Below are 57,671 nucleotides of genomic sequence, written 5' to 3'. Positions count from 1 at the left end.
ACGGAACCTGCAATCTGGGCTGCAATGTCGCTGATAATATCCCCATACAGGTTGGGCATCACCACGACGTCAAACCTTTCGGGAGTATCTGCCAGCCGTGCCGCACCAATGTCCACAATCATGTTCTCGGATTCGATTTCCGGATACTCAGCTCCCACCTGCTTGAACATATCGTGAAAAAGACCGTCGGTCAGTTTCATGATATTGTCTTTGGTGAAACAGGTTAATTTTTTCCGGTCATTGCGCCGGGCATATTCAAAAGCGTATCGAACAATCTTTTCGGTACCCGGCATGGTGATCAGCTTCAGGCACTGAAATACATCATATGTCTGGCGATGTTCTATCCCGCCATAGGTATCCTCTTCATTTTCCCTTACGATCACAACATCCATACCAGGATGTTTGGTCCTCACAAAAGGTGCATACGATCTGCACGGCCTCACGTTGGCATAGAGGCCCAGGGTTTTTCTCATGGTTACATTCAGGCTTTTTACGCCTCCGCCCTGAGGGGTTGTAATCGGTGCTTTCAGGAGGACCCGGTTTTTTCGGATCGGATCCCATGCCGATGGTTCAATTCCTGATTTGATCCCTCTCCGGTATACCTTTTCCCCTATTTCAATGACGTCGTAGGTAAGGTTTGCACCTGCGGCATTCAGAATATTCAGGGTTGCGGTCATAATTTCGGGTCCGATTCCGTCGCCGTATGCAACTGTGATTGTTGTATTGCTTTTCATCCGGTTGTAAAGAGATTTAGTTTTTTGGGTCGCGCAATGATATCCTTTACTCATCATAAATAATAATTAATTATATTAATCGGATATATAAACCATTATTTATGCAATGGATTTTACAATTCATCAGCTACAGATTTTTGGCGCAGTAGTGATGGAGCGCAGTATTACGGGTGCCGCCAGGAAGCTTCATATGACCCAGCCTGCAGTCTCCATCCAAATGAAACAGCTGCAGCAGCACATCGGCATGGATCTTTATGAAAACCGCGGCAAACAGTTCAGGCTAACTGATGCAGGCGAAGAGCTCTATCAGCTCTATCTCTCCTTTATGAACCGGATGAATACGTTCGACTCCACTCTTTCACAAATCAAGGGAGGCCTGAAAGGAACACTGTCAATTTCCGCCGCTTCAACGGCCATGTACGTGATGCCCTATCTTTTGGGGGAATTTCAGAAGGAGTTTGAAGAAGTTGAGATATCGCTGAAAGTCACCAACCGCTTTGAAGTAATCAATCATATAACAAATCAGGATTACAGCCTTGCGATTCTCACACAGGTACCCGACCGCGACAACCTTGAATCCATTCCGTTTCTTAAAAACCCTCTTGTGTTTGCTGCACATCCTTCCCATCCGTTGGCAAACAAACAAATAGGAAGCCTGAAAGAACTTCAAGACGAGACATTCATCATCAGGGAGCAGGGATCGGGTACGCGCATGGTAATGGAAAAGCTTTTATCTGAGGCGGGTTTGCAGCCAAGGATCGGCATGGAACTGGGCACAAACGAAGCGGTAAAGCAGGCCATTATGGCCGGAATTGGCGTCTCACTGGTATCGGAGCTAAGCCTGACTTCCGAACGCCGTCTTGAGAAGATAAGCGTACTGGATATCAGCGGACTACCGGTGAACACACACTGGCACGCCATCTATCGCAAAGGGCGTGAGGTAAACCCCGTAACCGAACATTTTTTGAGTTTCCTTGAGCGCAAGCAGAATTTGCAGTAGCGCTGCGGCAGGTCAATTATTTTTGAACGTCCGGCTATCGGCAACCCACTCAATCCGGTGCCTGATCACCATCACCTGACCCGGACCGGGGTACAGGATCATAACCTGACGTTCCCCATGGGTGACATCTTCCAATTCGCTTTAAACCGAGCCAGAATCCTTTAAGCGGTCCCCACTCTTTCACAGCCCCTATCATGTAGACCGAACAGGATGGGGAATGTCGGCATGATGGCCCCAGCCAGGGAGACAGGATAAGCTGATACCCGCGAACCGGCAGGATAATCATCCAGCTCAATATTTGTTTTAGATGCCTAACAACCATTCTGCCCGGCTTTTGGAAATAATTATATCTGAAATCAGTTGATCGTGAATGTGGTTTCGCCCGACTTGTCATCCTTCAGCTGAATGCCGATTTTCTGCAGGTCGTCACGAATTTTATCGGAGGTGGCAAAATCTTTCCTCTCCCTCGCTTCAGCACGGATCTGAATGAGAAGCTTTACCAGCTCTTCCGTCTTGCCGTTTTTCCCGGAATCGGTCTCTTTCAGTCCGAAAATGTCGAATACAAAATCATCAAACGTTTTGGATAGGGTTGTGAAAGCCTGCAGCGACACATTGTCTGCATCCAGCTGCGCATGCTGAATTGCATTGATTTTGGATGCAAGTTCGAAGAGCGAAGCGAGCGTTTGCGCTGTGTTAAAATCATCATTCATTGTTTCGTGGCACAATCTGCACTGCTCGAGGATCTCAGTATCCCCGCTTCCTTCTCCCTCCTTTTTGAACGTGCCCGTATCCATAGAGTGCAGCACATCGGAAGCGTTCATAAGCCGCTTGTAGCCTTTTTCAGCGGCCAGCAGGGCATCGTTGGAGAAATCAATTTTACTTCTGTAATGCGACTGGAGCATAAGAAACCGCACCACCATGGGGTCGAATCCCTTTTCAAGAAGGTCGTGCTCTCCCTTAAACAGCTGACTAAGCGTGATAAAGTTCCCTGCGCTTTTGCTCATCTTGGCCCCGTCGATAGTCACCATATTGTTATGGAGCCAGTATCGGGCCGGGTCGCATCCGCGCGCTCCGCGGCTTTGAGCGATTTCAGCCTCATGGTGTGGAAACTGCAGATCCAGTCCGCCGCCATGAATATCGAACGTATCGCCGAGGTACTTTGTGCTCATCGTGGTGCACTCAAGATGCCATCCCGGAAATCCTTCACTCCAGGGCGATGGCCAGCGCATAATGTGCGAAGGAGACGCTTTTTTCCAAAGTGCAAAATCGTGCGGACTCTTCTTCTCCTCCATTCCTTCCGTATCGCGGCTGCCCGACTGGAGGTCTTCAAGTACCTTGCCCGACAGCGTGCCGTAGTCGTTTGTCTCCCTGTATTTCTCAAGATCGAAATAGACATTCCCGTTCACCTCATACGCCAGTCCGTTTTCCAGGATCTCTTCAATCAGCCCAATCTGTTCTATAATGTGACCGGAAGCCGTTGGTTCGATACTCGGACGCAGGCAGTTCAGCGCATCCATACCGCGGTGATACCGTATGGTGTAGGTCTGTACAATCTCCATCGGCTCAAGCTGCTCGATGCGTGCCTTTTTGGCTATTTTATCCTCACCCTGCTCTGTCTCCTCATCTTCAAGATGCCCGACATCCGTGATATTCCTTACATACCGCACTTTATATCCCAGGTGTTTCAGATATCTGAATACAATGTCGAAAGTTATAGCGGCCCGTGCGTGACCCAAATGAGGCTCACCGTACACAGTTGGCCCGCAAACGTACATTCCAACAAAAGGCGCATTGATCGGCTCAAATTTTTCTTTTTTGCGCGTCAGGCTGTTGTAAAGGTGTAGTTTGGATTGCTCCGCTTGCTGCATGTTGGTTATTGTGGGTTGTGGGTTGTGCGTGGTTAGTTGTCGGTTGCCGGTTGACAGTTGCCGGTTACCAGTTAACAGTTGATAGTAAATCTCGGACATCGGGACCAATAATCACTTGACAAATTTTTAATGCCTGTAGAAGTTATTTTGTTCGCCAGTTTTTCTCCACATAATCGGTGAATGCGTAAATCCTTCCGCCCAACTGATCGTATTTTTGACACAGTGCTCTGATTTCATTGTTTAATTCTGGATAAAGAATTAACAGTTTTCTTAAATGATTCACCGTTTCATCGTTACTTGCGTGAGAGTAGGTTAAAAACTTTACAAAATCTTTCTTGTATCGTTTTCTGCCGTATCCTTCAACAATATTGGTATTAACTGAATCTGATGACCTTCTCAACTGACTACCCAATTCATAAAGCTCATATTTGGGAAGTTTCAACGTAAATCTGTGCGTCTCAATAAAAAGGTCAAATGAAACCCTATAAATATCCAGTTCTCTATATGTTTTAGCCATTTTTCTCTATGTTTTTATGAATGGTTAACTGGTCACGTTATTTCGGGAGTGACCGTAACCGGCAACCCGCAACCGGCAACTCAATAGAGAACACTAAAATCACAAAGAGGCCTGAATCCTTAAACCATCATCTCCGCCTTCATATAATCGATAAAGCGCTGCTGAATCTCTTTTTCCTTAAAACGGCCGCGGTATTCCGTTGTTACGGTGCTGCTTTCCCTGTCCTGAATGCCGCGCGTGGATACACAAAAATGTTTGCTCTCAATAAATACGGCCACATCATCCGTCTCGAGTGATTCCTGAAGCTCTTCTGCAATTTGAAGCGTCAGCCGTTCCTGAACTTGGGGACGGCGGGCGTAGTAATCCACCATCCGGTTAATTTTTGAGAGGCCGATCACTTTACCGCTGCTGAAATATGCTACGTGCGCTTTCCCGATAAAGGGCAGAAAATGATGTTCGCAAAACGAGGTGACGTTGATGTTCTTTACAACAACCATGTCACCATATTCATACTTATTACCGAACTTTCTGGTATCGGGGCGGTTTACGGGGTTCAGGCCCTGAAAAATCTCCTTCACATACATCTTGGCTACCCGGCGGGGAGTGCCGCTCAGGCTTTCGTCGGTCAGATCGAGACCGAGAGCGTGCATAATTTCAGCGAAATGCTTTTCTATGACTTCAATCTTTTCACTGTCCGTCAGCTCAAATGCATCTTTTCTCAATGGAGTTTGAACGGAGGTCGAGAGATGATTATCCCCGATCTCTTCAGCCTCAGAATGATTTAAATCAAGTGTATCCAATATATTCTTGTCCTTGCTCATCTGGTTGAAATGGGTCGATTTTATAAAATTCTATAGCATATAAATTTACGGGATCCTGCTTCAATATCATAATAGGCGAGATCTGCGCTGCTGAGCGGAGCGGGCTACAGGCTACAGGCTACAGGCTACAGGCTACAGGCTACAGGCTACAGGCTACAGGCTACAGGCTACAGGCTACAGGCTACAAGCTACAACGGGCAGGATGGGAAATTTTTCTGAAATCACAAATCGAATATTGCTCCCGAGAATTCGGGACCAGTCGAAATTTCCCTTCTCACGTCTCACGTTTGACGTTTGACGTTTCCCTTCTGCCTTTTGCCTTTTCTGCCCGGCTGCAAGCTTCACAGATCACTCGTTGACCACAGGCCGTCTCAAATCCACACATCTGTTGCAAGAGCCGCTAATTTTGCTCTTTGTACAGGTTTATAACACTGCCCGCCAGTAGTGCTTCAAGCTGGCGTCCGCTAAGGGTATGCTTCACCGTAAGCTCAGTGTCTTTGGTTTCGTTTTTGACCTGAACCGTATCGCCGCTTTTGAGCTGCTCGCGCAGGTTCTCGATCCTGATTAAATCTCCCTTGTCAATGGCATCGTAATCGGATTCGTCAGTAAACTCAAGGGGAGCAATTCCAAAATTAGCAAGGTTTTGCCAGCCTATACGGGCGTAATTTTTAGCAATTACTGCCTTTTGACCCAGGTATCGGGGCGCAATGGCTGCGTGCTCACGGCTTGAGCCCTGTGCATAGTTGGAACCTGCCACTACAATGTGTCCGCCATGCTCCTCTTTTGCTTCCATGGCCCTGTCGTAAAACGTATCATCCACAACCGTGAACGAAAATTTGCTGATTTCCGGTATGTTGCTTCGGTAGGGAAGCACTTCGGCACCCGCTTTTAGAATTTCATCCGTAGAAATGTCATCGCCCATTTTTAAGAGTACGGGTACATTAAAATCGCTGATTTTATCAAAATCGGGCATGGTGGAAATATTGGGCCCTTTCACCAGCTCTTTTTCCTCTCCGTTTTCCGATGGTGCAATCAGCATCTCTTTGTTAATGATATAGTCCTCCGGTTCATGGTACTCCGGATAGGTTAAACCGAACAGATCTTCCAAATTACGGGGATCGGTAATTTTGCCGGTCAGCGCAGAGGCTGCTGCGGTTTCCGGACTGCAAAGGTAAACGCAATCTTCTGAGGTTCCGGAACGTGAAGGAAAATTTCGGGGTACGGTTCGCAGGCTGTTCCGCCCGGTTGCCGGTGCCTGTCCCATCCCGATGCATCCGTTGCAGCCGGCCTGGTGGATACGTGCTCCTGATTGCACCAGATATAGCATTGCACCGTTTTTCACCATATTCTCAATAATCTGGCGCGATGTTGGGTTCACGTCAAAGCTGACGTCTTCATGCACACGGCGATTCTTAACAATTTCCGAGGCAATCCAGAAATCCCTGTATCCGGGATTGGCCGATGACCCGATGTACGACTGATAGATCTCCCTGCCCTCCACTTCGCTTACCGGTACAACATTTCCGGGGCTGCTCGGCAGTGCGATCATCGGAACAATATCATCAAGCACGATCTCTTCATCTTTGTCGTATTCTGCCCCGTCGTCGGCTTTCAGTTCAATCCATTCATCTTCGCGATTGTTCTGTTTCATAAATCGCCGCACTTCCTCATCAGATGGAAATACCGTGGACGTTGCTCCCATCTCGGTTCCCATATTGGCAATAACGTGACGGTCCATGGTATCCAGCTCTTTCAGTCCCGGGCCGTAATATTCAATTACATACCCACGTGCACCCTTCACGTCGTACCGCCTCAGCATCTCAAGCACCACATCTTTGGCGCTGACCCAGTCGGGCATTTTGCCCGTCAGTTTTACTCCCAGTACCTTCGGCATCTTCAGATACATTGGCTCGCCCGCTATGGAGAAAGCCACATCGAGTCCGCCAGCACCCAGGGCCAGCATTCCCATACATCCTGATGCAGGCGTATGACTGTCGGAACCGGCCATGGTTTTACCCGGTATGGCAAAATGCTCTGTATGAACCGGATGACTCACTCCGTTTCCCGGCCGGCTGTACCAGATGCCAAAACGGTCGGCAGCTGATTTCAGGAAAACATGGTCGTCGGGATTTTTGAAGTCTGTCTGCAGCAGATTGTGATCCACATACTGGCAGGAAAGGTCGGTCTTTGCCTTGTCGAGCCCCATGGCCTCAAGTTCAAGCATCACCATGGTTCCGGTGGCATCCTGTGTCAGGGTTTGATCAATTTTGAGACCAATCTCTGCCCCGGGATTCATTTCACCGTCTACCAGATGTGATTCAATTAGTTTTTGAGTTACATTTCTTGTGCTGCCCATATCGTTTTATTTGGTTATCCCTTTGTACGATAAAAGGTTATACGGGGTAATATCGTTCATATGCACCGCTTGGTCATTATTATCCCATACGATTCCATCAATTTAATGGCGTTAACAGGGTCTGTTAGGATTTTTAGGCTTTTTTTTCGTTTATTCATCTAATCAGGAAATCATCTACTTCATGAATTACAGTGACTTCATCAGCCGGCTTGCGGAGGCTACGGGGAATTCGAATAAACAGGCCAAAGAGCTTGCAGAGGATGTTTTCTCAGTACTTTCCGATCAGTTAAGCAAGGGTAATGGTGTGTCTATTCCCGATCTTGGCACCTTCAGCGTGAAAGTAAATGATGTAAAAAAAGTGTATAACCCGCATTACGACAAGTATATGCTGATCCCGCCCAAACGGGTTGTGGAATTTACACCGGCCAGCGGACTCAAGGACGAACTAAAGTTTACAGGCCGCGAGGATGAGTGAAAAAATTACCTTCAGGGAACTTGTTGAACTGATTGCAGAGCAGTCTAAGCAGAGTCAGAACTCCACCAACAGTTTTGTCAGTGAGCTGGTGGGGGTCATTGAAAACGGCCTTCGCGAATCCGGTTCGGTCAGCATTTCAGGTTTCGGTAAATTTGAGCTGAGATGGATGAAGGAGCGTCAGGGCAGAAATCCGCAAACCGGAGAACCGATAACGATTCCCGGTCAGAACAAGGTCTACTTCAAACCTTACAAAGCACTTCGTGAAGATGTAAACCGCCCCTATTCCAAAATGGAGTCGCAGATACTGCAAGATGAAAGCGACGATAGCGAAGCCGAGTCTGAACCAAAGAAGGAAAAGGAACAGGCCGCAGAGAAGCCGCACTCCCCTGAAAAGCAGGAAAAGGAAAAGAAAGAACCGGCTGAATCAAAAATTGAAACCCCAATACCTCTGGGTCCCCTCGAAGAACCGGAAGAGGAAGATAACGGTGACCATCTGCTTATTGAACGTCCCGTTCCGGACAGCTCGGAACAAGTTCACAGAGATGAAGGTGAGGATGAGGAAGACGGCGGGGATGAAGAGAAGATAATTGCTGAAGAAGAGAGCAATTATGAAGGGCTTCTTTATGCTCCCGATCGTTCGGGTGAGGTAATTCCGGAATCTCTTTTCAGTATTCCCGAACCCGTTGAGGCCGAAAAGGAACCCCGGGCCATCCCTGTTTCTACAGCAACCCCTTCCCAACCGCGGAAAGCAGGCAGGCCGGTTAAAAAATTTGATAAAAAATCTCGAGTAAACTGGTCGTATGCAGCTGCTGCAGTCATTATAGTAATCCTGGCCTTTGCCGCTCTGCTCTACTTCATTCAACAGCCCCAGGATACTGAATCTCCCGGAATAACAACGGAACAACAACAGGAACAGATGCTTGATTCTGAGCCCGACCCTGAACCTGAAACAGATCAGGAACCTGTATCTGACCTACAGACGGAGACGGAATCGGAAATGGAAGAGCAGGCACAAGCTGCCGATGAACCCGAGCCTGCGGATACTGAAGCTGAGGATGCTGTCGGTACGGAAAGTCAGGATCAGCAGGAATCTGACGCTGAACCCGGAATTGACGGTGAAACGGCATTTAACACATCCCCCTATACAGTAAACCGCGGTGAGTCGCTATGGTCCATTTCTGAAGTCCGGATGAGCAACCCCTACTACTGGCCTGTTATTTATAATCTTAATTCGGGTATAACCAATAATCCGAATTTAATTCCTGCAAATGCAGAACTATCCGTACCTTTCATTTCCAATCCGGAGAATCTGACCTCCCAACAGCTCGAAGAGGTTGCAAGAGGCTACCTCTTAATGTACGATTGGGCTGTTGACAATCAACCTGATAATGCCCGTTTTTTCCTTTGGGCCGTCGGTGTGTATTCTACAGATGTGCTCAGAGATGCTCAGAACCGGGTTGACCCCGATGACTGGCAGTTTGCAGTACGTCGTTAATCCCCCTTCATCAAAACCAAAAGGAACCGTTATGATACGCCATATAGTAATGTGGAAACTTAAGGATAAAGCCGGCGGTGCTTCAAAGGAGAAGAATGCCGAAAAGCTAAAACTGATCCTGGAAGGCCTCAGAACCAATATCGATGAGATTAAGGCTGTTGAAGTGGGTATTCAGATCAACCCGGACGAAAAAGAGGCCCTGGACGTTGTTTTGATCTGTGACTTTGAAACGGAACTCGACTTCAAAATGTATACGCGGGATCCGCATCATAAAAAAGCAATAGACTTTATAGAAGAGGTTGCCGAACAGCGGGTATTTGTTGACTATAACGTGGATTTGTAAATGAACCCCTGAAGCCGGCTCCGGCCATTTGCTCTTCGTTCTGGTGAATCAGGTCACTTGGCGAACTGCCGGGATATGGCCGGGATCTCGATAATCCGATAATCCTGATAGCCCGCGCGGAGGGATCTTCATATGGCAGAGTATGGCTCATAAAAACTTTGCGTCCATTTGAGTTCAATAGTCAACCCAACAACCCGATCATGACGCAGCAGGATGAACCTCATAAAGTACCGATCAATGGCGTTCTCGATCTTCATACCTTCGCTCCTTCAGATCTCTCCACACTGATTGATGAATTTATTTACGCCTGTCTGAAAGAGAGTATTACCGAAATCAGAATCATCCACGGCAAAGGCACCGGAGCTCTCAGAAGAAGCGTTCACTCTCTGCTCGAACGGAATCCGCACGTGAAAGGATACCGTCTGGCAGGTGAATCGGGTGGCGGCTGGGGTGCTACTGAAGCAGAACTCAGCTTTGACGAGGTTTCATAACCTCACCCCCCGGGCACCTTTCACCGTAAATGGAATTCTCTTTGAAGCCTTTGTTTGCAAATGGATAATCATCTGATCGAAACACACGCCCGCGTGGACCCGGCACACCTGGTTTAAAAATTTGATTTACCGAAGGCCTTCATAACTCACTGCGGTACTGAAATTTTAACTGTGGCCCCGATGCAGAAAAAACAATCCGGGAGGAAGCCAGAGAAAAAGGCGTTGAGGGTATTATTACAAAGGATGGCGTATCGGAGGACCACAGATGATCTCACCGGACTTTCCGAACCCGTTTACAACAAGTTGAAGCTTGCTTAAGGGTGTGAAGAACCCTTTAGAGATTCCAATACTTAGCAGCTGCCTGAAAAGGGGCTTAGAGAGTCTTGCAAATCCAGTATCTCTTTAAGCCGTATTGATTCCCGATAGTCACAGGATTTAACCCGGAATTACTGCCGGATATCAAATGTTATGACAGTACACCAGAGAGATAAACTCAAGTGACGCAGATCATTATGGAAACAGAAACCAAGATCAGAGAAATTAACGCAGAAAATTTGAATCAGGAGCTGAACAGCAATAAAAGGCCCGTACTGATTAATGCGCTTGATGAAGAGGCGTATATGGCCAGGCGAATACCCGGCTCCATTAATATCCCCTCCGACAAGGCCAACCTGATTAACGCCGTTGTACCCGACAAGGAGCAGCCGATTGTAGTTTACTGTGCAAACAGCGACTGCACCGCATCACCCGAACTCGCAGGAAAATTGATGGATCTGAATTTTACGGACGTGCGTGATTTTGATGCCGGACTTGCCGGGTGGCGAAATGAAGGTTATGAGCTGACGGGCAGGAACGTATAACTGCCGGTTCGCAAATCAATCAGTCAGGCCGGGATTTGGGGCTGACCGGATTCCAACATATGCGGAATATCGGGCTTAATACGTTTCAGATGTAAAATCTATCCCCTGTCCAGACAAAGCAGATACAACACACATCTGTAAGTATAAAAAAAGAGGCCCGAAGGCCTCTTTTTTTTGAGGATTATATGCCGGATTTCCTTAATTCAGGAACTGATCGAACGTTAAGGATACGTAGTAAATCGCTCCCAGATTCGGTCCGCCGTAGTTCAGAAAATGGCGGTTGTTGAAAATATTTGACCCGCCCACTTTAACAACGGATCGCAGATCGGGAACCCGATAGCTTACCTGCGCATCGAAGGTTGAAACAGAGGGCACGGTGCCATTGGCAAAAGAGGATGTCCAGTCAAACTCATCCTGCCATCTCCATGTGAGGTTGAAACCAATCTGATCGGTTATCCTGCGGTTACCGAACGAAACATTCACTTTATGCTCGGGAGTATTGAAATCAAAAATGAAGCTGTCTTCCTGGTTTGTGATAAGCTCATTCCAGTTGTAGTTTGCCGTTAGCAGAAAGCTGGCGGGCAGGCTGTAATCAAATCCGAAAACAGCACCGCGCGACTTCACCGTCTCATCCAGGTTGGTGTACAGCTGAAATGTATTCGATGCATCTCCCGAAAGAAGCGATGCAGCTACCGCCTGATCGTTCGCCGGGTTTCCGGTGAATGCACCTGCTGCTTTCCTCACCCTGAACTGTGCAATAAAATCATCGTACACATTGTAGTAAAACGCGGTGTCGATCAGAAGCTTGTTACCAATCAGTCCCTTGTATCCCACTTCGTAGCTTTGAATCTGCTCAGGTTTTACTTTTTCGAAATTGGTGTAGGGTACCAGTTCCGCCGCAGCATTCGGATTGCCTGCAAGCAGCTCGTTTGTGAAACGCTCCACAGAATCGAGACGGAACGAGTTGGTCGTCACATCATAAGGCGCAACGATCTCAGGCAAGCCGCCAAGCAGTCGTGCAGTAAGTACATTCAGGTCTATATACTGGCCCTGTGTGGTGGGGTTTCTGAAACCGGTCTGATAAGACGCACGGATATTCTGATTATCGGCAATCCGGATTACCGAGGCAATCCGCGGGTTAAACTGTCCGTCGAAATTCTCGTTTTTATCATATCGTACAGAACCGGTCAGCCGCAGCCTGTCATCAATAAATGATTTGGCTCCCTGAAGGTATCCGCCGTACTCATTGATATTTACACCGCCGTCTGCATCTGCAAAAATGGTTCCGTTTGAACGAAGCTGATACTGACGGAAGCTGAGGCCGGCCTGCAGATCCATAAACTTGATCTCATTCTTGAAATCGTATTGCCCCTCAGTGTGCAGAAAGCGCGATTGATCATCAAACCGTGCACCGTTGGGTACAACTCCCTCGAGTGCATTCTCTTTCGCGTTTTCGAATGCCTGCGTTCCCGGCTCAAACCGGTTGGCATCGGCACCGGTAATTCCTGCGCCCGCATTTCCGTTTCTTGCCCAGTTGTGAAGATTGCTGACGAGCTGTGGGTTGGAAAGCAATGCCTGAACATTGTTGGCATCAAAAACAGGTGTGCCAAACGTCTGCACATAGGCTCCAACCAGTCCCTGAATGAAGTTGCCGCCGTACAAACCATACCATTGGGTGGTATTTAAATACTGATCATTTACAGAGAAGCCCACAAAATCGGCAATGTAGGAGTCGCCTGAATCTTCAAAGGTACCGTACGCCCGAACCATAAAGTTATCACCTCGAACTTCAACCTTGTGCTGTGCAATACTGAAATTATTCAGACTGTAGCGCTGTGCTCCTGAATATATGGAGGTACCGTATCCGTAGTTAAGCGAATAGCTTGCTTCCACATTGTCACTGAGACGATAGTGAAGCGAACCGTTGAACTTCAGGTTTTCCGCGTCAAAGTCTACAAGGTACTGCTCGCGGTAACCGGTACGCGCTACGGGTTGAGAAGGCAGGCTCTGCGCAAACTGTACGGCTGAAGTTTGCGGTACACCTGCATTGACCAGCCCCTGCGATACGGCGGCAACAAAATCGGGGTTAAAACTTAACAGACCAATATTAAAGGTGCCATCGTCACCGTAAAGGTGTACGCCGTCGTACGCCGGGTTAACGCTCAGACCACCCTGCAGTTCGGCATTCTTATCCGAATAGTTGATTCCACGCCAGTCATCGGCTGTACTGTAGGTTACGTTCAGTTTGTAGGCAAAACGGTCGCCGATTACGTCCGCATATCTTCCCGAAAATTCATACATAGGGCGCGGGTTGGCGGGTTCACCCAGGTTATCCTGACTATCAATATGATTCACACCGCTTCGTACAAAAACACTAAGGCCCGGGTATTCGAACGGGCTCTTGCTGTTTACCAGCAGGATACCGTTGAATGCATTGGGTCCATAAAGCGCAGAAGAGGCACCAGGAATAAATTCAAGGCTCTCTACATCCAGCTCAGACGGGCCGTTCAGGTTACCTATGGGAAAGTTGAGGGCTGGTGCCTGTGTGTCCATACCGTCCGTTAGCTGAACCATGCGCGTATTTCCGGTTGAGTTGAAACCGCGCGCATTGATAATCTGGAAGTTGATACTGCTCGTTGTAACGTCCACACCCTTCAAATTGGCTATGCCCTGGTAGTAGTTTGGTGAAGCTGTCTGATTGATAGCCAGTATGTCCATCTTTTCAATCGAGACCGGGGCTTCCAGGATACTCTCCTCTACACGGGATGCAGATACCACCACATCGGATCCCAGGATCGTCTCCTCAACAAGCTCAATCCTTAAATCCGAAACATTCATCTCTGTAATTTCAATCTCCTGCGTGCGGTAGCCGATAATGGAAACCACAAGCGTTATCGGAGGAGTATCATTTACGCGAAGCGTGAATTCGCCCTCCGGGCCGCTGGCAACCCCAACTACCCTGCCTCTTACGGCAATATTGACACCGGCAAGCGTTTCACCGGTTTCAGCATCCAGAACTGTGCCGGAAACCGTAATTCGTTCATTAGTTTGCTGCATCATGGTGGCAGCCTTTGCTTCTGTACCGGTTGTGGCAAACAGGATCAGGAAGAGAACACTGCATGCAAAAAGGTTCCGTATCCAATTAGTCATAGATGTGTGATTAGGTTAACTGTTTAGTTCGTCCAAGATTTAGGCCGTGAAAGTAGAATATTTTTTCAGCATGAGTCAACCGTAAATAAAATGCATTTTTTGGCATTTGCAAGCGCTTCCACAACATTTTTTGCAGCATACCGCCCTTTTATAAAAATTTACGCGGCAACTTTTGGTCGTACTTAAGCGTTTCATAAATTAAACAGAACCTGCATTTTACAAACCTCGCATAGCTATGAAGAATATACTTTTTTTCTCCCTGATGGTTTTCGCCACAGCTTGTTCAACCTCTGCGCAGGCAGTATTAACCAACACTACGGGAGCTGATGAGAGCAAAATCGTTATTGATGCAACCGGTATGTCAACCGCGGCCGCCGACCGCATTACGTTCCAAATAAACCTTAGCCGCTTTCATGAAAATGCTCAAACTGCATTTAACCGCCACAAGGAGCTGGAGAGATATCTGACTGATCTTTTACTGGATAAAGGTATTGAGGATGAGCGTATTCAGGCCAATCCGATCAGTATCTCACCGCGTCGTTATTCAGAAGGCCAGGGATATGAAACGCGTCAGCGCGTAACGGTTGAGCTGGACGACATCGGTGAATTTGAGCAGATGCAGGTTGACCTCATTGAAAACGGTTTTGATAACTTTTCAGGCGCATTTGGATCAAGCGAACAGGAAGAGGCTGTTGAAGAGGCTATCGCCAATGCCGTTGAAACGGCACAGAGGAAAGCACGAATCCTTGCGCAGGCAGCCGGAAAACAGCTGGGAGGTGTTATCGGAATAGAACACACAAGCACACGCGGCCCCATATATCGTGAGTCGGGTGCACTTGCCATGTCGGCCACGGCAGATGACGGTGGCATGCTTCAGTTTCAGACCACCATTCCGGTAAGGGAGAATGTCAGGGTTATCTTCCGTCTGGCGAATTAAAAAAGTGCTCTTTCTTATCTAACCGGAGTTTTCTGAAGAATTCAATTCTGATGATCATGGTAATTTGGGAATAGAGTCCCCTCTCCTTTTTCGGGAGGATGGAGTGATTATTCAAAACTCTGTCTTTGAAGTCAGAAGATTGAAGTCTGACTCTCTTTCCTTTTTAATTTAATATCAACAATACGTACTTCATAGCACAGGCCGGAGCACTTGCCAAACATTCTCTGCCAGTATCCGGTGACCTTCGGCCGTTGGATGGATACCGTCAGGCAGATTCAGTTCCGGTTCCCCCGCAACCCCCTCCAGAATAAACGGCAGAAAAATGACATCGTTCGACCGGGCCAGCTCACCATAGATGGATCGAAATTCAGATGTGTAGGTTTCCCCCATATTTGGCGGAGACTCCATTCCCGTTAGAATTATTGTGGCGTCCGGGTACCTTGCTTCCACCCTGTCGATGATACCTTGCAGGTTTTGCTTTGTAGAGGCAGGATCAATTCCCCGCAGACCGTCATTTCCTCCCAGTTCCAGAACAAAGATATCCACCCCCTGCTGCAGCACCCAGTCGATACGCCGAAGTCCTCCGGCTGACGTTTCACCGCTCAGCCCCGAGTTGATCACTTCGTATGACAGACCCAGCGAATCGATTTTTTCCTGAATAATTGCCGGAAAGGCACGCCCCTCTTCCAGGCCGTATCCGGCCGTAATGCTGTCTCCGAAAAAGAGAATGGTTTCATTTTCTTCCTGCGCGCCATTTTGGGCAGCCAATCCAGCCGGAGCAAGTGAAAACAATACCAGTAACAGAATCGGTATTCCTCCGTATAAAAAGTGTTTTATGTCCATATTAAATGTAATCTCAGATTTGCAATCCGGGTTCCGGACCATCGTAAGGTTCAGCCGCCCCAGCATCGCACAAACTGTAAAAAATTATGATTTTCTTGGTAACGCAGGTCAATTTATAAGATTTTAAGCCCTATTCCCGTTCTGTTCAAAATTAATGAATTTCAAACGCATTGTGCGGAATGGTTTTAGCCCTGTTCTTTGTTACCCTCACTATTGAATAATAAAACCTGAATAATGAAAAACAGTTCCATCCTAGACGTCCAGAATCTTACAAAAAAATTCAAGAGCGGGGATAAAGATCTCACCGTGCTGAAAAATATATCTTTTTCGGTTGATGAGGGGACATCCTGTGCCATCGTCGGACCGTCTGGCAGCGGTAAAACCACTCTGCTGGGGTTGTGTGCCGGCCTTGATAAACCCAGCTCCGGAAGCGTTATCCTGAAGGGTCAGTCAATTTCCAACCTTGACGAAGCCTCCCTTTCAAAAGTTCGAAACGAGCAGATCGGGTTCGTATTTCAGTCATTTCAGCTTATTTCCACACTTACCGCACTGGAAAACGTGATGGTTCCCATTGAATTGAGGGGTACACCCTACCGTGAAGTGGAAGCTCTTGCACTGGAACTTCTCGGCAAGGTAGGTCTGGCCGACCGTACCCACCACTATCCCACTCAGCTGTCGGGGGGTGAGCAGCAGCGTGTGGGGCTGGCGAGGGCGTTCATCCATCAGCCGGCCATTCTGTTTGCGGATGAGCCCACAGGAAACCTTGATGGTGAAACAGGCGCGCAAATTGAAAAATTGCTCTTTGAACTAAATGAGAGTCAGGGTACCACACTGATTATTGTTACGCACGACCGTGAACTGGCTGCCAAATGCAATCGTACCATTGAGCTGAAGAACGGTGAGATTCTGCACGACTCGCTCCCCGATGCGGGTGTTGATCCCGAAACCGGTGTCTCCGAAATTGAAACCGTTTCAGCCGCAGATCTTACTTCATGAAATTACTAAGGCAACTATTTGATTCGTTCAGCTGGAAGCTGGCCTATCGCGATGCGCGGCCGCAGTGGAAAAGCCTTTTCCTATACACTTCCGCCGTTATTGCCGGTGTGGCTGCGCTGGTAGCCATCCTCTCGTTCCGGAATGATGTACTTCTCACCGTTGAGGATCAGTCCAGAGAGTTGCTGGGTGCGGATCTTGAAATTGAGTCCTCCGAGCCGTTCAACGATACCATTACCGCATTTATCGATTCTATAGGAGGCAGCGATGCCAGTGCTGTGGAATTTAATTCGATGGTGATCTTTGGTGATGGCGGACAAACAAGGCTCTCACAGGTGCGCGCCATTGAAGGTCCTTTTCCCCTTTATGGAACCATTGAAACAGAACCTGTTGAAGCAGCTGCAGAATACCGTGAGACAAACGGTGCGCTGCTCGAAAAGTCGGCCATGGAGCAGTACGGGCTGATGCCGGGCGACTCTATCCTGGTTGGCAACAGGTCCATACCCATTCGCGGTGCTCTTCTCAGCGTGCCCGGCGAAGCGGCCGCCTTCTCCCTGATCGGCCCGCGAGTCTATGTACCGCGGCACCTGCTCGAGGGTACCGGCCTGCTCGACCGCGGAAGCCGTGTGGAGTATAAGGAGTACTTCCGTTTTGACGATCCCCAGATGACCGAAGATGTTGTGGCAGCCCTCCGCCCCATCGCACGCGAAAACCGGGTTGGTTTCGATACGGTTGAGGAGAGAAAGGAAGATTTTGATGAAATTGTGAGCAATCTGAGCCGCTTTCTGGGACTCATTGCCTTTATTGCGCTTCTGCTCGGCGGTCTGGGTGTTGCGAGCGCGATTTATGTCTACATCAAGCGCAAAAGTCAGATGGTGGCAACGCTGCGCTGCATCGGGATGCCCTCTGAGAAAATATTGGCATCGATCGCCATTCAGATAGCCGCTCTGGGCCTCATCGGTGCCGTTACCGGAACATTGATCGGGCTTGTGATACAGTCTTACCTGCCAGCCCTGTTTACCGACTTTTTGCCATTCAGTATTGTTCAGAGCATCTCCGTACAGGCAATTGCACTCGGCCTTTTTACCGGTGTACTGATCAGCGTTGCGTTCTCATTGCTGCCGCTTGCGGGTGTGAGCTCCGTCTCTCCCATGCTGACGCTGAGAAGCTCTGAATTCTCCCCGGTGAAGTCTCTCTCCCCGAAAGTGAAATACTCCTTTGCAGGAATCACCCTGGCCATACTTATTGTCGTGATCGGTTCACTCACAGAAAACTTTCTGGTGGCAGCCGTTTTCACGTTCAGCATCCTCTTTTTTGCCTCGTTGCTATGGGTGATAGCGGGTTTACTGATGGCAGCCGTAAAGGGGCTTCGGCTCAAATCATTCTCTTATGTATGGCGGCAGGGTACTGCAAACCTGTTTCGTCCCAACAATCAGACCGCCATGCTGATGACCACGCTTGGCATGGGTATGCTTTTGATCGGAACACTCTATCTGTCTCAGGAGATGCTTCTGCAGAGGATTAATGTGGAGTTTGGAGATGATACACCCGATCTGGTGCTGTATGACATCCAGTCGGATCAAAATGAGGGAATGAACCGAATCATCGAAGATGAAGGAGCGCGCATTCTGCAAAATGTACCCATTATCTCAATGCGGCTGGAGCGCTGGAAAAACAGGCCGGTTGCTGAAGTGCGTGCAGACACTACCGTTGACGTAAGAGGATGGGCATTGAGGAGAGATTACAGGGTTACCTATCGCGATCATCTCACCGATGCGGAAACCATTCTGGAAGGTGAATGGATCGGTGAAGGCGACGGGTTCAATTCGCTTGTACCGGTTTCCATTGCTGATCAGATAGACGATGATTTGCAGGTAGAGATCGGCGATACACTCACCTTTAATGTACAGGGAGTACCGGTGGATACCTATGTTGCCAGCATACGGGAAGTGGATTTTCAGCGCCCTGAGCCCAACTTTTTTGTTGTATTCCCGGTCAATGTACTCGAAGCTGCCCCGCAGTTTTTTGCAACGCTGGTACGCACTACCGGTGAGAGCCAGTCGCCCGCCATTCAGCAGGCAGCCGTCAGGCAATATCCCAACGTATCGGCTATTGACATCAGCGTGGCCATCCGCAGCATCCGTGAATTTCTGGACAAGATCTCCATGGCGATCGAGTTTATGGCTCTTTTCAGCATACTAACCGGATTTATCGTGCTGGCCAGCTCCATCTCTATCAGCCGCAAGCAGCGCAGCAGGGAATCGGTTCTGCTTCGAACGCTGGGGGCTGTTAAATCGCAGGTAAGCAAAATACAGACGATTGAGTATGCATTGCTTGGGCTGCTGGCAAGTCTCACAGGACTCATACTGGCTCTTGGTGCAAGCTGGGCGCTCGCCTACTTCTGGTTCGACCTGGCCTTTGTGCCCGACTTTCTATCACTCTTTGTGATCTCCATGCTGATTACCGCAGCCGCAGTCATCATAGGCTGGAGCGGCAGCCGCCACATTTTCAAATCCTCCCCCATTGAGGTGCTGCGAAATGAAACCATAACCACGTAAATGCAGCGTGTATCAGGATTAAAAGTATGGGCGGGGTGTCTCCCCTCCTTTTCAAGGAGGGGCTGGGCTTGCCTTCCGAAGTCTCGTACGGAGGACAGGGGTGGTTTCAGAACTCATAGCCGATTTATAAATCAGAAATGAGCTCATTATAACCTTAATCAACCTTCCCTAAGAGGGATAATGGTTATTGTAGTCGCCAGATTCAACGATTTTATCCCCCACCTGGAGGGATTTTGTTAAACTCACGTTAAATGAAAGCACTACAAAAGGAACAGATTATGGGAAATGGAAAAGTAAATATCATGTGGGACCACATCAAAATAACTCCGGCATGACCACAAACCAATCCGTCTGGCTCATAACATTTATCGTGATCCTGGTCTGTATCCTGATCGCAGTTCTGGTCTGGATGTATACCGGTCATGTATTTGTGGCCATTGTGGTGGCCCCGCCGGTTATTCACTGGATTTTGAAGAGAAGGCAGCATAGTCGATAGAATCTAGATTACAATCCGGTTACTATTTTTAAAAAATCAATGCTTTATGCCCCGTAGCGTTGCCTCAAAATTTTCTAAAATAATCTTTGCCATGTACTGAATTACTGGAACACTTGTCCCAACATCCTGAATTTTATCAAAAGCAGAAGAAGTTAATGGAGCTGAATCTTTTAAACCACCATGAGCAATCGCATGTCTTTTAGACTTCTCCATTTTTTGCCTGACTTTATCAAAGGACAATCCTTCGTAACCTTTAAATGAAAACCCACTTGGTATTATCTCTTTGGTCTTTTTGTTATCAGCCTTTCTATGCTTCTGCCTCCATTCAGTTCGAAGAGCAACAACATTTTCATAAACCTTCCAAAAAGTCAAAAACTTATGGAAAGGATTATTAGACGAGATGGCTTCACGATACAGAGCTTTAGCATCCCTAGTCTCAACAAAAGATTCTTTTAAATCTATTTCACTACCTATAGAAATAGTTACTTCATTAGGTAAAGCAAATTGATAAGTATAGACTACTCCAGAAGGTACACCTACAATTATTGAATGCGCTATGGGTAGAGGCTGATCGTATTTAAATGAGATTTCATCTAAAACAGGAATTACCACATCAAAAGCAGTTTCCCACATAGTTGAACTAGGTGCATCAGTTCCAAAAACCATAACCATTGCCAATTTACCCCACGGGTCTGGACAGAGAAAGCATTGTAAAGCCGTACCTGAAACTTCAAATCTGCTTTCTAAATTAATTGACGTTGGCCCATTTAAAGCAAGGGAGTAAGGATCCGCAAAATAAAATCTGTTAGGAATTATATAAAACTGAGCAATCCATTTTACATCATTTTCAAGCTGCTTGGCTGAAGAGCCTTGTGGCATAATTCTACTTTCAGTAACTGTTCCAGGGTATAACTCATGTACATAACCACTTTGTGCATTTTGCATATCCGATTTAGCGGACCTTATTCCAAGTTCAGGTCGCCATTGCGTTCCATACAATCCAAAGTGATGAACAGAGATGGCTGGGATTTTATCATTTTCATAAAACCCTAAAAGCCCACTGTTTGCTATTGCAGAAAAGTATTCTTGAGACAAATTGAGAATTTTACAAGCCTCTGAATTTGTAAAGTTTCTCTCACTTGGTTTCACAATCACTCCTCCAACCCATTCACAATCTCCCGGAAACTCTCCAGCCCTGCTTCGATATTTTCTACAATCTCTGCGGCTAATATATCGGGGTCGGGTAGGTTGTCTAAGTCGGTGAGGCTGTCGTCTTTGATCCAGAAGATATCCATACTGGTTTTGTCGCGACCGGTAATCTCTTCGTAACTGTACTTTCTCCAGCGGCCGTCGGGATTCTCTTCGCTCCAGGTCTCTTTGCGGTTGTGGCGGTTTTCGGGATTGTAGAGTTCGACGAACTCTTTCAGGTCGTCAAACCGGAGCGGATTCTTTTTGAGCGTGTGATGGATATTTGTCCGGTAATCATAATACCACACCTCTTTGGTCCACGGCTCCTTGGATGCGGGCTTTGCGTCAAAGAAGACCACGTTCGCCTTCACGCCCTGGGCGTAAAAGATCCCGGTCGGCAATCGCAGCACGGTGTGCACGTCCGCATTTTGCAGCAGCTTCTTCCGTACCGTCTCACCGGCACCGCCTTCAAATAGCACATTATCTGGCAGAACCACGGCTGCCTGTCCATCGGCTTTCAGCATGGCATTGATGTGCTGCACAAAATTGAGCTGTTTGTTGGATGATGTGGCCCAAAAATCCTGGCGGTTGTAGGTGAGCGCCTCTTTCGACTGGGTTCCATCTTCATTTGTGACCGTGATGCTGCTCTTTTTCCCAAAAGGCGGATTGGCCAGCACGTAATCGAACTTCACGGACGGCTCCGAATTGAGGCTGTCGTCCCGCTGAATGGGCGGCTCTGAGTTGATATCCCCGATGTTGTGCAGGAAAAGATTCATCAGGGCCATGCGCGCGGTATTGGGCACTATTTCCCATCCTTTAAATGTATGGTACTTCAGGAATTCTTTTTGATCGCGATCCAGGTCGTAGTTATCGAGCAGATAGTCGTAGGCCGCAAGGAAGAAACCACCGGTACCGGCTGCAGGATCTGCAATGGATTTCATCGGTTCGGGACGCACGCACTCCACCATAGCCCGAATGAGCGCCCTCGGGGTGAAATACTGTCCGGCCCCGCTTTTGGTGTCCTCCGCATTCTTTTCGAGCAGGCCTTCATAAATGTCCCCTTTCACATCAGCGCCCAGCATCACCCAATTTTCGGCATCCAGCATTTGGATCAGCTTGTAGAGCTTGGCCGGGTCCTGAATTTTATTCTGTGCCTTCACAAAGATCTGACCCAGCATGCCGCTCTCCCTGCCCAACTCACGAAGCAGTGTAACGTAATGTTGCTCAAGGTCGGCACCACTGCGCTTTACGAGGCTCTCCCAGTTGTACTCCTCCGGAATGTTAGTATCTCTGTTATAAGGCGGCTGACTGTATTCATGCGCCATCTTCAGAAACAGCAGGTAGGTGATCTGCTCCAGATAGTCTCCGTAGCCAACCCCATCATCTCTTAGCGTATGACAAAAATTCCAGATTTTTTGTACGATGCCGTTGGTGGTCATATTCAATGATTAGAATTACAGTAATTGATGACCCAAACCGTAGGGGCAATTCATGAATTGCCCCTACGGTTTGGGATTGATGTTTTCCGGATGATTCATGTCATCATCCCATCGTTCGGGATTGCTGACAATGTATTCCCTGATTCGGTTCAGAGACTGTTCATCGCGAATGATATGTTCGTAATAATTGCGCTGCCAAAACCGATTTCCCGAATTGTGTAATAACATATTGGCCCGTTTTGCCACATTCATTTTGTACCATCCGATGATTTTGGATAACAACATCTGCCTGCGTTGTTTGCGGTAGGTTTCGAAATCTGTGGCAACGCCCGGTGGGGACATATTGTCACGTTGGGGCATTTCCGGTAGGGGCAATTCATGAATTGCCCCTACCGATTGATTTGCCCCATCCGGTTTATTTATCCCGGCCGAATGGGCATCACGAACCGGATTGTATTCAATGCCAATGATTCCATGAACATGATTCGGCATCACCACAAATGCATCTATAACGACATCATCATACCTTTCAGGTATACGATACCAATAATACCTTGCAATGTCACCGATTTCATTTAGTGCCATTTTGTGTTTCACCACATCGCCAAATACACATTCCCTGTTCTGCGTACAAATGGTCACAAAATATTCGCCGGGGTTTGAATAATCGTACCCTTGCAAACGAATGGATCGGCGATCAGGAAGAACCTTTTTGGCTTTCATTGCACCAACTCCCCACCAAACGCCTTCTTCAAAATACTCTGCCGGAGAGCCTCAGCTTTTTGTAGGTTTTCTTTGATGGTTTGTTCTAATTGATCGACAACAGAAAGGCGAGATTCGATTTCCTCAACAATTCTATCTTGTTCTTTGTTTGAACATATTATAACTGGCCACTTTCTTAACTCAGTTAACCCAATAAAAGGTTGTGCTCCTCCTTTAGACTTAGAAAGAATTTGGTTCAGAGCATCTTGGGATCTATAGTAGTACAGATAGAATCGATTATTCTGAAATTCAGAATAGAATTTAAATAGTCCTACATTTTTAATACTGAAAATTTTGTCAGTATTTACGATTGTTGAGTTGCCTCGGTTATGGCCAATCATAGCAATTATAATGTCACCTTTTTCAACATTTGATCTTTTATAAAACTTCTGGTGCTCTTCCTGTGATATATACCTTGTATCTGAAAAATCTACTTTGTCTGACTTAATATTTTTCTGAGTTATAAAAGGTATCCCTTTGTCTACATAATCTGGTGTATCATGAGTACCATCTTTTACTTCAGATATACATTCTTCATTCCTAATGTAAGTCCAGTATGATGGTAATTCAGGAAGACTATCCAGCTCTTCTTCAGTGATTGGGGGTAATTTTCTTGTTTTCCTCGGCTTCCTCGGTTTCCTCCCAGGCTTCCCATCCTTCTCCCACTGCTCCACTTCCTTTTCCCATTCGGCGAGTTCCCGTTCGCGGTGGGCTTTGCGTTCGGCTTTGATTTGTTGGAGGAGTTCTTCCGGGGTGGGCAGGTCGTCCTGCTGCTCGCGCCACTCTTTTGTGAGCTTGCCTTCAAAGGCATCCTTCAGCACCGCCTGGCGGTAGGTCTTGAGCTGTTTCTGGGCTTTCTTCAGGTTCTCCATACCATGATCAAGCTCGCTGAATAGTTCTTCTATTTTTTCGACGATGCGGTGTTGGGTGGGGAGTGGGGGATTTGGGAGTGGAATCGATTGAATAGTCCGAGAAGACAAATGTTTTACAGTTACTGCTGATGTTTCTGCATGAATTGCCTCTAAATAAGGTTGAAGTAAATAGTAAAGGAACTTTTTTGAGTAACTATCATCGATGTTTCGAATCCTACAAACCCGCTGGTTCAAAAGCCCAGGTTCTCCAACCCAATAGGCAGCTCTGAAGTCTCCGTCCATACCAATTAATATGTCTCCCTTATTCACTAAGTAATCATCATTGTAGTCGCCTGAATAAAGCTCCTCTGCCTTACTTTTGCCAACGTCTCTTATTCTTATAAGGGGTAATCCTGATTCATGATTGAAGTACTCAGATTTGAATGCGTAACCATTTTGCACCTCTGCAATTTCTTGTAGTTCAATCCTTTCCCATTCTTTTGAACATTCTAAAAGGGGATGCCTTCCCGAATCAATAATTTCCTTTGGTGTGAGTCCTAACGCCATAAATATTTACTACTTCCCCTTTGCCAAGCTTTCTTCTAATTTTTCGATCTCCTTCGGTAAGACGTACAAATAAGAAATAAGATAATCTATTAATTCAACCATTTGTCGGGCCATATTTTCATCCGGTTCTTTTTCCATATCAAAATGAGCTCCTAAATTTCCACCATCTCTAATTGCATGTGATAGTGAAGATAATGGAGCTGCAAGGTCAACCTCTTCTTTTGTGTAGTTTATTAGCTTTGCAAGTACTTCATTCCTCTTTTCCTTGGGAAGTAAGTATTTAAATATCCCTTCAAGAGTTCGGCGACATCCAACAGCTGTTGCTACGTAATTTTTACCATTATATGAATCGATAGTAGATATTAATGATCTTTGCAAAGGTTCTGGAATATCATCAATAAATTCAGGGTTTGGATAAAAATTACTTGCAGGGGGATACATGTATATATCTGCTGGGTGCTCACTTTTGCTCGTAGTGTTAGTTTCATCTCTCAACGTCCAAAAGTGAACTTTTCTATTACAATCCGGACAATTAGCTGAAGCTGCAACAGCATTTCTTTTTTTGTCATCATTTAGATCTGTAACTGAAAATGTGACTTTCGCTCTGCAATCATTATGTGGACAATTCGTACTTATTGATTTAGGAACTTTTATTTTACCCGATATCACAGACCACTTTTTTACTTTTGATTTATTTATCAACTGCATAAGTAATTATTTATTAAAAACTTCATATAAATTTAAACTTCAACAAAATCTTCAGGCATTTCCGGCATTTCATCCCAGGTTTGTTTCATTAACTCCCGCCCGTTTTTCTTCTTATTCCGTCCTCCCCATTGCTTAAAGAAAAACGGTACGTTTGCAACCGCACACTGCTCTTTGATATCAATCACCCACTCCGCTTTCATCGGGCGCGGGTTGTGGCCGCTTTCCCCGCCCACAATGACCCAATCAATATTGGATAAATTCATATCAGTCAATGGCCCGATCAGCGGTTCACAAGAAAGGAATTTTGTATCCGCTTTCGTTTTACTGAGAGTATCAATCCGCTCCTTCACACGGTTGTCTTCCACCGACGTACCCATCCAGATATTATCCGTCCAGTTCATGTATCCTGCTTTATCGTATTCAAACAGTAGTTCCGTTCTCTTGGTCAGTATCTGAAATACATGGCGGGGATTTTCATTCATGACTTTGAATACATCCTGAATAAACTCAATCGGCACCTCCGGGTGGAACAGATCACTCATGGAATTCACAAATACCACACGGGATTTTTTCCATTTGTATGGTTCTTCGAGCGTATCAGGATGCGTTCGAACCTTGAATCCATCTTTGTACTTTTCAACACCCATGGCTTTAAGACGTTTTGCCATCACTTCTGCATAGCAAAATTTGCACCCCTGGGAGACTTTCGTACATCCGGTTACAGGATTCCAGGTTAATTCTGTCCATTCGATAGATGATTTTGACATTTTTACTGGTGTTTGTATTTGTTTAGGATATCTGTAGCTATTTTCAAAGCTGCTGAATTATTCGAGACAAAAATAAGATGATACATAATTGAATTCTTTTCATTTCGCAGTTCAAAAGGTTCTGTGACAAACTCAAAAACATCACCCAATCTATTCTGATATAATTCTGCAGCCCTTTGGACCGCTTTTTCTATTTTGGTTACACGAGTTTCTTCCCCAAAAAGTGTTAATTCTACCTTTTCACGAAAAAAGAAATTCTTTATTTGTTGTTCAGTTAAACCCAGGAACCGTTCAAGCTTGTCAATCCATTTATCACTTATTTCACCATCTTTCTTTAACAGACGATTTACTCCCATTCCCGTAGGTACAAGAATCCAAACATCAGCGCCAACGCCCTCCAGCTTTTTCAATGAGTCCCAATCCAGTTGCATGCCACAAGGATCGATATAAGAAAGCACCTTGTCGTAGTTTCGTTGATCTTTTGGCTTTTTCAAGTGCTCAGCCATGTCCGACAGTTTAATATTGCAATCATCTTCTACAATATGGATTGTCTTTTGAGGAAATGCCTCTTGAGTATTTTTCCTTAATTCCTTCACATTTTTAGCATCTTTTTCAACAAAATAGTATCCGTCAAAACTTTTGGGCTTATCAATTTCTACAATTCTGCGAGCCGCACCTATCGTTAATTCAGGGTTTTCAGCTTTGCCTCTCACAATAAATCCCGTACCTGCAAACCCGTCAAAATAAAGTGTACGCCAATAGATATGCTTTTTCATTATGGTCAAGTAAGCTTTGGCGTACTCAACTAATATTTCAATTTTCAGTGCTGTCCAATCTCCGCCAAATTGGTTCATAACGACCTCTTTTACATTTTACTGATTTATACTGACTACACCCTGTCACCCCTTAGTCTAATAAAACGCCTTTCATTAGACTAAGGAAATCCATAGTCCAGCAGACTGGATTAAAAATGTTACAACGCCTCCAATTTACCCTTCGAGCTTGCTTTGTATGCAAACGGTCGTTTCTTCTTTTGGGAGATTTTGATGATGTCCGGCCAGTGCTTTACCATCATTTTCAGCATATCCCAATATCGAAAACCTTTCCTGGATGGCGGCCGGAAATAGAACATCCCCAAGCCGTACTGCTCACAAAGTTCACGCTGATGCGTGATACGCTGGATGTTATAATCCTGTGTGATGATGCATGCGTTTTGCTCACCGGCGAGCGGAATCCAATCCTCGTCCAATGCTCCTTCCCCGAATTCGTCTTTAATGGATTTGACCTCAATCGGGTCCCGGAGTTTTGTACTCTCCGGGCGCTGTAAAATGTCGAACCCTCTGGCCAGGTAAGGCGACATGTTTTCATCCACGTAAATAATCATGCAGCCTCGCAATATTCAATTGCGTGCCTCACATCCTCTTCACTTATTTCGTAGGTAAATGCAATGAATTTTTCCGGTTCACCTGCCTTGTACAAGTTGTAAATCGTCTCGGGATAAATATTGGATGTATTCACGACCGGATGTCCGAATTTTCGCCTGGGATCTACCAAAATGCCCTTATCCTTTCCAAGCGGCCAGAATCTGGAAGCCACCAGATCACTGTCAAATTCAAGGTTCTTCAGAAACAGGCGTATAAAGGAGAGATTGAGCTGTTTTGTCCCGTCAAGTGTGCAGGTAATGCCGTTACTGGTCAAAAAGATCTTCTTGCCGTCCGTTCGTATTTTCTCAAGAACATTCCGCTGTGCAAAAGGAAAGGGAGTTTGCAGTTCCTTTGAGAGTTCAATATGTGCTTTTAACACTTCCCTTGTTTTGACCCCGGCTTCGGCAAACTGAACCAGAATATAGAATTCTATCAGTGTATGGAAACCTACCGCTTGTGAGTTTTCTACTTTCCAGGAATAGTTCCCCTCAAAAAATTTTCCGAGCTCGCCTTCCCAATATGTATTCAGCCATCGATGTACTTTTGAATAAGGCAAGCGCAAAATTCGTGCAATTTCCCGGATAGTATAAATTCCGTTACCTATTGAAAGTTCATTTTCGAAATCCACACCCATATCATTATTTGTTAGAATTTAATATATACAAAATATGTGTGGCCGGCTCGCATTTTAATGTTTTCATGCCACCAGCTCCTCGTTCATCTCTTCAATGATGTGGTCGATCTCATCCCCAAACAGCTGATACATTTTCCCGATGCCGCCCTTTGCATCAAAAGGTGCCATATTCAAATCCTCTTTGTTGAAGTGAACCGAGGTGGCAATGTGGTCTTTTATCATCCGCAGCCAGTTCATCTGTTCCTCATTGAACTTCAGATTGCCGGCCTGTTTTCCGAACACCCAATCCTGGAAGTTCCTGTTCACGATGGCATCGTAGGGAGTCAGTTCATCGTCAATTTCCGTTACACGACGGATCAGGGATACCAGGGCGATCAATTCATTTTTGGGTGAATTGCCATTCACCTTCTCCACAGCCTGCCACGCCTGCCACACATTCAGCGGGGCGAGCTGCGGTTTTTCCCGTTTCAATACCTCAAGCACGTCGCGGATCATGCGGTACGTCACCTCTCGCCTGCGGTGTGGCTGGTTGTAAAAAATGGAGAGCGCCGTGATTTCGTCCTTATGTTCCTCAAGGAACTCCCTGAAACCGGCCACCAGTTGTTCGGCCTGTTTCTTCTGCTCTTTATCCCACCCGGCATAGGTCACCAGATCCTGGTTCACGCGGTCGATAATCTGTTCGTGCACCTTGCGCACATTATCGATGTAGTCGATAATCTCACCGGTAAATGTTGCAGAGGCTTTTTCGATCAGTTTCTTTTTGGCCTGCCCGTGATCCACACCGGATCGCTCCGCTTCATCCTCAATCGCATCGGGGTTAAAGGCATCCAGCAGTTCATGGGTTACACGGTTGATGGTTTTACCGGTTTTCATATTGAACTCTTGTTTATCCGAGTCACTCAGTTGCTTTTCCAGCCTGGCAAATCGGCTCGCAGCTGAGGTGAAGAAATCTTCATCCTCCGATCCCATCATGATGCCCATCAGCAGATCCTTCAGCGGAACCGTTCGTTTGCGCTCCAGCGGACGACTGTCGGTCTTCACGCTTTTCGATACCCCCACGGCATCTACAATCACAAAGTGGGTTTTATCGGTTTTGGCTGACGGGGAAACTTTGATCAGTCCTTCACGGTCGAGCGTGCGGGTGCCGCGACCTTTCATCTGTTCAAAGTAATTCCGGCTCTTCACATCCCGCATAAAGAGCAGGCACTCCAGCGGTTTCACATCGGTGCCTGTAGCAATCATATCCACGGTTACCGCGATGCGCGGGTAGTACTCATTCCGGAACTGGGCCAGCACCGATTTGGGGTCTTCCTCAATCTTATAGGTCACCTTTTTGCAGAACTCATTTCCCTCGGCAAACTCCTCGCGCACCATCTGAATGATGTCGTCGGCATGGCTGTCGGTCTTGGCGAAGATGAGCGTTTTGGGAATTTCATCGCGGTCGGGGAAGATCTCCTGCAGTTTATCGCGAAACGCGCGGATGATATTCCGAATCTGGCTCGGGTTTACCACATCCTTGTCGAGAGCCGTGGAGCTGTACTCAACTTCATCCTCGAGCTTCTCCCAGCGGGTTTTGCGGGTCAGTTTTTCCCGCTTGTCCACGAACTCTTCTGCCTCAAGCCGGGAACCCTCTTTGGTGATCTTCGTTTCAATGGTGTAGAGATCGTGCCCAACATTCACCCCATCGGCCACCGCATCTTCATGGGAATATTCGCTCACTACATTCTCGTTGAAGAACCCGAAGGTTCGCTTATCAGGCGTAGCCGTAAGGCCGATCAGGAAACTGTCAAAATAGTCAAGCACCTGTTTCCACAAGTTGTAGATCGAGCGGTGACACTCGTCGATCACAATCACATCAAAGAACTCAACCGGGATATTTTCACTGTACACCACCGGCATCGGTTCTTTCGGCTGATACCGCTCATTGGGGTTTTCTTCGTCAACCTGCTCATCCGGCTCCTCTCCCTTCATCATGGAGTAGAGACGCTGGATGGTGCTGATGCACACCTTATTGTCGGGTGCAATGTAGTTGGACTGCAGACGCTGTACGGGGTAGAGTTCAGTAAACTTGCGGTTATCATCCGATGGTGTGTACTTCATGAACTCCTGCTCGGCCTGTTCGCCCAGGTTTTTGGTATCCACAAGGAAAAGAATACGTTTGGCTCCGGCAAACTTAAGCAGGCGGTAGATCATGGTGATCGCCGTAAATGTTTTCCCGGATCCTGTGGCCATCTGTACCAGGGCTCTTGGCCGCGCATCTTTAAATGACGTCTCTATATTTTCAATTGCCGAAACCTGGCACTTTCTCAGTCCCTCAAAATTCAAGCCGGGTAAATGCTGCAGCCGTTCTCGTAATGATGGATTCTGGATCCACTCTTCCAGCGTGTCGGGCTGATGAAAGGAGAACACGTCTCTTGATCGCGGCTTTGGATCCCTGCGGTCGGTAAACCGGGTAATCTCCCCGGTGCTTTCATACACAAAAGGCAGGTCGGCATCCCCGATGTGTTTCAGGCCGCTGGTGGCATATCCCGCCGACTGTTCTTCCACTTTGGTAATTCGATGTCCTTCATCATCCCGTTTGGCTTCGATCACACCCACCGGCTGCTTATTCACAAACAGGATGTAATCGGCCGGCCCCGATTCCGTGGGATACTCACGAACTGCAACTCCTTTCCCTGCCCCAAAATTGATTTTTTTATAGTCCTGAACGATCCAGCCAGAATAATCTAGCATGCGGTCTATTTCAAGCCGTGCATTTTGTTCAGGAGTAAGTGTCATAAAACCAATACTATTCTTTTATTTCCTGAATAGTATAATCAAAAAGAATGATATGGCGGAACGAAAAAAATGAAATTTAAAACCCGGTCATCCTTTTCCCTACCGGTCCATCAGGAGAAACAGGAACATTTTGTGAGCTTCTTTCTCTTTTCAGGTATTTTTATCACTTTACTGTATAATCCTAACACTTACAGCTGAGAGCCATGAAAATCCTTGTTCCCGTCGATTTTTCCGAACTGAGTGAAAAAGCCCTCGAAGTGGCCGATACGTTTGCCAAAGTGATGGATGGAACGGTTACCCCTTTTCATTCACACATTCCCATCTCCGAACTCGATGAACCCTATGCCCTGGGAATGAGTTCTCAGGTTTATCAGGATTTTGAATCCATTGAAGATAATCTGACACACCGGCTAAAGTCCGTTTCAGCAGAAAAAGTAGACGAATCCAGGCTGAGCGACCCTGTTGTGGCCATGGGGAATCCGGCACAAAGCATCATCGATATTTCGGCCGATTTCGACTATGTGATTATGAGTACTCACGGCAGAACCGGTTTCACGCGTTTTCTGCTCGGATCCGTTGCCGAAAAAGTGCTGCGGCTCTCTCATACACCGGTTATGGTGGTGGAAGATGAATCGGATGTGGGATCTTTCAAAAAAATCCTGGTTACAACCGATTTCTCCGATAATGCAACCGTTGCCTACCCGCATGCTGTGAATATCGCCGAAAAAACCGGCGCCGACCTCGACCTGATCCATATTCTCAGCTTCGATCAGTTCGACACCATCGAGGAGGACCGGTCACTCCAGAAAATAAGGGAAGACCGTATCAAGCTGCTTGAAAAAGAGCATTTCCATAAGTTCAAAGGCAATATTACCTCTAAAGTGATTGTATCGCAGGATTCACCGCACGAAGCCATTTATAACTATGTGCAGGATAACCCCTACAATCTCATTGTGATGTCGACCGTGGGCCGCACGGGCATTAACTATCTCATGATGGGAAGTACTACGGCCAACCTGGTTCGCCATGTAAAAACGGCCGTACTGAGCGTAAACCCGCGCCAGGAAGAGGATGAAGAGATCGTGGTCGACACGGATGAGTGACGAATGATATGCACGTTAAATTAGGATGAAAGGGTACACCAGCCCCCTTCCCTTCCCATTGCGGCTTGCATCCTGCAGTTAGTCAATTGAAGCTTGCTTCATCTGCTGAATAAAGCCGTCTAACGGCAGACTATTCTGGTGTGTTACAGCCCGAATTTTATCGTGGCCAGCATGTTCCAGCGGTCTGCATTGCGGTTTGCATTTTCCGATCCAATTGTAAACGAGGGCGAGGAGTCCGGAAGATCGGAGTAATCATACTCGGCATAATCATAAACCGCAGAGGTCTCTTCCCAGTTTGTGTATTGTGCGGCAAGTTCCAGACGAACATTGTCCGTGAGTGTAAAGCCTGCTCCGAACAGTAACACACCCCGGTCATTATCGCTCGTCTCAAACTTATCGGGATAAACTGCAAATCCACCCCGCAATGTAGCAAACGGGCTCAGATCATAGGCAGCGCCAACCCTTACGTTCCATACCGGGGAAAAAGTTTCACTGATAAATTCATTTTCGATCTGCTGATCTTCCAGAAGCCGGCTTTGCACAAAGTCGATTTCAGTTCCCGAATAGTCCACATACTCAGCCGAGGCTGAAATTGTCAAGCCTTTATAATCGGTTACAGCCAATCCAAGTGATGTTCTGGCCGGAAAAGTAAAAAAGTATCGGAATTCTGAATCGATATCGTCTTCGAACATCTCACCGTTATCAAAAGTGGTGGCTATGTTGGCTGAAAAAAGTTCGTCTACCTGAATCCGTGTACCAAATGCATAACTTGCGCCTGCATTGAGGTGCTTGTTGATTTTGTAAATGGCGCCAAGGCGCAGTCTTATGCCGGAATAATCGACCTCAATCCGGTCGTCCAGTAAAATCCTGTCAATATCGGTTTCGCCTGTACCGTCTCCGTCCACATCCAGAAAGTCGGAGCTGTAATCATTGAATCCATCAATCTCCTGAAAAGCCCTGGTGTAGGTGTAATTTCCATTTAATAATCCCAGACTGAACCCAATCATCAGATTTTTACGAATCTCCGTGCCCAGAAACGCGGAAAATTCACCTCCGTAACCGCTCTCGAAAATTTCTGCATTCTGGTCGATTCCCAGAAAATCGCCGGGCTGGTCAAAACCAATCCGGAAAATGGATTCGTCCCAATCCTGAAATTCATCTCCGTAATCAGTCGCAAATGTGTTAAATGCGATATCCGCGTAGCTTGAGCCGGGTGTTTTAAAATTATCCGTTATCGAGCTCACGTTATTCCGGGCTCTCAGTGAGAGTGCACGGTTAAAAGATGAGTGCTGCGTATACCCTGCACCTGCTACCAGGCTTCCCCTGGTGGTTGGAAAAACGTACACAACGCCCAGGTTTGACAGCGTGGTCTGCTGATCATCTGCAAGACGGCTGTTGCCGCGATAGATTGACTCTTCCTCAACACTTCTGAGAGAGAAGCCCGCTTCTCCAAAACTCTCCCTGAAGAATGCCGCACTGGCCGGATTATCCTGATAGGATCCGAATCCCGCGCCAAAGGCTGTACCCGGTAATATGAGGGATACAGGATCCAGCGGCTGCCCATAATCCCCAAACAGTGTAGCCTGATTGCTGTATAGAAGCCTGTTATTCGGATTGGCGCCGGTAACCTGGGCTAATGAAGTACCCACTCCTGCGGTAAGAATCAGGGAAACCGACAGAATGGTAATTTTTATGGAATTTTCGGACATACGTCTCCTCTGTAGTTGAAGATGATTCAATCGAATAGATGCTTAAATCAGATTAAGTTCCCGGTCAGTTAGTTGTTTCTTGACGATGATCGGCTTCTTGATGATGACGTTCCGCGGCTGCTGCCTGATTTGCCTGAAGACCTGGACACTCCGGATGACCGGCTTGACGATCCGGAACTTCGGACTGCGGATGAACCGGATGAACTTCTTGATGATGACCTGCCAACAGACGAGGATCTGGAAGAGCGGCTGCTGCCCGCTGCTTCACGCAACACAGACGATGCCGCCTGGGTAGCTCCACGCAGCAGTATTCTGCCGAACGAGCTTGATCCTGACCGGGCCGCTTCACGGTTTAATCGCGTCGCAGATCGCAGGGGTACGTTTACAGGCCGGAGATTTTCGATATCAATACCGGAACTGCGCTGACCTGGAACTGCACGGTTTAGTAAGCTTTCCCTTGCAGAAGTCGATTCCATTGATCTTCCTGATGAACGTTCTGTTCTGATTGTGCGGCCTGTATTTTCACGGTTTGCTATTTCTCCTCTTCGGATGATTGCGCTGCTGCCTTGACCGCTGATGATGCTGGACCGTACGTCTGATCGGACATCTGAACGTGATGACGACTGAACGGCTGCCGCCTGCCGGTTATTGGATCGGCTTCGCGATGCGGATGAACCGCTTGAACGACTGCTGCTTCGGCTGCGATTCACTGCACTGCCTGAAGAGCGGTTACTGCTCCGGCTTCGGTTCACTGAACTTCCGGATGATCGATTATTGTTGCTTCGGCTGCGATTTACCGAGCTGCCGGAAGAACGATTATTGCTGCGTGTTCTGCCCACAGAACCGCTGCTTCCGCGGCTTGAAGAGCCCGAACGGTTCACGGTCCCCCGATTTGTGGTACGGCCGGTTGATCGGCTGCCTACGCTGCTTCGGGTACTCGTGCCTCTGCTTCTAACCGTGCTGCGTGCGGCCGACCGGCTGTCGATTCGTGAAGATCTTGCATTGGCACGAACTGCAGAACGGCTGCTGTTAATATCGGGACGCGTACGGTTGATGGTGGATCGTCTTGAAGAAGCCAGGCCTGTACTTCTGGCACTGTAATTGCGATTGCTAACAATATTGTTGTTATAGATCACGACCGGGCGATTGTAGTAACCGTACCATCCGCTCCAGTACCCGCCATAGTAAAATGGATCGTAAAACGGGTAGCGATAGTATCCATAGTCATAAAACCCACCATAGTAGTAACGGTTATAGGCGAAATGGGATCCGAATCCAAAGTATCCCCATGGCCTGCTCCAGCCGAAGTGGATGGAAAACCCGTGTCTCCAGTGCGGCACACCATAGTAGGTGTAGTAATGGTAGGGTGAGTAGAACCAGTCCGGATCATACGGACGCATGTAGTTTGAGCGGTATGAATGGCTTTTTGTGTGGGCAAGGGAAGCGCCGTGTTCCAGGTACCAGTCGCGGGTCTCTTCGTCTACAAAATAGAAGGATTCCGCATCTACCCAGCCGTCTTCATAGCCCAGCTCGTAGTCTTCCACATTCTCAATTTCGTCTGCGCGCTCCTCCACCGGTGCGCGTCTTTCAGGAGCTGCTCTCTGTGTTGCGGGATAGTATCCGTCATACCCCCTTCTATCCACGGTTTCAAGCTGTGTGTAGCAGCTTGACGCAAACATTGCGGTAAAAAGTAGTAGTACTGTATGGTTTAGTATTCTTGATGTCATAACAGCCTCCGGCTCATGTCACTTGTATGTTCTACTTATAAAATAACGTCTCATCCTGTAGCATCATATCGCATTTCCATGTGATGCACTTTTGCTGGCTTTATCTCCTTTTTTGCCAATTGTATATAGTTAACGGGTGCACAACCTGATTTGTTCCACTTGCAGCAATAGAATTCTTTTAATTAAAGTTAAAAGATACTGATAAATAAGCGCGGGCGCGAATAGACAGTGGTTGATGGACGATGAGTGATGAATGATGAGCGATGTGAGAAATTTCCGGAATAAATAGTGTTGCCTTAAATCAAACCTGCCGCCTGAACCATGAAGATATCCGATTGGAGATTAGTGATCGGAGATCTTTGATTTAAATTTTACCCTGACCCTGCTGCGTGCTGTTCGCAGTTCCGAGACTTCGGGGCACCCTGTAAATAATCTCCTCTTACAACTCTGTCAATGCTATTTCATCAATTATTATTCTCTCTTGTAGTGGATGTACCGCTTCTGCTTCGGCCGGACGATGATCCGGATGAAACATGACCTGATGACCTTCTTTCAACGGATCCGGATCGGTTACCGCCCGCTTCACTGCGCCTTGTTGAAAATGTACTGCGTCCTGCATTCAGATGCATTTTTCTGGCCGCCCTGTTTCTCTCCAGTCTTTCGCGATACTCTTCAGCCCGTCTCTCGGTAAGGTTTACGCGGGCGGCGTCTCTCTGTACCCTTTCAAAATCCCGGTGTAATATCCTGTTTCGCAATATTTCTGTCCGCACTGAACCTAATCTATCATCAACCGGCCTTATTATTCGCGGGTTGCTTGTGAAGTTGTACTCCCGATCATCATTATGGACCCTCGCCTCTGCTGTAATACGATTGTTGTAGCTGTTCCAACCCTTCTGATATCCGGCAAAAATGTGCGGACTATAGTATAAACCACCATAATAATCGTAGTTGAGCCTGCCCCAGAAAAATAACGGGCGGTAGTTGTAATAGGCATAGAGGTGATTGTAACCTATGTTTCTCCATGGCTTCCACCCGCCGAAATAATTGCTGTATGGATTCCTCAAACCCGGAACAATGAAGTATTCGCCCTCATATGTGTAATACGCGTAGGGTGAAAAAAACCAGTTTGGATCGTACACCTGCCGGTAACCGGCACGATAGGGATAGCTATGGCCGTAGGCGAGTGAAATGCCGTGCTCCAGGTACCAGTTGCGGCTTTCTTCATCTACAAAATAGGCCACGTCCGCGTCTATCCATCCGCTCTTGTCACCGGCTACATACTCCTCCGTGTTTACTGCTTCATCTTCACGGTTCTCAATATCTGTATATCTTTCAGGTACCTTTTGCTGTCCGGTTTCATAGTATCCGGCATCTGATTCCCTTTCTGTAGTCTGCATATGTGTATAGCAGCCTGATACAAAAAACAGGGTGGAGAGCAGCAGAACTGTGTGAATCCGAAATGTTAATGTCATAGCAGGTACCGGCTTATTTTATATATGTTCTGAAAAAATAATACCTCATTGAGTTTTATCATATCGCATTTCCATGTGATGCAATTTTCACTCTGTTACAAGACATTTTACCAGTCACATAATTTTAACGGGTGTCCTACCCTGATGCTTCCGTTTTCACGAATACGTTTGCCAGTCAAAGCATGATGATAACCAAAAAGATGGCGTCGGCGACCTATAGAATCTTTCCCATTGCCTCCTCGATACGAAAAGAGGTTCTGATTAAATCCGGCCCCGGAGGAACCTTAGTTGGCGATCAACGAACCGCTGATTAAAATCGGCGGCTATGATATGGCCACGCCTGCAGCGTTTGTCAATTCCTGGCTAAAGAGTGGCACCGATAATTAAACCTGCCGCCTGATGCTTGATGCCTGCAGCCTGAACCATCAAGATATCCGATTGGAGATTAGTGGTCGGAGATCTTTGATTTAGATTTCACCCTGAACCTGCTGCGTGCTGTTCGCAGCTCCGAGTCTTCGGGGTACCTTGTACCTTGAACCCTGTAGCCCCTTGGCCTGCGAAGCTTTAGCATAGTGGATAGCGTAGTAGGCTGCACCCGTTTCAAAAGCCCATATATTAAAAAAGGCTGACTGATCCAAAGCAGGACAGTCAGCCAAAATCAGTACTCTAAAACAACCCGTGATGAATCCCTTCGGAATCTCAGGACATATCGTTAATTATTATTCTCTCTTGTAGTTGAAGTACCGCTCCTGGTGCGGCCTGATGATCCGGATGAAGTGTTAACCGAGGAGCCTGTTCTGCTGATACCTGAATTGTGAGAGACACCGCTGTTTCTGGAAGAATTCCGGTTGTAATTTGAAAATGTGCTCCTTGATGAGCGGTTTCTCTCATGATACTCGATGGCCCATCTTATCATTTGAGCTTCACGACTAATGCCGGTCTCTATCTGTTCCACTCTCACATTATTAATCCTGTTGCGTAATATCTCTGTCCGGCTTCGGAGTGCCCTTACGCCATTTTCGTCAAATTTTCTCGCAAGAACCCTGTCCCTTTCACCTATATTAAGATCAGGGTCCTCACCCACTCTGTCTTTTTCACTTCTGTTAAAAGCAGGATTCACACCCAATCTATCCCTTAAAACCTTATTATTATCATAGTTTGAATGTGCTAAAGATGTACTTGTCGATTCACCGCAAGGAAGGCTTGACCCATAAAATGCGGATAGCTGGAATGGGTTGTAACACCAACTGTTCGGCCGCTCACTATCCCAGTAATACCACTGTGCCCATCTGTCATAAAAGAAGCTGTACGTATACTGGTTCGAAAAGTAGGGCGGATGAAAGACGCCAGGAATAATATTGGCATTGCCCAGTACAAAGGGTCCGAACGTGCTATACAGGTAGCTGTTTGTATATCCGGGGTAGTTGTAAAAAAATGAACCTCCGTAGGTTGAAAACCAGTAGGATCTGGTTGGGTTTTGCTGGCGGAAACTGGCCATTACTGAAGACGTGGTATCACCTGCCAAATCGATTCCGGCATATCCGTACCACTCTCTTGCACTGTAATCGACAAAATAATATGGACCGCTCGCCTCAATCCAGCGATCATCAACGGGTGTCGCCTCCCCCATCCCGTTAATATACTCAGATTCTTCCGGCGTAATTGTTTTAAACGATGTGTAACAACCTGATAAAGCCAACAGCCCCGTAATATATATCAACAGATGTATTATACTGGATTTCATTGTGGCACTCTATTAGTTAGCGTAATTAATTACTAAAGAGTATTCATAATAATGATGGCTTTTTATCGCATGATCATGTGACATCATATTTCCCCCCTCAGTGACTTGGCAATGACCTCTGCTTTCGAGTTCACATGCAGTTTCTTGTAAATATTCCGGATATGGGCGCGTACCGTATCGATGGAGATATCAAAGCGATCGGCGATCATTTTGTAGCTCAGGCCATCCACCAGCCCGTTTACAATATCCTGTTCCCTTGCCGTAAGATCACTTTCCGGCTTTTTTTCCGTCTCGGGTTTGTTAAAGTGCTGAATCACCTTGCGTGCAATCTGGGGCGACATGGGTGCGCCGCCTTCGATCAGATTTTCGATCGACTCCTTGATCTCCGGCAGAGAGGTATGCTTCAACAGATACCCGGATGCACCGGCAACAAGGGAGTCAAAAATCTTGTGCGAGTCATGATAGACGGTGAGCATCAGTATTTCAATTTCAGGATACTCTTTCTTGATCAGTCCGATACCCTCAATCCCTGACATTCCGGGGAGCTGGATATCCATCAAAAGCACATCCGGCGGATCATGCTTGCTCAGGTGCTCCTGCATCTCTTCAACAGAATCCATGGCGGCCTTGCAGCTCATATTCTCCTGCATGTCCAGGTAGCGCTGGATAAGATTTCTGATTTTTACATTGTCTTCAACGATTCCTACTTCAATCATATCTGTTCCTCCTTCTCTGATTTAATTGTCCGCACAGCCTGTTCGCTACGCGGTTCCCTTCATTTCCACCGTAAATCCGTCTCCCGGCTCGATGGATATATCCGCTCCGATCCTTTCGGCGCGCATTTTCATATTCCTTAAACCCTGGCCCGATTTCCGGTTTGTATTGCTGTCCGTTCCGTTGTCGCGGATCACAAGTTCATAGTTTTTGCCATTGAATGAAAAATAGATATCCACCCGGGTCGCATTGGAGTGTTTCACTACATTGTTAACGGACTCCTTGAATATCAGGTAAATATTTTCTTTAACGTCCACAGGCAGCTTCTGGTCCATCTGCAGATCTTCGAAGTGATAAAACACGTCAGCGTGGCCGTTTACAAAAATGTGGTTCACGTAATCCTGCATTCTGTCTGTAAGGTCTCCGGCCGTATCATTCCGGGAATCGATCGACCAAACAATATCATCCAGGCTCGAAACGATTTTCCTGCTGTGTTCACCAATCTGTTTGAGCGTGTCTTTCACTTCCGGGTTGAGCTCAACAGCCTGAAGAAAATCTGTCTGCAGCGCCAGCTCAGTCAGTGAAGATCCCACATCGTCGTGCAGATCGCTTGCAATCTGAACCCGCATCTTTTCCATATCCACCTGTTTGGTAACCCTGAAATAACGAACGGAGAATAATACCAACCCGATAATCGCAGCAATGACCAGCAGCAAAAACCATGTCTGCAAATAAAAGGGAGGGAATATTTTAAACTCAAAGGATGCTGTTTTCGTACTTCGCGTACCGTCTGCATTGTAGGCCCTCACATCAAGACGGTAGTCACCAGAAGGAAGTTCCGGGTAGTTTACACTGTTTTCCATTGTAAGCTGCCAGTCGTTATACCCTCTCAATCTGTGTTCATAAATAATCTGCTCAGGGGCCTCATAAGTAAGGCCGATAAATGTAGCCTGAAGAAAGTTCTGATCGTATTTGAACTGCCATTTCCGGTTATTTTGAACGGGCGTACCGCTCATCAGCAGCTCCTGAAATTCAAGTCCGGGCGGCACTCTGTTTTTCTGAATTCTATCCGGAAAAAAACGGCTCAATCCTTCAACCGTGCCCAGCCACATACTGCCGTCAGATGCGAGCAGCGAAGCCCCTGCATTGAGCTCATTGGCTATAAGGCCCTGCTTTGTGGTATACAATCGGTATGAAAGCATTCTCTCCAGCTCTGTGGTGTGCGTATCAAATTCAGACTTCCTGAACAGATATAACCCCGTATTGGTACCAAACCAGTACCGGAAAAAAGAATCCTGCTCGGTGTAGTAGAAAATCGACTCGGTTCTGTCGGTTCGCAGAATTCGCTGTACCCGCCCGTCTTTATAGTAAGCGGGCCCGTTAAAGGTGGAAAACCAGACTTCCCCATTCTGATCAATATGAATGTGAATTACGCCGTTACTTGGAAGATTGTCCGCAATGGTAACAAAGTGAAATTCTTCCCCGTCGTAGCGTACCGCGCCGCCGTAGGTGGCAAACCACATATCACCATTGAAATGTTTTTTGATATCCATCACCGTATTATTGGTCAATACATTTCCTGTATGGTATTGCTCATACCCACCATCCCGAAGACGAAATAGTCCGTCATTGTAGGTAGCGATCCAGAAGTCGCCGGTTTCGGGGTCCTCGAAAAATTTCCTTACGGTTCTGAGCTGAACTCCGTCTAGCTCAAATGTGCGAAACTCACCATTTTCGTAGACTGATATCCCCTCATTGGTCCCGATCCACATTCGGTTAAAACTATCTCTGTAAATCGCATAGACTTTATTGTCAATCAGTCCGTTTTCTTCAGTGAAATAGGAAAATTCTCCGTCATCAATAATGACCAACCCCCCGCCAAACGTAGCCGCCCAGATTCTGCCCATTTCATCTTCTTCAAAACCGTTTACCACGTTATTTGGAAGCCCGTTGTCTATCGTATAGCTGTAGAAGATATCGCCGGAATAGATGCTTATTCCGCCGCCCAGGGTGCCGAACCATATATTGCCTTCGCGGTCCTTCATGGTATCATAGATGATGGTAGCAGGCAGTCCGTTTTCACGCGTATAATTCACAAAATCCTGTCCGTTAAAAAGGGAAACGCCATTTTCTGTGCCCAGCCATATACGGTTTTCCGATTCTACCGTAATCGATTGAATCCGATTGTCATTGAGTCCGTCATTCTGCGTGTAGAGACGAAAACTCCCGTTCTGATAAAGAGCCAGGCCCGACCTTGAACCTGCCCAAACACGTCCATAATCATCTGCAACGATATCTCTCACCCTTAATTCAGGCAGTCCGTCATCCTTATCGTAATGAACAACCTCACCATCATTTATCCGAACAACACCTTCACGTGATGCCACCCAGATGGTATTGTCTGCCGACTGATCAATAGCCCTTACCGAGACCGCCGGGATATTCAATCGTTCTGAAACAGAATAGAGCTCGTTATCAGGGCCCAGTTTCCAAAGTCCGTTTTCGTCCGTGCCGAACCAGAATGAGCCTTGATTGTCTTCAAAAATGGAGCGTATCGCAAATTGATTCAGTCCTGTGAGATGGGAAGGAGTGTGCAAAGAATCATCTTCAAGTAGTGAGATGCCGGTTTCAGTGCCTACCCAAATTTTTTTCTCTGAATCCTGGTAGAGTGAGTTGACCTTATTATTGGCAAGCCCGTCATCCTCGTAGAACTGCCTGAAGTAATTGCCATCAAACCGGTTCAAGCCGTAACCGGTTGCAACCCATACATATCCCCGCTCATCCTGAATAAGGTCGTGAGCCACGGATTCACTCAGACCCACATCAATGGAGTAGTTTCGGAACGGCATGATCTGCCCGTTCACAGGGAGTGACAACACTGTGAAAAGAAACCCAAACTGTATGATCAGCCAGTATTTCAGCATCCATAAAAGCTAACAAGTTCACAGACAGGGTCAAATCACATGTTCATGTGATTGCATCATAAAAAAAGCCGCTCCCGATTGGGAGAGCGGCTTCGATAAACTCATAGGTTGAGGGATGGATCAGCCCAGATAAGCGCGGAGTGCGGCGCTGCGATTGTGATGACGCAGCTTGCGCAGTGCATCTAGATACATTTCAAATTAAATTATGTAATGAAATGCATAAATAAACAATATTAAACCCCCACAACTTTCGTACTCTCCTCCCCAAACTGACTCACAACCCGAACCGCAATTTTTTGGCCTTCTTTCTTCTTGATGAGGTGGGATTTAAATCCGTATAGCCGGTCGAAGGCTTCGTCGTCGATTTCAATTTTGAGAGTGCGTTCGGCATTTCGTTTTTGGCTCTGTTTGGCCAGATCGCTGAGGCCTTTTTCCCAATCCTTGAATTCATCTTTACTGCCGCCACAAAAGAAAATCTGTTTCACAACGAAATTGCTGCCATCATAATCATCGTCCACCATCCAGTAGGCAATGTCTTTGCGGTTACGGGCTTTTACCTGGTCTTTGATGGGATCGTAGATATCGAGGCCGAGGATTTCGACTTGCACTTTGTCAGTATCTTCCTCCAACGGTGACACTTTGATATCGGGTTCACCAATTGTTATGAAGGAGGCCGCTTTTTTGTCTTTTTTGAGTAGGCCTTCCTGCAATAGATCATCATGCATGCGTACTTTGGTGACTTCGAAAGTACCCATACTGGTTGTATGAGTCTGGTTCTGGATGTCGCTTTCAAAGCTGAAACCGAGAATGATGAGCCAGTCGGCATCACCGCGGGCACGGCACTCTTTTACGGCATTGTTGACAGCCTCTTTACTCACCGTACCGAACTTGGGACCGATATGCATATACGCCTTTCGCTCACCATGCTCGGTATCATAAAATCCTTCAGCGTTCAGCCACACATCCGCCAGCGACTCAATTCGTTTAAATACCGCCTGTTCATTTTTAATACCATTCTTTACACCGGCCGACTTCAAATGCTCAAACACCAGCTCTTCGAATCGCTGGCCATTTTCATCGGAGTTGGTTTTGTCTTCCAACTGTTCGGGAGCAACCGGTTCAAAATTTTGAAGAGTCTCTACTGTAAATGGACCAGTTACACGGAGTTTATCTTGATCTAATAAAGGTTTATCATATAGTGTCTCTGTATCTGGAGGCTCATCATAAGCAAGTTGTCGCATTGATACATTCGGTTCTTCCTTGTATACAAAACCTTGACGGATATCTTGAATTTGGTCTAATTCAGGCTTATAGGTCACCTCTTTCTTTATAGAACCATCCTTTTTAAATCCCCGATTTATATTAACCTCACTATGCAAGTAATAATAAGGATATGCTGCTGTCATTAATCGAGTTTTAGCAATATTAAGTGCTATGCGAGAAGTTTCAATAGTTATCCATCTACGTCCCCATTCTTCGGCAACATACGCCGTTGTACCACTACCACAAGTAGGATCTAAAACTAAATCACCCGGATCAGTAGCCATTAAAATGCACCGTTTTACAACTTTCGCGTTAGTTTGAACAACGTACCGTTTTGTCTCATTAAAGCCGCCGGTTCCAGTATCTAACCAATTGTTGCTCAATTCTTTTAATTTATAATTATCAAAATACCTTACGAGACCAAGATTATTTCCAGTTTTTACAACTAGATTCTTATCAACAAGATTTTGCAATCCCTTTACTGTATGTGTCCAGTGCCTATTTCCAGGTCTATATATTTCACCTTTATATTCAAATGGTTCATCTTCTGAAGCTTTACCCTGAGAGGTTGGGTCTCCTATCCTGTAAATTCTTGCACCATCTGGAATATTTTGAGGATTTTCTCTCTCAAGTTTAGTCATTTTTCTTCTTTCTCCACTCTTGAGCTCTATAAATCGATAATTCGGGTCATTTACTGGAAGATCTAATTCGTCAAATAATTGTCGGTACTTTATTTCTTTAAGATTTTTCCCATACCATAAAATATAATCACCAACTCTACTCAGCGTGTTAGTAGTAAATCCACTGGTAGTAGCATAGTATATCATTGATGAAAAATTCTCACTTCCAAACACCTCATCCATCAAATTCCTTACGAGGTGCACATTTTCATCACTGATCTGTACAAAGCAGGACCCACTCTCTTTTAACAATTCCCTGGCGGCCAGCAGACGTTCTTTCAGATAGCTCAGGTAGGAGTGAATCCCCAGTTCCCAGGTATCGCGGTAGGCTTTAATCACTTCTGGTTCTCCAGATAAATCCTTATCAGGATCAGAATACGACATCGAGCGATCATTAACTTTCATCTGCCAGTTGCTGCCGTACTTAATGCCGTAGGGTGGGTCAATGTAAATCATCTGTACTTGTCCGGCCATGCCTTCGCGTTCCAACAAGCTGCTCATTACCAGAAGGCTGTCGCCCTGTATCAGGCGGTTACTCCAACCATCATTATGCTTGTAATATTCGCTTACCTTTTCAAGCTCATCCTTCTCAAGTGCATTGCCAAATAGTTCATTGGTAGAAAACAGATCAGGCTGATCCTGTTTTTCCTCTACCAGACGATGTAACCCCTTAATCAATTTTTCGGGCGCAATGTGTTCATACCGGTAGAGTGAGCGAATGTCCACTTCCAGCAGTTCTTTCCAGCGTTCATTGCCGGAATCGGGATTCAGTACGATTTCGCGAAGCTCTGCGGCCAGTTCCTTAATCTCCTCTTTATCATTGCTGCCGGCAATGGCATCCAGTAGCAGAGCAATCTCCTTATCGTTATTGTATTTGTGCATCCAGAACAGTTCCGGATCTCGGCCACGCTCAATGACCGGGTTTACCGGAATTTGTAACTTCTTTTTTCCCTTTTGCACATTGGGGTTGGCATCTTCGTACCCCGCTTCTTCTTTTGAAGGAATGTGAGCGCGCTTATCGGAATGCCGGTAGGATTTAGCCATAGCAGATTAATAGGTATTTATAAAAAAATGAATGTAATTAAACCAAAACCCCCAATCGAGTCGCCAACATTCTGACGTCAATATATCCAGGAATGTGCCTATTCAGGTTCTTCCAGCTTTTCTAAATCAATCTCAACATCCTGTTTAATCAACTCTGTCAGGTTGATCGGAGGTAGAATAAATTTGTTGTAAGGAGTACCCTTTGTTTTTTCGTGTAAAATTCCCCGAATGGTTCCCACGGTTAAAACGGCAAGGTGGGAGGCAAAGTCCTCAGGGAGGATTAATTTGTTTGACTCTTTATCCAGCAGCTTAGCCCACGCTTTCTTTTCAATTTCAAATCCACATGTGGCTGCAATAATGAGGAAAGGTTTCTTCTTTTGTTCAAATTGAACTTTGAATTTGATGCCGACACCCCGAAGCTCCGGATTCACACCATAATTAATGGACAGTGCAAGGTTAGATGGTTCCGAGTCTTTAAAATTTTCATCAATTGTGGCAAACTCATGAGTATCGATATCTGAAAATTTAAAGCCAAACACTAAATCTTTTTTTGTACTCATCCAACAAGCATCATTTTTGGTTTATCCTCAGGTGATTCCCAAACCTGCTTATTTGCTTGAGTCCATTTGACTTTAGAGGAGAAGTGTGTTTTAACAGTAGGGATATTTTTTGCAAAACTATTCCTAACCTCTTCTTTAACTGTGTTAATGTATTGATGACGTACATCAGATAACAAATAACTAAACAAGTACTTGTTATCTTTAGTCTCATCTCTTCTGATTTCATCAAAAAGATTAATAAATGTTCTTTTGACACTTTCACGAGCAGCATATTCTTCAGAATCCATGGCTACTTGCAGATAACTAATCAATTGCGGTTCAATTTGTGAAAGAATAGTTGCTGTTTCCTTTAATTTACTAAATTGATCTACTTGAGCTCTAGCTGGTTTCTCTTGTTGATCTGATTCAGATTTATGGCTTGGAATTATTAACAAAGATATCTCCAAAGCTTTCTCAAGCTTTGAAATTGTTTCGAGAGTCAGGTTCTCTTTTCCTTTCACAATTTTGCTCACCTGCTGTTTGGATACCCCTAACTTTTCCGCCAACTCTTTCTGCTGCATACCTCTTTCCTTGAGCACACCGAGTACACGCAGAGCTATACGCTTTGATTTCACTAACCAATCACGATTTTCACGACGATATTTAGCTTTTTCAAGCCACTTGCTTTTATCTTTCTCAGCTACTTCAGCTATTTTTTTCTTTATATCAGTCATGGTATTAAATACCTAATTCTAATTCTTTAAACGCTTTTTTATTGATAAGCCCTTTATTCTTCAAATACCGTTTCACTTGATCGATTTTTTTCAATTCCAAATCGGTATGAGTGCGTTCTTTCATTTTTTGTGTGAGTTTTATACATCCACCTGTTATAACGTATAAATTCTCTTCAATTCGTATGGCATAAAAACGGAGCCAGGAGTTTCTTGCTTTACTTTTTTGCAGCGAATAATATTCGTTTTCATGATTGCGCAGAGGTTCAAATAAATCCTGAAGAATTTTCAACTCAGTTTTATTTCCAGGGTCTGCAGCCTCGTATAATAGATCTTGAAAATCAAAGGCATCGTCAATTGTCTTTGATACTGCTTCATCTACCGTGTAATGGGTGCCATGAAAATTATTATACGCTTTCAAGTCCTCTGAGTTTAATTCAAAGAAATGCTTCAAAAACTCGGGATCCATCCATTCATCAAACGCCTTGTCTAACTCATCTTTTTCTTCATTAAGATACTGAACAGTATACAGTATCGGCTCAGGATCTTCGATTATAGGAACAATTTTCATGGTAATCAACTTATAGGTTGACTAAAAAGTTCCCAACTAATCGCATATTCATTCCTTCTCTTCATGTTATCGACCTGATTTTATCGATCAAAAGCTGCCGCGTATTGCGAATATCGTTGGCCACCTCAAGGAAATGCCATTCATCATACTTGTATTTATCCCGAACCGCATTCACGGCCGGCAGCCAGAATTTTTCTGTATAGAATTTCTTTTCAGCTTTATCCTTATTGTAACCGCTGATTTCGAGAATCAGATTTATGATTTTTCCGGATGGTGTTTTGCACCGGCATAGAAAGTCCGGCTGGTAATTTCGCTCCGAACCATCTTTGAGGTATGGGATAAAAAAACCGAGATAGTCGTTTTTTACATAGCTCAGGATCTCATCCAGATTCTCCATCTCTTTAGCGGCGATTTGCTCCCAGTCGGAATCAGCTACAACCGCATTCACATGGCTTTTGGTTGTAGGCCGTACTTCACGTTGCGTTACACCATTTACATACCGGGTACTGCCAAACTTTTCTGAGGAACGGGCAAAAATGGGCCGAATAAACTCTTCCGTGTTCTTTACCGCATTCACACCTCTCATAATGTGATCTGTAACCGCGATGGGATCATAGATTTCAATCAGCCGTTTATACACATTGTCTTCATGCCCTATAACCGTCAATCGCTCATCATACCACTTCTCAACTATCTTTTTCACCCTGTTGAACAGGCCAAAGTTTAGATTCTTTTCGCCATCTGAGAAATGATAACGAAGAACGTGTCGGGTCAAATTGAAAATAACTTCCTGATCCCGTTTTTCTTTCACAGATTGAACTTTTAGCTGCCGGTCATCATCCGTAAAAGCAGATCCCATAGTTGTCCCAAGTGGTAAGTCCGTTAAATCTACTTCATACGGCTCAACATCTGTATAGTCACAAGTCAATTCATCTTCTGAAAACTCTTTACGATAACCGCTCAATACAGGAAACGTAATTTCGTGCTCTTTTTGCCTCTCCGGCATGGCATAAATTCGATGTGTTTCAACAGGCTCAGGCAGTTCCGTAGCACCTTGTTTAAACAGTTTAAAGGGAACACCGATGATCTGGGCATATTCAGGTGGAAATTTATACTCTACTATTTTCCGCTGATCTTTCGTCGGGTTTCCTTCTTTATCATACCCAACCAGATCGTATCTCATTCTCCGCAAAGCCCGACCAGCCACCTGTTCACACAATAGTTGAGAGCCAAAAGCACGCAAACCCATAATGTGAGTTACAGTGTTAGCATCCCACCCCTCAGTAAGCATCGAAACTGAGACTACACAGCGAATGTGTCCTCCAAGTTTTCCGGGTTTACCAACTGTATTTACCACCTCTCGTAATATATCTGCATCATCAATCCGATCAGCCGTCCCCTGTCCATATTGATTAGCGTACTGTTTCTTAAATTCTTCAATTTCCGATGCGAAAATCTTTTTAAAATCCTTATTAATCTGATCAGCATCATCCAGCGCTTCACTATCAATCAAGAGAGTAGGTGATTTTCTCTTAGGGCGATTGGTTTGCTCATCATAGTTGGAAAATAAGTCCAGTTTTCCTCCAACAACCCGTTCTATTTCATCATCCTCATTCAGAATCTCGTAACCGGCTATCGCTTTATACATCTCACGAGAAACGGATGTGTTGTTACAAACAACAATAAAAACGGGTGGTGACGATAACAGATCCGGACTTATCTCACCTTCCTTACGTAATCCTTCTTCATAATCGAGATAGTCTTTGTAAAACTTCTCCATAGCAAGATGAACAAGAGGGGGTAAATCCGGTACTTCATCACCTATCGATTTCCCCTTCTTTTTTGCTTCTTTCTTCCTTTTCCGCCGACCTTTCTTCGGAAGTTTATCTTTTACATGATCGTATAGATTCTTCAATTTTGCTTCATCCAATTCCTGAGAGGTATCATCAATAGGAAGGAAAGGGATTTTCACAAGCCCGCTTTCAATCGCTTCAATCAAACCAAAATCAGAAACTACCCATCCAAAAAGACTGTAAGGAGTGTATCCAGATCCATTTAAATAGTATGGTGTAGCAGAAAGGTCATAAACATTATTGATTTGAAATCTTTTGCCAATTTCTGACAGTCCTGAAAACCATACCGCTGCTTTCTCATTTTCGTTGCTACCTTCGTGATCTTTTGTTCTTCCTTTTCGTTTTGGAAGATAGCAGTGATGAGCTTCATCATTTAAAACCAATAAACGGCTTCCGGATTTGAAATTTTTGAGAACACGCTTCACCATTTGTGATGGTGATTCTTTTGCCTCTTGTTTGTTACCTTCTGCATCCACTTTCCCATCATACGGGCTTTTCTTATTCCCCTGAAGGGTTTTAGGCATAAAGCTATGGTAGTTGGTAATCACTAACCGTGAATTGATCCCGTTTAACTGATCTCTGTATTTCGGAGGACACAGTTTTCTTTCTGCGTAATAATCATTCCGCTCAACTTCTCTATCAGAGCTACGATCAACCTGTAAAACTCCTAATCTGTCTCTAATAGTAATACTTGGAGCCACAACAAGAAAATAGTCGGCAAATCGTGTGTCTTGTTTATACTCGCTTCGATTTAGATAGTGGTACAGAATCAAAGCAGCCATTACCACGGTTTTACCTGTTCCTGTTGCCATTTTAAAGGCAATTCGCGGCAACTGCTCTGCTTTTTTCTTACTTACGTTTTGCTGTTCAGTTTGCAGTCTTTGTATAATGTTTTGACCATAATTGCTTTTAGATGCTACTTCATTCAGCCAAACTGCTGTTTCAATAGCTTCTCGCTGTGCAAAAAAGAGGTTCTTTCGAGGCTCATCTTCATATTGAAGAAACCAGTGAGACATTAAATCTTTTGATACTCTTGTTACCCCAGGATACTTCTGTTCTCTCCAATCCCTGGTATGCTTTCTTACCTGGTTGACAAGTAAAGTATCATATTGCCTTCCAAAATCATTTACGCTGAATACTTCTTTTTGATCACCCGCTTTATTCGGAATAGGAGCATTCAAATCCGGTACAAATAATCTGCGCCCTTCAATTACTTCAGCATAATCCAGGCTACCGTCTCCTCTAGTCGCATAGTGATATTTTGGCTCTTTATATGGGCTATTTAGAATTGGGTTTTTATTCTGCATTAATGACAGATATCAAATTTTATTCAAAATCACTATCAAATATAGAAGTTTTAAATATTATTGAAAGTCATAAATGACAATGATTTATTGTATAAATAAATTAATACGATAAAAAAAGCCGCTCCGGATTGGGAGAGCGGCTTTGACAAACTCATAGGTTGAGGGATGGATCAGCCCAGATAAGCGCGGAGTGCGGCGCTGCGGTTATGATGCCGCAGCTTGCGCAGTGCTTTTTCCTTAATCTGTCGTACGCGCTCGCGAGTAAGATCGAAACGTTCGCCGATCTCTTCAAGCGTCAGGGAGTGCTCACGGCCGATACCAAAATAGAGCCGGATCACTTCTGCTTCCCGCTTGGTCAGCTTGGAAAGGGCGCGCTCAATTTCCACTTTCAGCGATTCGCCCATCAGATCGTTATCCGGATTGGGGATCTCTTCGTTTTCGAGCACGTCGAGCAGGCGGTTATCCTCGCCCTGTGCAAACGGGGCATCCATGGAGAGATGTCGTCCTGAAATTTTGAGCGTATCCGCAACTTCCGAAACGGTCATATCCAGGCTTTCAGCCAGTTCGGCTGCGGAGGGTACACGTTCATACTCCTGTTCCAGCTTGGAGAGCTCTTTTCCGATTTTGTTCAGTGCACCAACCCGATTAAGCGGCAGACGCACAATTCGGCTCTGCTCGGCCAGTGCCTGCAGAATCGACTGACGTATCCACCAAACGGCGTAGGAAATAAATTTGAATCCGCGGGTTTCATCAAAACGTTTTGCCGCCTTGATCAATCCGAGGTTCCCTTCATTGATAAGGTCACCCAGCGACAACCCCTGGTTCTGGTACTGTTTGGCGACAGATACCACAAAACGCAGGTTGGCTTTGGTTAATTCTTCAAGAGCTTTCTGCGACCCTTTCTGTATCTCTTTTGCAAGACGGACCTCATCGTCCGGGGTAATCAGTTTCTCTTTTCCAATTTCGTGTAGATAGCGGTCCAGTGATTCGGACTCTCTGGTAGAAATTCCTGAGCTTTTTGCCACGTTTAATTGTTTTCTATGTTCAGATTGCTAATAGCCTGCTATAGACTGGTATGAGAACGATACGGTCCTGAAGATGTTGCGCCAAGTTTTCATACGAAACATTAAATATACCAAAATTTGACAAAATCTACAGGGTCGTTATTATGTTTATCAGCCCCTCTGATATATGCGTAAATTTCAGCTGATTTGTTTCAAAAAAGAGTTTCCATTTAGCGGATTTGCGCAGCCAAAGTAGTCCAGAATCGTTGCTGAAACGTCAGCAAACGTTTCCCTCACTCCCAAATCACAGTCCTTTTTTTCCGGTCTTCCTTTAAATACAAGCAGCGGGACAAATTCACGGGTGTGGTCGGTAGAGTTATCGGTGGGGTCGTTCCCATGATCGCCTGTGATAATCAGAAGATCTTCACCGGACAGCTTTTCCAGCATGGCAGGCAGGGCGCGATCTATTTCACCGAGCGCTTTAGCGTATCCCTCCGGGTTCTGTCTGTGACCATACAGCTGATCGGTATCAATCAGGTTGATAAATGTAAAACTATGGTTGATACCTGCGCTCATCAGGCTGAGAAGCTGTGAAATTCCCTCTGCATTACTTCTTGTTTTGCGGTACTGGCTGAATCCCTCACCTGCAAACAGGTCGATCACCTTACCGATCGAGTAGGTTTTTACGCCCGCTTTCTGCAGCACACTTAACATATTGGGTGTTGGAACCGGATGTGAATAGTCTTTTCTGCGGTCTGAAATGCGCTCAAACGAACCCGGCTTCCCTTCAAAAGGCCTTGCGATAACCCTCCCCACTGCATGTTCTCCGACCATAACATTCGTCCTGGCATGCTCGCACCATCGGTAGAGAGTCTCAACCGGTGTCACATCCGCATGGCAGGCCACCTGAAAAACACTGTCAGCCGAAGTGTAAACAATCGGCCGGCCGGTTGACAGATGCTCTTTCCCGTAATCCCTGATTACATCCGTACCCGAATAGGGCAGATTACACAAAACACCTTGATGACCCGTTACGGTACAAAACCGTTCAATAACATCCTCAGGAAATCCGTTGGGATAGGTTGGAAATGCTTTGTCGAGAATCAGTCCCGCAAGTTCCCAATGCCCTGTGGTAGAATCTTTTCCAGCCGAAACCTCCCGCATCTTCCCCACGCACGAAACGGGAAAATCAACGGGTGGAATAGACGGCAGGGGCTCAATATTTCCCAGCCCCAGTTTCTCAAAGTTCGGAAGCCTGCATCCCGTTTCCCTGCTAACCCCGGCCAGCGTATTTGCAGATTCATCACCGTACTCTGCTGCGTCTTCCTGGGCTCCTATTCCCAGTCCGTCTATGATCACCAAAAAGACCCTGCCCATCAGTTATTCCCTTCATCTTTGACATTCTCCTTCATCGCAGCCGAAAGCTCCTCTTTTGCACTGTCCATTACATCATGAATATCAGCTCCGGGCCCATCTACGTACACCGATCCCATTTTGATACTGACTTCGGCTTTCTGTCCATCAATAAGCTCCAGGGGTTCCGCGAATATTTTCTCAACACTCTTTTTCCACTCCGCATATTCATTTTCATCCTCGCTGTACAGAAGAAATGAGTAGATGTAATCGGAATTAAAACCAATATATCCGCTGTAACCGGACGCTGCAGGGTTTAATTTTTTCACAATCAGTTTCTGCAGTTTTTTAAGTGTTTCCAGACGAAACCTGGATCTCAGTTCTGCTGCATTTTCCACACCTGCAAATCCAAACCAACCTTTGCGTTCTGTTTTCCCCGCATTGGCTATCATCACTTCAAGACCATACTCCCACATTTCCGGAATGAAGCTGCCGTATTCACTGGTAAGAAGGTCTTCATCCACTCCTATTTTCCCCAGATGAACCTGAATGGAAAGTGATGCTACCCTCACAACGTTTTTCAGCTGATGTTTGGTTGATTCCTTGAAGACAAGCGGATTTTTGTCGTAAGCCAGCACCACTGCATGCCGCCTGTCATTGATCAGTACCGGAATGGCCAGCGTTGCCCCTCTTGTATCTGATTCAAGTGAAGAAATCCTCTTTGGGTTTTGGTTAAAATGCATCGAAAACTGGGCTGTTCCCTTCTGGAGGGCATCGTAGGCCATCGATTTTTCTTCCACCATCAGACCGGGTGAGGTTACCGATGTTCCTTTTTTGGAGCCAATCAGTGAAACCCAGCTGTCCATGCCGCGTGCCACTATAAGTACGTCGCCGGAAGGGAGCAGTTTCTGCATCTCCTCAACAAGAATTTTAATATTCTCCACTTTATGAAGCCTGGGGGACAGTTTTTCGAGGGACTCTTCATAATCGGGCCACTCCCGCTGCACTTCATAAAGATCCGTCAGCTCCAGGTAGGTGTTCAGAAGGTTTAGAAGTGCATTTCTGTAGGCCGACAGCGTCTCTTCAAGCTCTGTAGTGCTGATCTGCTCTTCCGTTTCGATGACCGTGACTGCCACGGTTTCACCATTGTTGGTAAATGGAACCAATGTTAAAAAGCGAACGGGAATGTGTTCATGATAGTGTTTGAGGGCATCTTTCGGCACGTCTTCCTGAACCTTTAACTGAGTAATCTGTTCGATGTCCTTATACCCGTCAAGATAGTGCGCCTCGAAGCCAACCCTGTCCTCAAACATGACGTTCTGAAGGATGGTTGAGCTGGTTTCCAGAACAAACTGACCACGCTGACGGTTCACCCAATAGAGGTAGACCGTTTGCGCTTCGGATGCTTTACGGAGCAGACGTACCACATCATCAACCGCATGCTTGAATTCCAGAAGTGCTTTTTCTTCGCGTTTGGCCGGCATAATCAGGTATTTCAGGAAGTGGCAGTTTCTGCGGCAAGTTCTTCAGCTCTGCTGATCATGGATTCGAAGAGGTCCAGACCCCGGTTCCAGAAATTCCGGTCGCGGATATCGATACCCATACCGGCGATCAGGTTGTGGGGCCAGTCAGACCCTCCCGCTGCCAGCAGATCCATGTAACGATCCGCAAATCCATTGCTCTCCGACTTGTATGCATCGTAGAGTGCAAGTACCAGCAATTCTCCGAAGGCGTACGCATACACATAGCCCGGTGTATGCAGGAAGTGCGGAATATAGCACCACCATAGCCTGTATTCATCGGTTATGGTTACGGAATTGCCATACAGGGCTTTCTGGGTTTCAAACCAGTGGTCGGAAAACTGTTCTGTTGTCAGCTCCCCCTGTTCCCTTCTGCCGGTATGTATGCGGTCTTCGAATCGGTTCATCGACACCTGTCTGAATACGGTAGCGATGGTATCATCGATTTTGCTGATTAGAAGCGCCAATTTCTCTTTAGGATCATCGAGCCGGTCCATCAGACGGTTAAAGACCAGCATTTCCCCAAAAACAGAAGCGGTTTCTGCTGTTGTAAGGGGTGTCGACGATTGCAGTTCACCTTGCTTCCTTGAAAGATACTGATGAACGCCGTGTCCGAGTTCATGGGCAAGTGTCTGCACATCTCTCAGCTGACCGTCGTAATTCATAAATACGTAAGGATGAACCGATGTAACGGTGCTGGCGGAGTACGCACCTCCCCTCTTACCGGGCCTGATGGCTGCATCGATCCAGTTATTTTCAAAAAAGTGCCCCGCAATCTCACCCATTGAAGGGTGAAAGTCTGAGTAAGCTTCGAGAACCATCTCCTTCGCGTCGGTCCACTGAACCGTCTCTGTGGTTTTGACAATCGGAGCGTACCGGTCGTAGTCAAAAATTTCATCCAGGCCCAGCAGCGTGCGCTTAAGCCTGTAGTATCGCTGTACAAGCTCATATTTTCCGGTAACGGCTTCAATGAGTGCATTTACCGTTTTCGCGTCCGTTTGATTGGAAAGATTCCTGGACGCAATCCAGCTGTCATAGTTTCGCAGCTTGTCGTTGGTATACTTGTCGGCCAGCAGCGTGTTGAAGATAAACGTGAGGGACCGCGAGTGATCTCTGAATGTTTCTGTAAGTGATGCATGGGCTTTCTGCCTCAATTCGCGATCTGGATTGTGCAGCTTGCTGAGTACTTCCTGTTCGGTAAATTGTTCTCCGTCCAGTTCAAAGCGTGCCGCACCCAGTGTTTCATCGAAGAAACGATTCCATGCCCTGCTTCCGGTTACCGATTTGGCACTCATCACTTTTTCAGCCTCTTCACTCAAAACATGTTCTTTATAGCTGCGTGATACTTCCAGATAGTGCTTCCAGCGTTCCAGTTCCGGGGCATTGATCAGCGCGGATGCCCGTTCTTCTTCCAGCCTGAGCCATTCAACATCGAAAAAGACCAGCTTCTGACTAAGTTCGGCGCTCAGTTCACTTGCTTCCTGAAGCAGTTTACCATAGGAAGAATCTTCCGTGTTGGTCGACCAGATCAGATGTGAGTAAGATCCGATCTTACCGGAAGTCTGAACCAATTCTTCGTATTCCGTAAGCATTTCCGCAAACTCTTCAGGAGATATTTGCGCTATCCGCCCCCTGTACTTTTCCGCAAAAGCATCTGCGCGCTCAAGCAGGTTTTTGCGATCCTCTTTCAGCCCGGGGGCGTCCGGAGAGGCGTACAGATCGGAGAGGTCCCACTGAATGTTTTCTGCTCCGCTTTTCTCTTTTTCACCGTTACTGCTCATAATTGGTATTGATGTTCATTTAGGATTGAAACTCAGCGTGAATATAAACAATGATTCACCCTCTTTGAATTCAGAAATGCACTTCTTTTGTGTTTCTTTAAGCTGAAATATCATCGTTTTTTTACGCAATAATGGTTAATTTAGAAATTGTTCAAAATTAAACGGAAAACCGGGCAGTTAACGTAATTATCTATCCTTCTTGGGATCGCCTATTGTCACTTATTTTCAGCAGCTTCCAATACCGGGAGAGATGTTGGCCATTCCGGAAATCTGCCACGCATACCGTTCATTTTATTACCCTAAAGACACCCTTTTGTTTTGAAATCACTTGAAGCCGTATTTGGACCCAATTCCGCACTGGTTGAAGAGCTTTATGACCAATATCTGGAAAATCCGGATTCCGTCCCGCCCCACTGGAAAAAGTATTTTGACGAAATAGAAGGCAAAGAGGCACCGGTTCCCGAGCCGGAACCTGAATCGAATGGCGCGCCTGCTGTGAAAGCCCCGGAAACAGAGGAAGAACCGGAAGCAGAGGCAAAAGCTCCGGAAAAGAAACAGCCTGCAAAAGCACCTGAAAAAGAGAAGCCGGATGTTGTAATTCCGGATGATGCGGAACTGGAAAAGATCAAAGGGGTCTCGTCTAAGATAGTCGAGAACATGGATAATAGCATTGAGGTACCCACAGCGACCTCACTGCGCGTTCTGCCGGTCAAAATGCTTACGGAAGATCGTACCATTGTTAATACGCACCTGCTGCAGCGGGGCGAGCCAAAAGCCTCTTTTACACATTTTATCGCATGGGCGGTCATTCAGGCTCTGAAGGATTTTCCCTCGATCAACTCGTTCTATGCTCAGAAAGAGGGTTCTCACTATCGCGTGAAACCATCCTCGGTAAACCTTGGAATAGCTGTGGACCTCGAGAGTAAGGATGGGTCACGAAACCTGGTGGTTCCCAACATAAAAAATGTAGACCGGATGAATTTCCGGGAATTTCTTTACGCTTACGCTGAACTGATCGAGAAAGCCAGAAGCGGAAACCTGGAGCTGTCCGACTTTCAGGGCACGACAATCAGCATCACCAACCCGGGCACCATCGGTACCGTGTCATCGGTTCCGAGGCTGATGAAGGGGCAGGGTGCAATCATTGCCACGGGTGCTATCAACTACCCGGCAGAATACCAGTCGATGGCGCAGGACGTGCTGAATCAGCTTGGTATCAGTAAGGTTATGACCGTGACATGTACCTACGACCACCGGATTATTCAGGGTGCGGAATCAGGCATGTTTCTTCAGAAAGTGCACTCCCTGCTGAACGGTGAAGAGACCTTTTACGATGCCATCTTTGAGGATCTTGAAATACCTTATGCGCCGCTGCCGTACGGTGAAGACAAATATGAAGGGCAGCTGAGCGGTAAAGCCAACACCCTTGAACAGGACCGGCGCGCCATAGCGGTATGGAGACTCATTAATATGTACCGCATGCGCGGTCATGTGCTGGCCGACCTGGATCCGCTCGGTGCTGAGCCCGGACACTCACCCGAACTGGACCTTGATTATTACGGGCTGACCCTTTGGGA

46 protein-coding genes (2 of these 46 running past the window's edge) are annotated in these 57,671 nt (G+C 46.2%); 12 read left to right on the top strand and 34 right to left on the bottom strand.

Going from position 1 to position 57,671, the window contains the following annotated elements:
* Nucleotides 1-734: the 5' portion of an NADP-dependent isocitrate dehydrogenase gene (locus DDZ15_RS06310; RefSeq protein WP_109646231.1), read on the bottom strand. The gene continues 739 nt to the left of window position 1, outside the view; only the first 734 of its 1,473 coding nucleotides appear in the window; it begins with the start codon at nucleotides 732-734; its stop codon lies off the left edge, out of view.
* Between the two features lie 106 nt (nucleotides 735-840).
* On the opposite strand from DDZ15_RS06310, the gene DDZ15_RS06305 reads away from it, so the two are divergent.
* Nucleotides 841-1,734 (top strand): LysR family transcriptional regulator, encoded by an 894-nt coding sequence (locus tag DDZ15_RS06305; RefSeq protein WP_109646230.1) that lies wholly within the window; start codon nucleotides 841-843, stop codon nucleotides 1,732-1,734.
* Nucleotides 1,735-1,783: 49 nt separating this feature from the next.
* Here DDZ15_RS06305 and yidD read toward each other — a convergent pair whose 3' ends face one another.
* The 5 genes from yidD to DDZ15_RS06280 all read right to left on the bottom strand — a co-directional run bounded on the left by yidD (nucleotide 1,784) and on the right by DDZ15_RS06280 (nucleotide 7,296).
* Nucleotides 1,784-2,020, bottom strand: a complete 237-nt coding sequence (gene yidD / locus DDZ15_RS06300; RefSeq protein WP_242978936.1) for a membrane protein insertion efficiency factor YidD — start codon at nucleotides 2,018-2,020, stop codon at nucleotides 1,784-1,786.
* Nucleotides 2,021-2,090: 70 nt separating this feature from the next.
* Nucleotides 2,091-3,602, bottom strand: coding sequence for a cysteine--tRNA ligase (cysS, locus tag DDZ15_RS06295; protein WP_109646228.1), 1,512 nt, complete (start codon nucleotides 3,600-3,602; stop codon nucleotides 2,091-2,093).
* 142 nt (nucleotides 3,603-3,744) lie between these two features.
* On the bottom strand, nucleotides 3,745-4,119 hold the full coding sequence (locus DDZ15_RS06290; RefSeq protein ID WP_109646227.1) for a four helix bundle protein: 375 nt from the start codon (nucleotides 4,117-4,119) through the stop codon (nucleotides 3,745-3,747).
* A gap of 119 nt (nucleotides 4,120-4,238) precedes the next feature.
* The gene (gene folE / locus DDZ15_RS06285) at nucleotides 4,239-4,940 is read right to left on the bottom strand and encodes a GTP cyclohydrolase I FolE (RefSeq protein WP_109646226.1); all 702 of its coding nucleotides are present in this window, start codon (nucleotides 4,938-4,940) and stop codon (nucleotides 4,239-4,241) included.
* A 400-nt stretch (nucleotides 4,941-5,340) separates the two neighbouring features.
* Entirely contained in the window at nucleotides 5,341-7,296 is a 1,956-nt protein-coding gene (locus tag DDZ15_RS06280; RefSeq protein WP_109646225.1) for an aconitate hydratase, read from the bottom strand.
* 181 nt (nucleotides 7,297-7,477) lie between these two features.
* Between DDZ15_RS06280 and DDZ15_RS06275 the strand changes: the two genes are divergently transcribed.
* The 5 genes from DDZ15_RS06275 (at nucleotide 7,478) to DDZ15_RS06255 (ending at nucleotide 10,960) form a co-directional block, all read left to right on the top strand.
* The gene (locus DDZ15_RS06275) at nucleotides 7,478-7,771 is read left to right on the top strand and encodes an HU family DNA-binding protein (RefSeq protein WP_109646224.1); all 294 of its coding nucleotides are present in this window, start codon (nucleotides 7,478-7,480) and stop codon (nucleotides 7,769-7,771) included.
* Entirely contained in the window at nucleotides 7,764-9,266 is a 1,503-nt protein-coding gene (locus DDZ15_RS06270; RefSeq protein ID WP_109646223.1) for an HU family DNA-binding protein, read from the top strand. The genes DDZ15_RS06275 and DDZ15_RS06270 overlap by 8 nt, the downstream gene beginning before the upstream one ends.
* A gap of 31 nt (nucleotides 9,267-9,297) precedes the next feature.
* Nucleotides 9,298-9,609 (top strand): Dabb family protein, encoded by a 312-nt coding sequence (locus tag DDZ15_RS06265; protein WP_109646222.1) that lies wholly within the window; start codon nucleotides 9,298-9,300, stop codon nucleotides 9,607-9,609.
* A 200-nt stretch (nucleotides 9,610-9,809) separates the two neighbouring features.
* Nucleotides 9,810-10,100 (top strand): Smr/MutS family protein, encoded by a 291-nt coding sequence (locus tag DDZ15_RS06260; protein WP_109646221.1) that lies wholly within the window; start codon nucleotides 9,810-9,812, stop codon nucleotides 10,098-10,100.
* Nucleotides 10,101-10,612: 512 nt separating this feature from the next.
* Complete coding sequence (locus DDZ15_RS06255) at nucleotides 10,613-10,960, top strand: rhodanese-like domain-containing protein (RefSeq protein WP_109646505.1); 348 nt, start codon at nucleotides 10,613-10,615, stop codon at nucleotides 10,958-10,960.
* A gap of 198 nt (nucleotides 10,961-11,158) precedes the next feature.
* Here the strand turns inward: DDZ15_RS06255 and DDZ15_RS06250 are convergent, their stop codons facing one another.
* Complete coding sequence (locus DDZ15_RS06250; protein ID WP_199222896.1) at nucleotides 11,159-14,110, bottom strand: TonB-dependent receptor; 2,952 nt, start codon at nucleotides 14,108-14,110, stop codon at nucleotides 11,159-11,161.
* A 235-nt stretch (nucleotides 14,111-14,345) separates the two neighbouring features.
* Here DDZ15_RS06250 and DDZ15_RS06245 point away from each other — a divergent pair, with 235 nt between their 5' ends.
* Entirely contained in the window at nucleotides 14,346-15,047 is a 702-nt protein-coding gene (locus tag DDZ15_RS06245) for an SIMPL domain-containing protein (protein WP_109646220.1), read from the top strand.
* 189 nt (nucleotides 15,048-15,236) lie between these two features.
* Here DDZ15_RS06245 and DDZ15_RS06240 read toward each other — a convergent pair whose 3' ends face one another.
* Nucleotides 15,237-15,890 (bottom strand): arylesterase, encoded by a 654-nt coding sequence (locus tag DDZ15_RS06240; protein ID WP_109646503.1) that lies wholly within the window; start codon nucleotides 15,888-15,890, stop codon nucleotides 15,237-15,239.
* Nucleotides 15,891-16,124: 234 nt separating this feature from the next.
* On the opposite strand from DDZ15_RS06240, the gene DDZ15_RS06235 reads away from it, so the two are divergent.
* The 3 genes from DDZ15_RS06235 (at nucleotide 16,125) to DDZ15_RS16685 (ending at nucleotide 19,937) form a co-directional block, all read left to right on the top strand.
* Nucleotides 16,125-16,886: an ABC transporter ATP-binding protein gene (locus DDZ15_RS06235; protein WP_109646219.1), complete on the top strand. Its 762-nt coding sequence runs from the start codon at nucleotides 16,125-16,127 to the stop codon at nucleotides 16,884-16,886.
* Nucleotides 16,883-19,441 carry an ABC transporter permease gene (locus tag DDZ15_RS06230; RefSeq protein WP_109646218.1) on the top strand — a complete coding sequence of 853 codons (2,559 nt, stop codon included), beginning with the start codon at nucleotides 16,883-16,885 and terminating at the stop codon, nucleotides 19,439-19,441. Before DDZ15_RS06235 ends, DDZ15_RS06230 begins: the two co-directional genes overlap by 4 nt.
* Before the next feature lie 331 nt (nucleotides 19,442-19,772).
* The gene (locus tag DDZ15_RS16685; RefSeq protein ID WP_158278634.1) at nucleotides 19,773-19,937 is read left to right on the top strand and encodes a hypothetical protein; all 165 of its coding nucleotides are present in this window, start codon (nucleotides 19,773-19,775) and stop codon (nucleotides 19,935-19,937) included.
* Between the two features lie 36 nt (nucleotides 19,938-19,973).
* Here the strand turns inward: DDZ15_RS16685 and mauJ are convergent, their stop codons facing one another.
* The 10 genes from mauJ to DDZ15_RS06180 form a co-directional block, all read right to left on the bottom strand.
* Nucleotides 19,974-21,086, bottom strand: coding sequence for a methylamine utilization protein MauJ (gene mauJ, locus DDZ15_RS06225; protein WP_146198528.1), 1,113 nt, complete (start codon nucleotides 21,084-21,086; stop codon nucleotides 19,974-19,976).
* Between the two features lie 2 nt (nucleotides 21,087-21,088).
* The gene (locus DDZ15_RS06220; RefSeq protein WP_109646213.1) at nucleotides 21,089-22,564 is read right to left on the bottom strand and encodes a class I SAM-dependent DNA methyltransferase; all 1,476 of its coding nucleotides are present in this window, start codon (nucleotides 22,562-22,564) and stop codon (nucleotides 21,089-21,091) included.
* Between the two features lie 63 nt (nucleotides 22,565-22,627).
* A complete protein-coding gene (locus DDZ15_RS06215; RefSeq protein WP_109646211.1) occupies nucleotides 22,628-23,287 on the bottom strand; it encodes a transposase in 660 nt (219 codons plus the stop codon).
* Nucleotides 23,284-24,744, bottom strand: a complete 1,461-nt coding sequence (locus tag DDZ15_RS06210; RefSeq protein ID WP_109646209.1) for a restriction endonuclease subunit S — start codon at nucleotides 24,742-24,744, stop codon at nucleotides 23,284-23,286. The genes DDZ15_RS06215 and DDZ15_RS06210 overlap by 4 nt, the downstream gene beginning before the upstream one ends.
* A 9-nt stretch (nucleotides 24,745-24,753) precedes the next feature.
* Nucleotides 24,754-25,452 (bottom strand): DUF4145 domain-containing protein, encoded by a 699-nt coding sequence (locus tag DDZ15_RS06205; protein ID WP_109646207.1) that lies wholly within the window; start codon nucleotides 25,450-25,452, stop codon nucleotides 24,754-24,756.
* A 32-nt stretch (nucleotides 25,453-25,484) separates the two neighbouring features.
* Nucleotides 25,485-26,219, bottom strand: a complete 735-nt coding sequence (locus DDZ15_RS06200) for a DUF5131 family protein (protein ID WP_109646205.1) — start codon at nucleotides 26,217-26,219, stop codon at nucleotides 25,485-25,487.
* Between the two features lie 2 nt (nucleotides 26,220-26,221).
* Nucleotides 26,222-27,073: a three-Cys-motif partner protein TcmP gene (tcmP, locus tag DDZ15_RS06195; RefSeq protein WP_109646203.1), complete on the bottom strand. Its 852-nt coding sequence runs from the start codon at nucleotides 27,071-27,073 to the stop codon at nucleotides 26,222-26,224.
* 119 nt (nucleotides 27,074-27,192) lie between these two features.
* Nucleotides 27,193-27,603, bottom strand: a complete 411-nt coding sequence (locus tag DDZ15_RS06190; RefSeq protein WP_109646201.1) for a PIN-like domain-containing protein — start codon at nucleotides 27,601-27,603, stop codon at nucleotides 27,193-27,195.
* Entirely contained in the window at nucleotides 27,600-28,277 is a 678-nt protein-coding gene (locus DDZ15_RS06185) for a DUF433 domain-containing protein (RefSeq protein ID WP_109646199.1), read from the bottom strand. The genes DDZ15_RS06190 and DDZ15_RS06185 overlap by 4 nt, the downstream gene beginning before the upstream one ends.
* Before the next feature lie 63 nt (nucleotides 28,278-28,340).
* Nucleotides 28,341-31,055: a type I restriction endonuclease subunit R gene (locus tag DDZ15_RS06180; protein WP_109646197.1), complete on the bottom strand. Its 2,715-nt coding sequence runs from the start codon at nucleotides 31,053-31,055 to the stop codon at nucleotides 28,341-28,343.
* 203 nt (nucleotides 31,056-31,258) lie between these two features.
* Here DDZ15_RS06180 and DDZ15_RS06175 point away from each other — a divergent pair, with 203 nt between their 5' ends.
* Nucleotides 31,259-32,158: a universal stress protein gene (locus tag DDZ15_RS06175; protein WP_109646195.1), complete on the top strand. Its 900-nt coding sequence runs from the start codon at nucleotides 31,259-31,261 to the stop codon at nucleotides 32,156-32,158.
* Nucleotides 32,159-32,301: 143 nt separating this feature from the next.
* Here the strand turns inward: DDZ15_RS06175 and DDZ15_RS06170 are convergent, their stop codons facing one another.
* From DDZ15_RS06170 to DDZ15_RS06095, 16 genes are all read right to left on the bottom strand, one after another.
* Nucleotides 32,302-33,867, bottom strand: a complete 1,566-nt coding sequence (locus tag DDZ15_RS06170; protein WP_109646194.1) for an outer membrane protein transport protein — start codon at nucleotides 33,865-33,867, stop codon at nucleotides 32,302-32,304.
* A gap of 68 nt (nucleotides 33,868-33,935) precedes the next feature.
* Nucleotides 33,936-35,594 carry a hypothetical protein gene (locus DDZ15_RS06165; protein WP_146198527.1) on the bottom strand — a complete coding sequence of 553 codons (1,659 nt, stop codon included), beginning with the start codon at nucleotides 35,592-35,594 and terminating at the stop codon, nucleotides 33,936-33,938.
* A 464-nt stretch (nucleotides 35,595-36,058) separates the two neighbouring features.
* On the bottom strand, nucleotides 36,059-37,066 hold the full coding sequence (locus tag DDZ15_RS06160) for a hypothetical protein (RefSeq protein ID WP_109646190.1): 1,008 nt from the start codon (nucleotides 37,064-37,066) through the stop codon (nucleotides 36,059-36,061).
* 467 nt (nucleotides 37,067-37,533) lie between these two features.
* On the bottom strand, nucleotides 37,534-37,722 hold the full coding sequence (locus tag DDZ15_RS06155; RefSeq protein WP_109646188.1) for a hypothetical protein: 189 nt from the start codon (nucleotides 37,720-37,722) through the stop codon (nucleotides 37,534-37,536).
* A 56-nt stretch (nucleotides 37,723-37,778) separates the two neighbouring features.
* Nucleotides 37,779-38,810, bottom strand: a complete 1,032-nt coding sequence (locus DDZ15_RS06150) for a hypothetical protein (protein ID WP_146198526.1) — start codon at nucleotides 38,808-38,810, stop codon at nucleotides 37,779-37,781.
* A gap of 83 nt (nucleotides 38,811-38,893) precedes the next feature.
* Nucleotides 38,894-39,526, bottom strand: coding sequence for a response regulator (locus DDZ15_RS06145; protein ID WP_109646184.1), 633 nt, complete (start codon nucleotides 39,524-39,526; stop codon nucleotides 38,894-38,896).
* A gap of 45 nt (nucleotides 39,527-39,571) precedes the next feature.
* A complete protein-coding gene (locus DDZ15_RS06140) occupies nucleotides 39,572-42,448 on the bottom strand; it encodes a sensor histidine kinase (RefSeq protein WP_109646182.1) in 2,877 nt (958 codons plus the stop codon).
* Nucleotides 42,449-42,681: 233 nt separating this feature from the next.
* Nucleotides 42,682-45,435, bottom strand: coding sequence for a site-specific DNA-methyltransferase (locus DDZ15_RS06135; protein ID WP_109646180.1), 2,754 nt, complete (start codon nucleotides 45,433-45,435; stop codon nucleotides 42,682-42,684).
* A gap of 98 nt (nucleotides 45,436-45,533) precedes the next feature.
* A complete protein-coding gene (locus DDZ15_RS06130) occupies nucleotides 45,534-45,995 on the bottom strand; it encodes a hypothetical protein (RefSeq protein WP_109646178.1) in 462 nt (153 codons plus the stop codon).
* Complete coding sequence (locus DDZ15_RS06125) at nucleotides 45,992-46,708, bottom strand: helix-turn-helix transcriptional regulator (RefSeq protein ID WP_109646176.1); 717 nt, start codon at nucleotides 46,706-46,708, stop codon at nucleotides 45,992-45,994. The genes DDZ15_RS06130 and DDZ15_RS06125 overlap by 4 nt, the downstream gene beginning before the upstream one ends.
* A 4-nt stretch (nucleotides 46,709-46,712) precedes the next feature.
* Complete coding sequence (locus DDZ15_RS06120; protein WP_199222895.1) at nucleotides 46,713-47,276, bottom strand: hypothetical protein; 564 nt, start codon at nucleotides 47,274-47,276, stop codon at nucleotides 46,713-46,715.
* Between the two features lie 61 nt (nucleotides 47,277-47,337).
* Nucleotides 47,338-50,436 (bottom strand): BPTD_3080 family restriction endonuclease, encoded by a 3,099-nt coding sequence (locus DDZ15_RS06115; RefSeq protein ID WP_109646172.1) that lies wholly within the window; start codon nucleotides 50,434-50,436, stop codon nucleotides 47,338-47,340.
* A 170-nt stretch (nucleotides 50,437-50,606) separates the two neighbouring features.
* Nucleotides 50,607-51,461 carry a sigma-70 family RNA polymerase sigma factor gene (locus DDZ15_RS06110; RefSeq protein ID WP_109646170.1) on the bottom strand — a complete coding sequence of 285 codons (855 nt, stop codon included), beginning with the start codon at nucleotides 51,459-51,461 and terminating at the stop codon, nucleotides 50,607-50,609.
* A 177-nt stretch (nucleotides 51,462-51,638) separates the two neighbouring features.
* Nucleotides 51,639-52,820 carry a phosphopentomutase gene (locus tag DDZ15_RS06105; RefSeq protein WP_109646168.1) on the bottom strand — a complete coding sequence of 394 codons (1,182 nt, stop codon included), beginning with the start codon at nucleotides 52,818-52,820 and terminating at the stop codon, nucleotides 51,639-51,641.
* The gene (locus DDZ15_RS06100) at nucleotides 52,817-54,277 is read right to left on the bottom strand and encodes a GAF domain-containing protein (protein WP_109646166.1); all 1,461 of its coding nucleotides are present in this window, start codon (nucleotides 54,275-54,277) and stop codon (nucleotides 52,817-52,819) included. The genes DDZ15_RS06105 and DDZ15_RS06100 overlap by 4 nt, the downstream gene beginning before the upstream one ends.
* A gap of 11 nt (nucleotides 54,278-54,288) precedes the next feature.
* Complete coding sequence (locus DDZ15_RS06095) at nucleotides 54,289-56,094, bottom strand: M3 family oligoendopeptidase (protein ID WP_109646164.1); 1,806 nt, start codon at nucleotides 56,092-56,094, stop codon at nucleotides 54,289-54,291.
* A 318-nt stretch (nucleotides 56,095-56,412) separates the two neighbouring features.
* Between DDZ15_RS06095 and DDZ15_RS06090 the strand changes: the two genes are divergently transcribed.
* Nucleotides 56,413-57,671, top strand: partial view of a multifunctional oxoglutarate decarboxylase/oxoglutarate dehydrogenase thiamine pyrophosphate-binding subunit/dihydrolipoyllysine-residue succinyltransferase subunit gene (locus DDZ15_RS06090; protein WP_109646162.1) — the 5' end (the start) only. It continues 2,416 nt past the right edge of the window; 1,259 of the gene's 3,675 nt are visible here — the first part of the coding sequence; it begins with the start codon at nucleotides 56,413-56,415; the stop codon falls past the right edge of the window.

The sequence above is a fragment of the Rhodohalobacter mucosus genome (assembly GCF_003150675.1).
GTDB classification, from domain to species: Bacteria; Bacteroidota; Rhodothermia; order Balneolales; family Balneolaceae; genus Rhodohalobacter; species Rhodohalobacter mucosus.
Note: the sequence above shows the minus strand (reverse complement) of the source record. Positions and strands in the feature narration are given on the sequence as shown.

Excerpts from the sequence above, each read along its gene's own strand:
- DDZ15_RS06095 (WP_109646164.1), bottom strand. The coding sequence starts at position 56,094 with ATGAGCAGTAACGGTGAAAAAGAGAAAAGCGGAGCAGAAAACATTCAG.
- DDZ15_RS06200 (WP_109646205.1), bottom strand. The coding sequence starts at position 26,219 with ATGTCAAAATCATCTATCGAATGGACAGAATTAACCTGGAATCCTGTA.
- DDZ15_RS16685 (WP_158278634.1), top strand. The coding sequence starts at position 19,773 with ATGACCACAAACCAATCCGTCTGGCTCATAACATTTATCGTGATCCTG.
- DDZ15_RS06115 (WP_109646172.1), bottom strand. The coding sequence starts at position 50,436 with ATGCAGAATAAAAACCCAATTCTAAATAGCCCATATAAAGAGCCAAAA.
- DDZ15_RS06305 (WP_109646230.1), top strand. The coding sequence starts at position 841 with ATGGATTTTACAATTCATCAGCTACAGATTTTTGGCGCAGTAGTGATG.
- DDZ15_RS06120 (WP_199222895.1), bottom strand. The coding sequence starts at position 47,276 with ATGAAAATTGTTCCTATAATCGAAGATCCTGAGCCGATACTGTATACT.
- DDZ15_RS06150 (WP_146198526.1), bottom strand. The coding sequence starts at position 38,810 with ATGAAATCCAGTATAATACATCTGTTGATATATATTACGGGGCTGTTG.
- DDZ15_RS06125 (WP_109646176.1), bottom strand. The coding sequence starts at position 46,708 with ATGACTGATATAAAGAAAAAAATAGCTGAAGTAGCTGAGAAAGATAAA.
- DDZ15_RS06140 (WP_109646182.1), bottom strand. The coding sequence starts at position 42,448 with ATGCTGAAATACTGGCTGATCATACAGTTTGGGTTTCTTTTCACAGTG.
- DDZ15_RS06290 (WP_109646227.1), bottom strand. The coding sequence starts at position 4,119 with ATGGCTAAAACATATAGAGAACTGGATATTTATAGGGTTTCATTTGAC.
- DDZ15_RS06280 (WP_109646225.1), bottom strand. The coding sequence starts at position 7,296 with ATGGGCAGCACAAGAAATGTAACTCAAAAACTAATTGAATCACATCTG.
- DDZ15_RS06245 (WP_109646220.1), top strand. The coding sequence starts at position 14,346 with ATGAAGAATATACTTTTTTTCTCCCTGATGGTTTTCGCCACAGCTTGT.
- DDZ15_RS06260 (WP_109646221.1), top strand. The coding sequence starts at position 9,810 with ATGACGCAGCAGGATGAACCTCATAAAGTACCGATCAATGGCGTTCTC.
- DDZ15_RS06145 (WP_109646184.1), bottom strand. The coding sequence starts at position 39,526 with ATGATTGAAGTAGGAATCGTTGAAGACAATGTAAAAATCAGAAATCTT.
- DDZ15_RS06100 (WP_109646166.1), bottom strand. The coding sequence starts at position 54,277 with ATGCCGGCCAAACGCGAAGAAAAAGCACTTCTGGAATTCAAGCATGCG.
- DDZ15_RS06210 (WP_109646209.1), bottom strand. The coding sequence starts at position 24,744 with ATGGCGTTAGGACTCACACCAAAGGAAATTATTGATTCGGGAAGGCAT.
- DDZ15_RS06175 (WP_109646195.1), top strand. The coding sequence starts at position 31,259 with ATGAAAATCCTTGTTCCCGTCGATTTTTCCGAACTGAGTGAAAAAGCC.
- DDZ15_RS06270 (WP_109646223.1), top strand. The coding sequence starts at position 7,764 with ATGAGTGAAAAAATTACCTTCAGGGAACTTGTTGAACTGATTGCAGAG.
- DDZ15_RS06265 (WP_109646222.1), top strand. The coding sequence starts at position 9,298 with ATGATACGCCATATAGTAATGTGGAAACTTAAGGATAAAGCCGGCGGT.
- DDZ15_RS06215 (WP_109646211.1), bottom strand. The coding sequence starts at position 23,287 with ATGAAAGCCAAAAAGGTTCTTCCTGATCGCCGATCCATTCGTTTGCAA.
- DDZ15_RS06190 (WP_109646201.1), bottom strand. The coding sequence starts at position 27,603 with ATGATTATTTACGTGGATGAAAACATGTCGCCTTACCTGGCCAGAGGG.
- DDZ15_RS06240 (WP_109646503.1), bottom strand. The coding sequence starts at position 15,890 with ATGGACATAAAACACTTTTTATACGGAGGAATACCGATTCTGTTACTG.
- DDZ15_RS06250 (WP_199222896.1), bottom strand. The coding sequence starts at position 14,110 with ATGACTAATTGGATACGGAACCTTTTTGCATGCAGTGTTCTCTTCCTG.
- DDZ15_RS06170 (WP_109646194.1), bottom strand. The coding sequence starts at position 33,867 with ATGTCCGAAAATTCCATAAAAATTACCATTCTGTCGGTTTCCCTGATT.
- DDZ15_RS06165 (WP_146198527.1), bottom strand. The coding sequence starts at position 35,594 with ATGACATCAAGAATACTAAACCATACAGTACTACTACTTTTTACCGCA.
- cysS (WP_109646228.1), bottom strand. The coding sequence starts at position 3,602 with ATGCAGCAAGCGGAGCAATCCAAACTACACCTTTACAACAGCCTGACG.
- folE (WP_109646226.1), bottom strand. The coding sequence starts at position 4,940 with ATGAGCAAGGACAAGAATATATTGGATACACTTGATTTAAATCATTCT.
- DDZ15_RS06205 (WP_109646207.1), bottom strand. The coding sequence starts at position 25,452 with ATGCAGTTGATAAATAAATCAAAAGTAAAAAAGTGGTCTGTGATATCG.
- DDZ15_RS06185 (WP_109646199.1), bottom strand. The coding sequence starts at position 28,277 with ATGGGTGTGGATTTCGAAAATGAACTTTCAATAGGTAACGGAATTTAT.
- DDZ15_RS06230 (WP_109646218.1), top strand. The coding sequence starts at position 16,883 with ATGAAATTACTAAGGCAACTATTTGATTCGTTCAGCTGGAAGCTGGCC.
- yidD (WP_242978936.1), bottom strand. The coding sequence starts at position 2,020 with ATGATTATCCTGCCGGTTCGCGGGTATCAGCTTATCCTGTCTCCCTGG.
- tcmP (WP_109646203.1), bottom strand. The coding sequence starts at position 27,073 with ATGAACCAATTTGGCGGAGATTGGACAGCACTGAAAATTGAAATATTA.
- DDZ15_RS06180 (WP_109646197.1), bottom strand. The coding sequence starts at position 31,055 with ATGACACTTACTCCTGAACAAAATGCACGGCTTGAAATAGACCGCATG.
- DDZ15_RS06220 (WP_109646213.1), bottom strand. The coding sequence starts at position 22,564 with ATGACCACCAACGGCATCGTACAAAAAATCTGGAATTTTTGTCATACG.
- DDZ15_RS06130 (WP_109646178.1), bottom strand. The coding sequence starts at position 45,995 with ATGAGTACAAAAAAAGATTTAGTGTTTGGCTTTAAATTTTCAGATATC.
- DDZ15_RS06255 (WP_109646505.1), top strand. The coding sequence starts at position 10,613 with ATGGAAACAGAAACCAAGATCAGAGAAATTAACGCAGAAAATTTGAAT.
- DDZ15_RS06275 (WP_109646224.1), top strand. The coding sequence starts at position 7,478 with ATGAATTACAGTGACTTCATCAGCCGGCTTGCGGAGGCTACGGGGAAT.
- DDZ15_RS06160 (WP_109646190.1), bottom strand. The coding sequence starts at position 37,066 with ATGACATTAACATTTCGGATTCACACAGTTCTGCTGCTCTCCACCCTG.
- DDZ15_RS06135 (WP_109646180.1), bottom strand. The coding sequence starts at position 45,435 with ATGGCTAAATCCTACCGGCATTCCGATAAGCGCGCTCACATTCCTTCA.
- DDZ15_RS06235 (WP_109646219.1), top strand. The coding sequence starts at position 16,125 with ATGAAAAACAGTTCCATCCTAGACGTCCAGAATCTTACAAAAAAATTC.